63 protein-coding genes (2 of these 63 only partly in view) are annotated in these 53665 nt (G+C 70.9%); 51 read left to right on the top strand and 12 right to left on the bottom strand.

The annotated features are described in order from the left end of the window. From ACFXPX_RS08100 to ACFXPX_RS08075, 6 genes are all read right to left on the bottom strand, one after another. Window positions 1-897, bottom strand: partial view of a M48 family metalloprotease gene (locus tag ACFXPX_RS08100; protein WP_380640085.1) — the 5' portion only. The gene continues 348 nt to the left of window position 1, outside the view; the window shows 897 of its 1245 coding nt (coding positions 1-897); it begins with the start codon at window positions 895-897; its stop codon lies off the left edge, out of view. 97 nt (window positions 898-994) lie between these two features. Beyond that, the gene (locus tag ACFXPX_RS08095) at window positions 995-1510 is read right to left on the bottom strand and encodes a Pycsar system effector family protein (RefSeq protein ID WP_375882006.1); all 516 of its coding nucleotides are present in this window, start codon (window positions 1508-1510) and stop codon (window positions 995-997) included. A 17-nt stretch (window positions 1511-1527) separates the two neighbouring features. Next, entirely contained in the window at window positions 1528-2478 is a 951-nt protein-coding gene (locus tag ACFXPX_RS08090; RefSeq protein ID WP_380521288.1) for a hypothetical protein, read from the bottom strand. Between the two features lie 42 nt (window positions 2479-2520). Next, entirely contained in the window at window positions 2521-4707 is a 2187-nt protein-coding gene (locus ACFXPX_RS08085; RefSeq protein WP_380640083.1) for a hypothetical protein, read from the bottom strand. Continuing rightward, on the bottom strand, window positions 4704-5519 hold the full coding sequence (locus ACFXPX_RS08080) for a hypothetical protein (protein WP_380640081.1): 816 nt from the start codon (window positions 5517-5519) through the stop codon (window positions 4704-4706). Before ACFXPX_RS08080 ends, ACFXPX_RS08085 begins: the two co-directional genes overlap by 4 nt. A 110-nt stretch (window positions 5520-5629) precedes the next feature. Then, entirely contained in the window at window positions 5630-6349 is a 720-nt protein-coding gene (locus tag ACFXPX_RS08075; protein ID WP_380521281.1) for a Crp/Fnr family transcriptional regulator, read from the bottom strand. Between the two features lie 233 nt (window positions 6350-6582). Here ACFXPX_RS08075 and ACFXPX_RS08070 point away from each other — a divergent pair, with 233 nt between their 5' ends. The 4 genes from ACFXPX_RS08070 (at window position 6583) to ACFXPX_RS08055 (ending at window position 10000) form a co-directional block, all read left to right on the top strand. Continuing rightward, window positions 6583-7257 carry a DUF4097 family beta strand repeat-containing protein gene (locus ACFXPX_RS08070; protein ID WP_380640079.1) on the top strand — a complete coding sequence of 225 codons (675 nt, stop codon included), beginning with the start codon at window positions 6583-6585 and terminating at the stop codon, window positions 7255-7257. 145 nt (window positions 7258-7402) lie between these two features. Continuing rightward, a complete protein-coding gene (locus tag ACFXPX_RS08065) occupies window positions 7403-8590 on the top strand; it encodes a sensor histidine kinase (protein WP_380640077.1) in 1188 nt (395 codons plus the stop codon). Beyond that, window positions 8587-9267, top strand: coding sequence for a response regulator (locus ACFXPX_RS08060; RefSeq protein ID WP_380521274.1), 681 nt, complete (start codon window positions 8587-8589; stop codon window positions 9265-9267). The genes ACFXPX_RS08065 and ACFXPX_RS08060 overlap by 4 nt, the downstream gene beginning before the upstream one ends. A 121-nt stretch (window positions 9268-9388) precedes the next feature. Continuing rightward, complete coding sequence (locus ACFXPX_RS08055) at window positions 9389-10000, top strand: hypothetical protein (RefSeq protein WP_380640076.1); 612 nt, start codon at window positions 9389-9391, stop codon at window positions 9998-10000. A gap of 31 nt (window positions 10001-10031) precedes the next feature. On the opposite strand, the gene ACFXPX_RS08050 is transcribed toward ACFXPX_RS08055, so the two are convergent. Next, a complete protein-coding gene (locus ACFXPX_RS08050; protein ID WP_380586104.1) occupies window positions 10032-11828 on the bottom strand; it encodes a hypothetical protein in 1797 nt (598 codons plus the stop codon). Continuing rightward, the gene (locus ACFXPX_RS08045; RefSeq protein ID WP_375882031.1) at window positions 11825-12889 is read right to left on the bottom strand and encodes an ATP-binding protein; all 1065 of its coding nucleotides are present in this window, start codon (window positions 12887-12889) and stop codon (window positions 11825-11827) included. The genes ACFXPX_RS08050 and ACFXPX_RS08045 overlap by 4 nt, the downstream gene beginning before the upstream one ends. A 112-nt stretch (window positions 12890-13001) precedes the next feature. Between ACFXPX_RS08045 and ACFXPX_RS08040 the strand changes: the two genes are divergently transcribed. From ACFXPX_RS08040 to ACFXPX_RS08025, 4 genes are all read left to right on the top strand, one after another. Next, window positions 13002-13742, top strand: coding sequence for an NAD-dependent deacetylase (locus ACFXPX_RS08040; RefSeq protein ID WP_380586101.1), 741 nt, complete (start codon window positions 13002-13004; stop codon window positions 13740-13742). A gap of 74 nt (window positions 13743-13816) precedes the next feature. Then, window positions 13817-15031 (top strand): cytochrome P450, encoded by a 1215-nt coding sequence (locus tag ACFXPX_RS08035; protein ID WP_375882036.1) that lies wholly within the window; start codon window positions 13817-13819, stop codon window positions 15029-15031. 21 nt (window positions 15032-15052) lie between these two features. Further along, window positions 15053-16051 carry an ADP-ribosylglycohydrolase family protein gene (locus ACFXPX_RS08030; RefSeq protein WP_380521265.1) on the top strand — a complete coding sequence of 333 codons (999 nt, stop codon included), beginning with the start codon at window positions 15053-15055 and terminating at the stop codon, window positions 16049-16051. Window positions 16052-16088: 37 nt separating this feature from the next. Next, on the top strand, window positions 16089-17420 hold the full coding sequence (locus tag ACFXPX_RS08025) for a serpin family protein (RefSeq protein WP_380640074.1): 1332 nt from the start codon (window positions 16089-16091) through the stop codon (window positions 17418-17420). Window positions 17421-17431: 11 nt separating this feature from the next. Here the strand turns inward: ACFXPX_RS08025 and ACFXPX_RS08020 are convergent, their stop codons facing one another. The 4 genes from ACFXPX_RS08020 to ACFXPX_RS08005 form a co-directional block, all read right to left on the bottom strand. Beyond that, entirely contained in the window at window positions 17432-18547 is a 1116-nt protein-coding gene (locus ACFXPX_RS08020) for an ADP-ribosylglycohydrolase family protein (RefSeq protein WP_380521261.1), read from the bottom strand. A 36-nt stretch (window positions 18548-18583) separates the two neighbouring features. After that, window positions 18584-19885 carry a DUF2786 domain-containing protein gene (locus ACFXPX_RS08015; RefSeq protein ID WP_380586095.1) on the bottom strand — a complete coding sequence of 434 codons (1302 nt, stop codon included), beginning with the start codon at window positions 19883-19885 and terminating at the stop codon, window positions 18584-18586. A gap of 71 nt (window positions 19886-19956) precedes the next feature. Next, window positions 19957-21588, bottom strand: coding sequence for a transporter (locus tag ACFXPX_RS08010; protein WP_380640072.1), 1632 nt, complete (start codon window positions 21586-21588; stop codon window positions 19957-19959). Then, window positions 21585-22421: an ABC transporter ATP-binding protein gene (locus ACFXPX_RS08005; RefSeq protein ID WP_380586092.1), complete on the bottom strand. Its 837-nt coding sequence runs from the start codon at window positions 22419-22421 to the stop codon at window positions 21585-21587. The genes ACFXPX_RS08010 and ACFXPX_RS08005 overlap by 4 nt, the downstream gene beginning before the upstream one ends. A gap of 256 nt (window positions 22422-22677) precedes the next feature. Between ACFXPX_RS08005 and ACFXPX_RS08000 the strand changes: the two genes are divergently transcribed. From ACFXPX_RS08000 to ACFXPX_RS07790, 43 genes are all read left to right on the top strand, one after another. Continuing rightward, window positions 22678-23229, top strand: a complete 552-nt coding sequence (locus ACFXPX_RS08000; RefSeq protein WP_380640070.1) for a DUF1707 and DUF4190 domain-containing protein — start codon at window positions 22678-22680, stop codon at window positions 23227-23229. A gap of 428 nt (window positions 23230-23657) precedes the next feature. After that, on the top strand, window positions 23658-24029 hold the full coding sequence (gene rpsL, locus ACFXPX_RS07995; protein WP_014144289.1) for a 30S ribosomal protein S12: 372 nt from the start codon (window positions 23658-23660) through the stop codon (window positions 24027-24029). 2 nt (window positions 24030-24031) lie between these two features. After that, complete coding sequence (rpsG, locus tag ACFXPX_RS07990) at window positions 24032-24502, top strand: 30S ribosomal protein S7 (RefSeq protein WP_148644378.1); 471 nt, start codon at window positions 24032-24034, stop codon at window positions 24500-24502. 39 nt (window positions 24503-24541) lie between these two features. After that, complete coding sequence (gene fusA / locus ACFXPX_RS07985) at window positions 24542-26647, top strand: elongation factor G (protein WP_380521252.1); 2106 nt, start codon at window positions 24542-24544, stop codon at window positions 26645-26647. A gap of 195 nt (window positions 26648-26842) precedes the next feature. Further along, on the top strand, window positions 26843-28036 hold the full coding sequence (gene tuf / locus ACFXPX_RS07980) for an elongation factor Tu (RefSeq protein WP_375882058.1): 1194 nt from the start codon (window positions 26843-26845) through the stop codon (window positions 28034-28036). Between the two features lie 189 nt (window positions 28037-28225). Continuing rightward, entirely contained in the window at window positions 28226-29188 is a 963-nt protein-coding gene (locus ACFXPX_RS07975) for a glycosyltransferase family 2 protein (protein ID WP_380521249.1), read from the top strand. After that, window positions 29185-29640 carry a GtrA family protein gene (locus tag ACFXPX_RS07970; protein WP_380640068.1) on the top strand — a complete coding sequence of 152 codons (456 nt, stop codon included), beginning with the start codon at window positions 29185-29187 and terminating at the stop codon, window positions 29638-29640. Before ACFXPX_RS07975 ends, ACFXPX_RS07970 begins: the two co-directional genes overlap by 4 nt. 223 nt (window positions 29641-29863) lie before the next feature. After that, window positions 29864-31936, top strand: a complete 2073-nt coding sequence (locus ACFXPX_RS07965; protein ID WP_380640066.1) for a hypothetical protein — start codon at window positions 29864-29866, stop codon at window positions 31934-31936. Between the two features lie 135 nt (window positions 31937-32071). After that, window positions 32072-33394, top strand: a complete 1323-nt coding sequence (locus ACFXPX_RS07960; protein WP_380640064.1) for a hypothetical protein — start codon at window positions 32072-32074, stop codon at window positions 33392-33394. A gap of 84 nt (window positions 33395-33478) precedes the next feature. Further along, complete coding sequence (locus ACFXPX_RS07955; RefSeq protein ID WP_375882069.1) at window positions 33479-34168, top strand: glycosyltransferase family 2 protein; 690 nt, start codon at window positions 33479-33481, stop codon at window positions 34166-34168. Beyond that, on the top strand, window positions 34165-34542 hold the full coding sequence (locus ACFXPX_RS07950) for a DUF2304 domain-containing protein (RefSeq protein ID WP_375882070.1): 378 nt from the start codon (window positions 34165-34167) through the stop codon (window positions 34540-34542). Before ACFXPX_RS07955 ends, ACFXPX_RS07950 begins: the two co-directional genes overlap by 4 nt. A 185-nt stretch (window positions 34543-34727) precedes the next feature. Then, window positions 34728-35621: a glycosyltransferase family 2 protein gene (locus ACFXPX_RS07945; RefSeq protein ID WP_375882072.1), complete on the top strand. Its 894-nt coding sequence runs from the start codon at window positions 34728-34730 to the stop codon at window positions 35619-35621. A 280-nt stretch (window positions 35622-35901) separates the two neighbouring features. Next, a complete protein-coding gene (locus ACFXPX_RS07940; protein WP_380640062.1) occupies window positions 35902-37725 on the top strand; it encodes a hypothetical protein in 1824 nt (607 codons plus the stop codon). Window positions 37726-38117: 392 nt separating this feature from the next. Continuing rightward, complete coding sequence (gene rpsJ / locus ACFXPX_RS07935) at window positions 38118-38426, top strand: 30S ribosomal protein S10 (protein WP_012785157.1); 309 nt, start codon at window positions 38118-38120, stop codon at window positions 38424-38426. 14 nt (window positions 38427-38440) lie between these two features. After that, window positions 38441-39088, top strand: coding sequence for a 50S ribosomal protein L3 (rplC, locus tag ACFXPX_RS07930; RefSeq protein ID WP_350503569.1), 648 nt, complete (start codon window positions 38441-38443; stop codon window positions 39086-39088). A gap of 4 nt (window positions 39089-39092) precedes the next feature. After that, complete coding sequence (rplD, locus tag ACFXPX_RS07925; RefSeq protein WP_375882076.1) at window positions 39093-39770, top strand: 50S ribosomal protein L4; 678 nt, start codon at window positions 39093-39095, stop codon at window positions 39768-39770. Next, the gene (rplW, locus tag ACFXPX_RS07920; protein WP_063348967.1) at window positions 39770-40090 is read left to right on the top strand and encodes a 50S ribosomal protein L23; all 321 of its coding nucleotides are present in this window, start codon (window positions 39770-39772) and stop codon (window positions 40088-40090) included. Before rplD ends, rplW begins: the two co-directional genes overlap by 1 nt. A gap of 43 nt (window positions 40091-40133) precedes the next feature. Further along, window positions 40134-40970: a 50S ribosomal protein L2 gene (rplB, locus tag ACFXPX_RS07915; RefSeq protein WP_375882079.1), complete on the top strand. Its 837-nt coding sequence runs from the start codon at window positions 40134-40136 to the stop codon at window positions 40968-40970. Between the two features lie 11 nt (window positions 40971-40981). Then, complete coding sequence (gene rpsS, locus ACFXPX_RS07910; RefSeq protein WP_030055821.1) at window positions 40982-41263, top strand: 30S ribosomal protein S19; 282 nt, start codon at window positions 40982-40984, stop codon at window positions 41261-41263. A gap of 50 nt (window positions 41264-41313) precedes the next feature. Continuing rightward, on the top strand, window positions 41314-41661 hold the full coding sequence (rplV, locus tag ACFXPX_RS07905) for a 50S ribosomal protein L22 (protein WP_030055822.1): 348 nt from the start codon (window positions 41314-41316) through the stop codon (window positions 41659-41661). Beyond that, window positions 41661-42485: a 30S ribosomal protein S3 gene (rpsC, locus tag ACFXPX_RS07900; RefSeq protein WP_188301636.1), complete on the top strand. Its 825-nt coding sequence runs from the start codon at window positions 41661-41663 to the stop codon at window positions 42483-42485. Before rplV ends, rpsC begins: the two co-directional genes overlap by 1 nt. 5 nt (window positions 42486-42490) lie before the next feature. Further along, a complete protein-coding gene (gene rplP, locus ACFXPX_RS07895) occupies window positions 42491-42910 on the top strand; it encodes a 50S ribosomal protein L16 (RefSeq protein ID WP_030055824.1) in 420 nt (139 codons plus the stop codon). Beyond that, window positions 42910-43134 carry a 50S ribosomal protein L29 gene (gene rpmC, locus ACFXPX_RS07890; RefSeq protein ID WP_049649042.1) on the top strand — a complete coding sequence of 75 codons (225 nt, stop codon included), beginning with the start codon at window positions 42910-42912 and terminating at the stop codon, window positions 43132-43134. The genes rplP and rpmC overlap by 1 nt, the downstream gene beginning before the upstream one ends. Next, complete coding sequence (gene rpsQ / locus ACFXPX_RS07885) at window positions 43134-43406, top strand: 30S ribosomal protein S17 (RefSeq protein ID WP_030055826.1); 273 nt, start codon at window positions 43134-43136, stop codon at window positions 43404-43406. The genes rpmC and rpsQ overlap by 1 nt, the downstream gene beginning before the upstream one ends. A gap of 102 nt (window positions 43407-43508) precedes the next feature. Further along, window positions 43509-43880: a 50S ribosomal protein L14 gene (rplN, locus tag ACFXPX_RS07880; protein ID WP_030393301.1), complete on the top strand. Its 372-nt coding sequence runs from the start codon at window positions 43509-43511 to the stop codon at window positions 43878-43880. A 15-nt stretch (window positions 43881-43895) separates the two neighbouring features. After that, window positions 43896-44207: a 50S ribosomal protein L24 gene (rplX, locus tag ACFXPX_RS07875; protein WP_030232484.1), complete on the top strand. Its 312-nt coding sequence runs from the start codon at window positions 43896-43898 to the stop codon at window positions 44205-44207. Next, a complete protein-coding gene (gene rplE / locus ACFXPX_RS07870; RefSeq protein ID WP_030300393.1) occupies window positions 44207-44776 on the top strand; it encodes a 50S ribosomal protein L5 in 570 nt (189 codons plus the stop codon). The genes rplX and rplE overlap by 1 nt, the downstream gene beginning before the upstream one ends. Before the next feature lie 3 nt (window positions 44777-44779). Beyond that, window positions 44780-44965, top strand: coding sequence for a type Z 30S ribosomal protein S14 (locus ACFXPX_RS07865; RefSeq protein WP_030393303.1), 186 nt, complete (start codon window positions 44780-44782; stop codon window positions 44963-44965). Between the two features lie 269 nt (window positions 44966-45234). Further along, the gene (gene rpsH, locus ACFXPX_RS07860; RefSeq protein WP_030280781.1) at window positions 45235-45642 is read left to right on the top strand and encodes a 30S ribosomal protein S8; all 408 of its coding nucleotides are present in this window, start codon (window positions 45235-45237) and stop codon (window positions 45640-45642) included. Between the two features lie 22 nt (window positions 45643-45664). Then, a complete protein-coding gene (rplF, locus tag ACFXPX_RS07855) occupies window positions 45665-46204 on the top strand; it encodes a 50S ribosomal protein L6 (RefSeq protein WP_375882084.1) in 540 nt (179 codons plus the stop codon). A 3-nt stretch (window positions 46205-46207) separates the two neighbouring features. After that, complete coding sequence (rplR, locus tag ACFXPX_RS07850) at window positions 46208-46591, top strand: 50S ribosomal protein L18 (RefSeq protein WP_030232494.1); 384 nt, start codon at window positions 46208-46210, stop codon at window positions 46589-46591. Between the two features lie 48 nt (window positions 46592-46639). Continuing rightward, entirely contained in the window at window positions 46640-47263 is a 624-nt protein-coding gene (gene rpsE / locus ACFXPX_RS07845; RefSeq protein WP_030055834.1) for a 30S ribosomal protein S5, read from the top strand. Continuing rightward, window positions 47263-47445 (top strand): 50S ribosomal protein L30, encoded by a 183-nt coding sequence (gene rpmD / locus ACFXPX_RS07840; RefSeq protein ID WP_030055835.1) that lies wholly within the window; start codon window positions 47263-47265, stop codon window positions 47443-47445. The genes rpsE and rpmD overlap by 1 nt, the downstream gene beginning before the upstream one ends. A gap of 2 nt (window positions 47446-47447) precedes the next feature. Continuing rightward, the gene (gene rplO / locus ACFXPX_RS07835) at window positions 47448-47900 is read left to right on the top strand and encodes a 50S ribosomal protein L15 (protein WP_375882087.1); all 453 of its coding nucleotides are present in this window, start codon (window positions 47448-47450) and stop codon (window positions 47898-47900) included. A 339-nt stretch (window positions 47901-48239) separates the two neighbouring features. After that, window positions 48240-49550, top strand: coding sequence for a preprotein translocase subunit SecY (gene secY / locus ACFXPX_RS07830; protein ID WP_375882088.1), 1311 nt, complete (start codon window positions 48240-48242; stop codon window positions 49548-49550). Further along, complete coding sequence (locus tag ACFXPX_RS07825) at window positions 49550-50203, top strand: adenylate kinase (protein WP_380397400.1); 654 nt, start codon at window positions 49550-49552, stop codon at window positions 50201-50203. The genes secY and ACFXPX_RS07825 overlap by 1 nt, the downstream gene beginning before the upstream one ends. Window positions 50204-50319: 116 nt before the next feature. Continuing rightward, a complete protein-coding gene (map, locus tag ACFXPX_RS07820) occupies window positions 50320-51159 on the top strand; it encodes a type I methionyl aminopeptidase (protein WP_380521233.1) in 840 nt (279 codons plus the stop codon). Between the two features lie 139 nt (window positions 51160-51298). Then, window positions 51299-51724, top strand: coding sequence for a large conductance mechanosensitive channel protein MscL (mscL, locus tag ACFXPX_RS07815; RefSeq protein WP_375882094.1), 426 nt, complete (start codon window positions 51299-51301; stop codon window positions 51722-51724). A 194-nt stretch (window positions 51725-51918) separates the two neighbouring features. Next, window positions 51919-52140, top strand: a complete 222-nt coding sequence (gene infA / locus ACFXPX_RS07810) for a translation initiation factor IF-1 (protein WP_003956442.1) — start codon at window positions 51919-51921, stop codon at window positions 52138-52140. Between the two features lie 32 nt (window positions 52141-52172). Next, window positions 52173-52286, top strand: a complete 114-nt coding sequence (gene rpmJ, locus ACFXPX_RS07805) for a 50S ribosomal protein L36 (RefSeq protein ID WP_003956441.1) — start codon at window positions 52173-52175, stop codon at window positions 52284-52286. Between the two features lie 175 nt (window positions 52287-52461). After that, window positions 52462-52842, top strand: coding sequence for a 30S ribosomal protein S13 (gene rpsM, locus ACFXPX_RS07800; RefSeq protein ID WP_316523629.1), 381 nt, complete (start codon window positions 52462-52464; stop codon window positions 52840-52842). A 72-nt stretch (window positions 52843-52914) separates the two neighbouring features. Beyond that, window positions 52915-53322: a 30S ribosomal protein S11 gene (gene rpsK, locus ACFXPX_RS07795; RefSeq protein WP_030232513.1), complete on the top strand. Its 408-nt coding sequence runs from the start codon at window positions 52915-52917 to the stop codon at window positions 53320-53322. A 130-nt stretch (window positions 53323-53452) separates the two neighbouring features. Then, a protein-coding gene (locus ACFXPX_RS07790; RefSeq protein WP_030055844.1) for a DNA-directed RNA polymerase subunit alpha crosses the window boundary here: on the top strand, window positions 53453-53665 show its beginning. The gene runs 810 nt beyond the window's last position; the window shows 213 of its 1023 coding nt (coding positions 1-213); it begins with the start codon at window positions 53453-53455; its stop codon lies beyond the right edge, outside the window.

Below are 53665 nucleotides of genomic sequence, written 5' to 3'. Positions count from 1 at the left end.
CAGGGCGCCGAGCAGCGAGAACACCGAGGCGATCCGGAACGCCACGACCGCCGCGATCCGGAAGACCGCCCAGGCGATCCGGGCCGGCATCGAGTACCAGTAGCCGAGCAGGGTCGCCCAGGCGTGGCCGCCGCGGTGGTGGCCGAGCTCGTGGGCGAGCACGGCGGCCAGCTGGGCGTCGGGGAGGGTCTCCAGCGCGTACCGGGTGACCCCGACGATGTGGCCGGCGGCCGCGGTGGCGTTGACGGCCTTGTGGTCCTCGATCCACAGGTCGTACGTCTCCGGGTTCACCCCCGCCTTGGCGGTCACCTGGTGCCAGATCGGCTCCAGCCTGGTCAGCTCGGAGTGCAGCGCCGGACGCATCCGGAACAGGTAGCGGGCGAGCACCTTCTCGGTCGGGCGGTGGAACACCAGCGCGCCGGAGGCGATCCAGAGGCCGATCAGCACCAGGTTGAGCGGCTCGGGGAGGAGCAGCGAGACCAGCGTGACGACCAGCAGGCTGCACAGGAAGTGCGGCAGCTGGAGCAGCAGTTGGCCGACCGCGGTGGCGTCGGCGCCGCGCTGGCGGGCCGCCAGGTGGACCCGGCCGGTGTGCGGGTCGATGTCGACGGTGGGGTCGAGGACCGGCGGCCGGGGCGGGGCGGGCGGCGGGGCGAAGCCCTGGGCGGGGATGCGCGGGGGGTGCTGGGGGTGCTGGGGCTGGGGCGGGGGAGCGTACTGGGGCGGGACGGCGGTGGGGTACTGCGGCGGGGCGGGGGGCTGCGGGGCCGGCGCGGGGTACGGGGGCGGCGGCGGGGGAGCGGCGGTCGGGTAGGCGGGTGGCTGCGCCGTCGGGTACTGCGGGGCGGCCGTGGGGTACGGCGGCGGTGTGGCGTCCGGGTAGGTCGGTTCGGTCATGGCGGGGTCCTCGGGGACGGGACGCGCGCACGGCGGCGTCCGTACGGTGACGGGTTGGGCAGGACGGTGCTGGGCGGTGCTGGGCGGGGCAGGCCGGTCAGCCCAGGAACAGGGCGGTGACCAGCGGGAACAAGCCGGCGCCGAAGGCGAGGATGCCGACCCGGACCCAGGAGTGCTTCCGCGCGGCGATCAGGCTGTTCTCCGCGAGCGCGGCCCGCACGGCCTCCGCGGCCAGCCGCTCGGTGTCGGCCAGGGCGTCGGTGAGCAGCCCCCGTTCGGCGGCCAGCCGGATGTCCCCGAAGTAGCCGAGCGGGCGGCCCGGGCGCCAGGTGCTGCGCCGGAAGCGGGGCAGCACCGCGAGCAGCAGCGAGACCAGGGAGACGGCGATGCCCAGGCCGCCGAGGGCCAGCAACGCCTTCGCCGCGCCGGAGAGCTGCTGCGGCGCCCAGCCGGTGCTGGTGAGCAGGCCGCCGAGCACTCCGACGATCACGCCGAGGGCGGCGACCAGGACGGCCGCCTTGCTGTCCGCGCGGGCGATCTCGGTGCGCAGCTCGGCGAGCAGGGCGGTACCCGGCGGCGGGGGCACCGGGGCGGTACCGGCGGGGGCGGACACGGCGGGACTCCTCGGGTTCACTGCGGCAACGGCGGGTTCGGGCCCTTGTCGAGCCGGGGCGTGCCCGGGCCCGCTGGGCGGTGGCGCAGGATCGCTTCGAGCGCGGCCTTCGCCTCCTGGCGCGGGCCCTCCAGCTCGAACTCCTCCAGGCCGTTCTGGTCGAGCAGCCGCTGGATCACCTGGAGCTGGCCCTGGACCAGCTCCTGCTGCTCGTCCTTCAAGTACGTGAGGGCGGCTTTCAGGTCCTCGGGGTGAGCGGCCACCTGGAGGGCCCAGGCGGTCACCCCGCCCTGCTCCAGGTGGTACTGGTAGAACTTCGCCTTCGCGGCGAGGACCTCGTTGGACTCCTGGACCTGCCGGAGGGCGTGCGGGTGGGCCTGGGTGTCGAAGTGGTAGCCGCGCAGCCGCTCCTTCTGCTCGCGGGCGGCCTGGTCGATGTCCAACTGGACGGTGCAGCGCACCCGCAGGCCCTCGGCCTCGGCGACCGGGAAGCCGTCCAGCTCCTCCTGGACGGCGGACTCGGCCTCGCCGCTCCGGTCGGTGGAGAGGTGGCGGGTGACCGCCCGCATCCGCTGCCGGATCCGCGGGACCAGCAGCGCGGGGACGTCGCGGATCCGGCTCGCCACGACCAGCTCCGCGGCCGACACCTGCCAGTCGATCTCCACCACGGCCTCGAAGGCCCCGACGTCGTCCCGGCCGGGCAGCCGCTCCTCGGCCCGCAGGTGGTGCAGGCCGAGGTCGACCTCGTACGCGGCCTGGTAGTTGCGGCCCACCAGGTCGCTGAACCCCGGGCGGTGCGGGGGCAGGTAGACCTGGTGCTCCCCGGACGGGGTGGTCAGGACGAGGGCGGAGTCGGCCCGGGCGGCCGGGCGCTTGGGCAGGCCGAGCGCGCGGCCCAGCGGGTGGACCGTCAGGACCGGGTCGGTCAGGTCTCCGTGGGGGAGGTCGGGGCGGTGTCGTGCCGACATGCGCGGGTGCTCCAGGATCGGGACGGGTCGGACGGTGCTGTGTCAGTTGTCGGGCAGCGCCGCGGTCGCCGGGCCGTCGGCGCGTACGGTGCGGACCAGGTGGTCGAGCCGCCGGCGGTCGCGCTCGGTGACGGCCAGGTCGTCGAAGAGTTCGGTGAGCCGGGCGGTGGTGCCGGGCTGGTCGGCGGCGCCGACCAGCCAGCCGCGCAGCACCCCCAGGGCGGCGTCGCGGTAGTGCGGGTCCTCCAGGGCCGTGCGCCACAGGGCGACCAGCAGCGCTCGGACCGGCGCGGGCTCCTCGGGCGCGGGCAGCACGGTGACGCTGCGCACACCTCCCGGCTCGGGTCGCGGGCTCCGGGCGTACCAGTCGAGCAGCAGCGGCCGGCCCACGGCGGTGTCCTCGGTGCGCTGCGCGGCGGTCAGGAAGGCGGCCAGGGCCAGCTGGCGCAGGGCGGCCGGGCCGGAGAGCCAGCGGACCAGGGTGCGCAGGGTCAGCTCGGCCTCGGCGGAGAGCAGCATCAGCTCGGCCGCTTCGAGCAGCCCGAGCGCCTGGTGGCGGTCGGGCTGCTCCGACGGCCGCGCGCCGGGCCGGAACCCGGCGGTCAGCTGGTCGAGCTCGCCGGCGGTCAGCCGCTCGGCGGCCAGGGCGAAGGCCTCCAGGGCCTGGGTCGGCAGCAGCGGGCCGAGCAGGGCGTAGCAGCGGATGGCCGTCCAGCGGCGGCGGGCGTTGTCGTCGCCGGCCCAGCCGCGCAGGATGCGGGGCACGGCCGCGGTGCCCGCGTGGTAGGCGAGGGCGAGGCTGTTGGCGGCCTGGAGGCAGAGCCGGAAGTCCTTGGCGCCGGACCAGGGACCGAGCAGCCCGCTCATGGCGGCGGAGAGGTCGACGGAGGCCAGCAGGGCGGTGGTGGAGGCCACCCGGGTGCGGACCAGGGCGCGGGAGTCGGTGGCCAGGGCGTTCAGCCAGCCGGTGATCGCGGGGCGGGCGGAGGGGTGGCTCGTCCAGACCTCGCGCAGCAGGGTGGGGGAGGTACGGGGGTCCAGGAAGGAGGCCATCCGCTGGGGGACCGGGCCCCAGGGGGTCTGCTCGGACTCCTCGGTGAGCTCGGCCCGGGCGAGGGCCATCCGGTCCTCGACCGAGCTGCCGAACGGCGGGATGCCGTCCGGGCGGCCGGGGGTGCGGATGGTCTCCAGGCGGCGGAACAGCTTGTCGGCGCACTCGGCGGCGAGGGTGTAGGGGGCGTGGTCGAAGACGGCCAGGGAGATCAGGAAGGCCTTGTCGTGGAGGGGGAGTCCGTCGTCCCCGAACCAGCGGCCGACCTTCTCCTGGACCGCGCCCCGACCGAAGTCGGCGAGGTCGGAGGGCCTGCCGGTCAGCGGGGAGTAGGCCGCCAGCCTGACGGCGAACTCGGCGATCTCCCGGATCGGCGGGTACTTGGCCAGGAACCCCTCGACGGGGTCCAGGGCGAGCAGCTGCTCGAAGGGGACGCCGTCGTCCCGCAGTGCCCGCAGATGGGCACCGAGGACGAGCCCCGGGTCGGGCGGTGACCAGCCGACCGTGGGGAGTTCGCGGAGCGTGGGGGAGGGGGTGGTGGTGATGACCAGGTAGCCGTCCTGCTTGGCGAGTGCCTCGCGCAGGCGGTGGAGGTCGGATCGGAGCAGTGGGCGGGTGCGGGAGGCCGTGTAGTCGGTGAGCACGTACCCCTCGGCCCGTTCGACGCCGTTGAGCAGGGCGGTGGGACTGACATCCGGGTCCAGGTTTCGAATCCGGTCGATGCCCAGCTCACGCAGCAGCATCAGTGCGGCGGCGCGGCGGCCGGTGTCCGCCCGGCCGGTGAGGACCAGGACCCGTTGCTCGCGGAGGTACACGAGAGCCTGGTCGAAGGCCGGTCCGGGCCGGAAGACCTCGGCCAGGGCGATGAGTTCATCGGTCGGGACCAGCCCGGAGGCGTGCAGTGCGGCCCCGCCGACCTGGTAGATCGTGGTCTTGTGGCCGGTGACGACGTCGCCGTGGACCTGGCCGCCGGAGACGGTGTGCCGGTCGCCGCCGATGAGGTCGCCGCCGAAGCCGGGGGTGCCGCCGGCGAAGAGGTAGGTGCGGCCGGCGAAGGAGTCCGGGACGTGCTCCAGGAGTTCCTGGACGGCCTCCACGGCGTTCTGCGGGTCCTCGGGCGGGGCTTCCTGGAGGCCGTCCTCCTGGTCCGCGGCCTCCGGCTCGGCGGTGGTGGTCATCGGTCGCCGCCGACGGTGTTGCCGGTGTTGACGTCGCCGTGGACCTGGCCGCCGGAGACGACGTGCTGGTCGCCGCCGATGAGGTTGCCGCCGAAGGTGGGGGTGCCGCCGAGGAACTGGAAGGTGGCGGCGCCCTGGGCGGCCGCCGGGGCCGGTGCCGGGGGCGGGGCCGCTGCCAGGGCCCGGGTGGTGGTCGGGGCGCTCGCCGGGGCGGGTTCCGGGGCGTCGGGAGCGGGTGCGCCGTGCAGCCAGGCCGGGAACTCGCCCTCCTTGCCCTGGACGGTGACCCGGTGGAACGCCTCCGGCGCCAGGCCGCCGTGGCCGTGCCGGACGATGCCCTGGTAGAGCGCGTCGGACACGGCGAGGGCGCAGGGCCCCTCGCGGTGCCGGAGGGCCTCCCGGAGCGGGGTCGAGTCGAGCAGCCGGAAGGCCTGGTTGAGGTCCCAGCCGACGGCGCCGCCGAGGGCTCCGCCGAGCTCCTGGACGGCGACCTCGCCGGAGGCGAGCACGATCCGCAGCCGTACCCGGGCGCCGGCGGCCGCGAGGCGGTTGTTGGCGTGCAGCAGGGTGGGAGTCTCGTTGATCAGCGCGTGCAGCAGCCGGGCCTTGGGGACGGTGGCGTTGATCAGGGCCATCACCGAGTCGCCACGGTCCTCCAGGCGCTGTTCGGCGGGTTCGACCCCGGCGCTGCGCAGCGTCTCGTGCAGGACGGAGTAGAGCATGCGGCGCATGAAGGCCTGCTCGACGTCGTCCCGTCGGCCGAACTGTTCGATGTCCAGCAGCAGGATGGTGTGGTTCACCGGATCGGTCATGGTCGCCTCTCGATTCGTCGTCGGCCTCAGCCTGCCCGTGCCGGGCAGGTCGGCGTGAGCGCCGTTGAGGTACTCGCTCTGTGACGGTGTGCACAGAACTGCTGTGCGGATCAGCGGAGTTGGCCGGGCCTCCGGAGCAGGTCGGGGCGCGCGACGACCAGGGAGCGGCGGCTGGTGACGACGATGCCGCGGTCCCGCAGGGACTTGAGCAGGCGGGCGACGGCCTCGCGGGAGGCACCGACGGAGCCGGCGAGTTCCTGTTGGCTGAGCGGGACGGAGACGACGATGCCCTCGGCGGTGCGGCGGCCGTGGGTGCGGGCGAGTTCCAGCAGGAGGTCGGCGAGGCGTTCGCTGACGCTGAGCGAGGCGAACTTGAGCCGGTGCCGGTCGGCGGCGCGCAGCCGGTCGGTGGAGAGTGCCAGGAGCTGCATCGCGGCGGCGGGGGTGTTCTGCAGGTAGGTGGTGAAGGCGGCCCGGTCGACGGCGGTGGCGGAGACCTGTTCCAGCGCGGTGACGGTGGCGGCCCGGGGCCGGCCGCTGAGGGCGGCGGACTCGCCGACGATGTCGCCCGGCCCGCGCAGGGCGAGCAGGGCCTCGTAGCCGTTCTCGGCGAGGGCGGTCACCTTGAGCCAGCCGTGCAGGACGAGCAGGACGTGGTCGGAGGGTTCGCCCTCGCGCAGTGCGGTGGAGCGGGCGGGGTAGTCGAGCCGGTGGCCGAGGGCGAGCAGGGCGGTGCGGTCGGCGTGGTCGAGCCGGGCCAGGAAGGGCACGCGGTCGTCCAGGCCGTGCCCGGTCGCGGGACCCGGTCCGCCGGGCGGGGTGTTGGCCATTGCCTGATCAGCCCTCGTCGTCAGTGCCTGGGCGTGGTGCGGCTCCGGGAGGTTGAGCGCGGGCAAACAAGCTACCGGCGAAGCGGCGGCCGCGCCGGTGAATCCGTGAATTGCCCGCCATCCCCCGCACGGGGGAGGGGCGGGAACCGCTCCGCGGAGGGAGGTGCCGAGGGGGCCGGTCGCGGGAGGGTTCTCGGTGTCGGGACGGCGGGGCTTTGCGAAGGGGGCCGGACATGAAGCGGGTGCTGGGCGCGGTGGCGATCACGGCGGCGGTGGTGCTGGGGATGCAGGGGTGCCTGCCGTTCCTGGAGTCGGACGAGCACCGGACGGTGACGTACGGGGTGGCCGAGCCGGTCGGGGAGCTGGTGGTCGAGGGGGAGAACGGCGGGGTCGTGGTGACCGGCACCGGTGACTCGGTGCACGTCGTCGAGAAGCAGAGCTACCGGGGGTCCGCGCCGAAGAGCACCCACGAGGTGAAGGACGGCGTGCTGCGGCTGGGGTACTCCTGCGACTCCTGCGGGGTCGGGTACGAGGTGCAGGTGCCGGCCGGCACCAAGGTGCGGATCAAGGAGGAGAACGGCGGGGTGCGGTTGACGGGGCTGTCCGCCGAGGTGGAGGCCGCGGTGGAGAACGGCGGGGTCGAGGCCACCGGGCTGACCTCCCCGACGGCGCGCCTGAGCGCGACCAACGGCGGCGTGCGGGCCGACTTCGCGGCGGCGCCGTCGGCGCTGGAGGCCCGGGTCGGCAACGGCGGGGTGCGGCTGCGGGTGCCGTCCGGGGAGGCGTACGCGGTGGACGCGCAGGCGGGGTCGGGCGGGGCGGACGTCGGCGTCCCCTCGCGGCCGGGCGCGGCGCACAGCATCACGGCGCGGGCGGAGACCGGCGGTGTGACGGTCAGCGGTGTCTGACCGGGCGGTGTCCGGTCCGGCGGCTCCCGGCCGGGCGGTGGTGTCCGACCCGGCGGTGTCCGGTCGGGCGGTGCCGGTGGTTCTGCCGGTAGGGCATGATCTTCTCCGCGGGGACGGGGTCCCCGGGTACGGGGGAGGTACGACGGTGGAGCGCGCGGCGCGTTGGCGGAGCCGGACGGCCGGGCTGAGCCCGTACGTGCTGGACACCTTCCTGGCGGTCTGCTCGGCGGCGGTGTCGGTCTGGTCGGTCTACAACGACGACACCGACTGGCCCTGGTGGGTGTACCCGCTGGCGGTGTCCACCGCGCTGTTCCTGCCCTGGCGGCGCAAGGTCTCGCTGCTGGGCCTGATCGCGGGCGCCGTGCCCTCGCTGGCGCTGTCGGTGGTGGCGCACTCGGCGAACCCGCAGGTACCGCTGTACGCGGTGATCGGGATGTACACCATCGCGGAGCGCTTCCCCGACCGGCAGCGCTGGCCGGTGCTGGCGGTCGTGGTGGTCGCCAATGTGATCGGCACCCATTCGCCGAACGGCGCGCTGTTCAGCGTGCTGACCTCGGGCGGTTCCTTCGTCTTCGGCGCCCTGGTGCGCACCCAGCGGGAGCTGGCCCGGATGCAGGCCGAGCGGGCGCGGGAGGCGGGGGTGCGGGCGGCCAGCGAGGCGGCCCGGGCGGTCGCCGAGGAGCGGGCCCGGATCGCCCGGGAGATGCACGACATCCTGGCGCACGCGGTGTCGTTGATGGTCATCCAGGCCGAGGCCGGGCCGCTGGTGGTGCGCGACAACCCGGACCGGGCGATCCGCGCCTTCGACACCATCGCCGACGCGGGCCGCGACGCGATGGTGCAACTGCGGCGGGTGCTCGGCGTGTTGAAGGACCCGGAGGCGGAGCGGGAGCTGGCGCCGCAGCCCCGGCTGGCCGAACTCGCCGACGTGGCCGAGCGGGTGCGCGGGACGGGCCTGCGGGTGGACCTCGAACTCGCGGACGGGCTGGGCGGGTTGCCCGCCGACGTGGAGGCGGCCGCGTACCGGATCGTGCAGGAGGCGCTGACCAACACGGTCAAGCACTCCGGGGCGGACCGGGTGGCGATCCGGGTGGGCCGGGTCGACGGGGTGCTGGAGGTGGTGGTCTCCGACAACGGTCGCGGGATGCCGCCGGCCGCCGACCGTACGGTGGCCGGCTGGTCCGGCGGGCGCGGGCTGGTCGGCATCCGCGAGCGGGCCGCGGCCTGCGGCGGCCGGGCCGAGGCCGGTCCGGGGCCGGAGGGCAGGGGTTTCCTGGTGAGTGTCCGGCTGCCGCTGGGGCCGACGGGCGTGGTGGGGAGGGTGGGCGGATGACGCCGATACGGGTGGTGGTCGCGGACGACCAGGAGCTGGTGCGGGCCGGGTTCGGGATGATCCTGGACGCCCAGCCGGACATCGAGGTGGTCGCCGAGGCCTGCGACGGCGCCGAGGCGGTCGAGGCGGTGCGCGCGCACAACCCGGACGTGCTGCTGCTGGACGTCCGGATGCCGGTGATGGACGGCCTGGAGGCGGCCCGCCGGGTGTGCGAGGAGTTCCCGGCCACCAAGGTGATCATGCTGACCACCTTCGACATCGACGACTACGTCTTCGACGCGCTGTACGCGGGCGCCAGCGGCTTCCTGTTGAAGGACGTCCGCCGGGACGACCTGGCGCACGGGGTGCGCATGGTGGCCTCGGGCGAGGCGCTGCTCGCGCCCTCGGTGACCAAGCGGCTGATCGGCGAGTTCGCGGCCCGCCGCCCGGGCGGCCGGGAGCGGGCGGTGCGGCCGCCGTCCAAGCTGCTGGAGCAGCTGACCCTGCGCGAGCAGGAGACGCTGCAGCTGATCGCGCGCGGGCTGTCCAACGCGGAGATCGCGGCCGAGTTGGTGGTCAGCGAGCACACCGTGAAGACCCACGTCAGCAATGTGCTGAGCAAGCTCGGACTGCGCGACCGGGTGCACGCGGTGGTGTTCGCGTACGAGGCCGGGGCGGTGGTGGCGGGGGAGTCCTGAGGGGACTCCCCCTTGCGGGGGAGGGGCCGGTTTCGCCGGTACGGGCGATCCGCGACGAGGGGTCGGGCCGGGAGGCTCTGCGGTGTCGGAACGGACCACGGACACCGCAGGAGATCGTCAGATGAACGCCATCCGGAACACCCGCCTCACCGCTTACGCCGCCGTCGGCGCCCCCGCCCTGATGGCCCTGTACGGCGGCATCCGCCTGGTGCCCGGCTCCCGCGAGCCGGGCCTCGGCTGGACGCTCGGCCACACCGCGATGTTCGCCGGGCTGCTGCTGTTCGCCCCGGTCTTCCTCGCGCTGCGCCGACTGCTCGCCCCGCGCGGCACCACCGCCGGGCGGCTGGCCGCGAACGCCGCGCTGGGGACGGCGTTCGCGGGCCTGGCGGCCTCGCTGGCGCAGATCGGGATCGACCTGTGCGTCGGCCTGGCCGCGGCGGACAAGGCCGAGCAGTCGAGGCTGTTCGACCGGGTGCAGTCCGTCCCCGGGGTGCTCCCCGCCGTCTACCAGGTCGGCCCGCTGCTGTTCTACGTCGGCCTGCTGGCCCTGCTGGTCGCCGCCTCGGTCGGCGCGGCCCGGACGCTGCGCTGGTGGAGCCCGGTGCTGATGCTGGTCGGCACCGTCGCCTCGGCGGCCGACCTGGCCTTCATCCCGCTGGCCGCCGCCTGCTACCTGGTGGCGCTGTCCCCGCTGGTGCGGACCGGCGCCGCCCCTGCCCTGGCGCTGGCCTGACCGTCCGGTGGCCCGTCGGCCCGTCGGCCCGTCAGCTCATGCGGAAGACCGGTCCGCGCGGGGTGAACGGCAGTCCGGCTCCGCGCGGGACGAGGAAGGCGTGCTCCCGGCGCAGCCGCAGCACGTCGCACATGCCGTCGGTGATCACCAGGACCGGCGCCCCGGGCGGGAAGTCCTCGGCCCGCTCCAGCAGGTCGATGCCCGGCTGGAGGACGGTGCCGCCGCGCCCGTGCACCCGCAGCCGCCCGGCGATCTCCTCGACCGGGAGGTACCCGGCGTCGTGCGGGGCGGCGTCGCAGTGCACCACCCGGGCGGCCGGGACGTCCCGGGCGGCGGCGTAGGAGGCGATCGCGCCGAGGGCCTTGCCGAGCAGCGTCCGGTCCATCGAGCCGGAGGTGTCCAGGACCACCCCGAAGGTGCAGCGCGGCACCTCCTCCTCGGGGTGGTAGCGGCCGGCCCGGGGGATGTCCGGGGTGGCGGACTGCCGGCGAGCCGGGCGGGAGTAGCTGCGCACCGGCTCCGGGCGCGGCACGAACTCGTCGAACCAGCGCGCCAGTCGCGCGTCCCAGGGGAGCGGCGGGTGGGCGAGCGCGCGGATCTCCTCGACCAACCCGGCCGGGAGCAGCCCGCGTTCACGGCCGTGCAGCTCGAAGCCCTGCTGGAGGCCGCGCCGGTAGAAGTCGTCCAGGTCGACGTAGTCCCGCGGCGGCCCCAGCGGCTCGCCGAGGATGTCCGGGCGGTTCTTCCCGGCGAGGGTGGCGAGCCGGCGGATCCGGCGCTGGTCGCGGGCGATCCGGTCGTACACCTCCTCGGCCGACAGGCCCTTCAGCTGCGGGTCGTGCAGCAGCCCGTCGGGCATCTCGCCGACGTTCATCTCCAGCAGCCAGCCGTTGATGACGTAGTCGGCGGCGACGTTGAACAGGAACGGGTCCCGCCCGCCGCGGCGCTCGCCGTGCCGCAGGGCGGCGTGCAGGATCTCGTGGCCGAGGATGAACCGCCACTCCTCGTCGGAGTGGTGGCGCAGCGGGTTCACGTAGATCTCGGCGGCCTCGGCGTTGACGGCGGCGACGGCGATGCCGTGCGCCCGGGCGAGTTCGGCGTCGGCGACGACGGTGAGGCCGGCCGCGATGCCGCCGAGCAGCGGGTACGAGGAGACGAACCAGTTGAGCGCCCGGTTCCAGGGCCGTTCGGGCAGGCGCTCGCCGGTCTCGGCGTCGATCCGGCCGCCGGCCCGGTCCATCGCGGCGGACATGGTGCGGGTGAGGGCGGCCGCGAAGGCCGCCGGCCAGTCCTCGCGGGCCCGGCCGTGCCCGCGCCACTCGACCAGCAGCTGGTCGCAGTCGGCGGTGCCGGCCGTCCCGGCGGTGCCGGGCAGGGGCAGGCCGTCGCGGCGCCAGCGCTCGGCCAGCTCCTCCTCGTCCCCGCCCGGGTACTCCTGCGGGAGGGTGACCGGGGCGCGGCCGACCGGGAAGGTGGCGAGGAAGCGGTTGACCACGGCGCAGCGGGCGGCGACCTGGTACGGGTCGGGCTGGGTGCGGGTGCCGCGGTCGCCCGGGAGGTGGCCGAAGCCGAGGTGCAGCAGGCCGTGCGCCAGCACCCAGGCCCACTCCTCGGGTTCGGCCCGGCGGCGCGGGTTGACGTGCAGGGTGCCGTCGGAGTCGGCCACCGCCCAGCCGTCGGGCGGGGCCGTGGTGCACTCCTCGGAGCGGCAGACGTCGGCCCGCAGGGCGGCGAGGGCCGGGTTGCCGCGCAGCAGCCGGACGCCCTCCTCGAAGGCCACGGTGCCCGGGTCGGGCTTCTTCGCGGCGGCCTTGGCCGGCCGCTTCACCGGCGGGCCTCGACCAGTCGGGGCATGTCCCGGGCGGCCTCGATCAGGAACCAGGAGGGCAGTACCGGGTTGCCGTCCGCGCCGTCCGCGATCACCGTCTGGGCGACCTCCACCGAGATCTCGGCCAGCTGCACCAGCAGCGACTTGGCCCGGAAGGCGGTCTGCCGCTGCGCCCCGGAGGCGTGCTCCTTGCTGGCGGGCAGTTCCTTGACCAGCCGGCCGCGGAAGGCGTCGGCCAGGTAGTAGAGCAGGTCGCGGTCCTCCAGCCGGTGCGGCCAGCGGGCGTCGCCCTTGAGGATCGCCTCCAGGCCGTAGGAGTTGCGGACGATCTTCGCGTAGCCGCAGAAGGCGATCGCGTGCTGCGGGGTGAGCAGCCCGTACGTGACCACCTTGAGGGTCTCCTCGTCCAGGGTGGGGCCGAAGGAGTTCAGCGCGTCGGAGAGCATGTGCCAGGCGCGCGGGGTGGAGAACGGCTCCTCGGTCTTGGGCGGGGCGGACCACAGGTGGTCCGGCCGGTCGGTGAGGTGGTCGAGGATCCAGGGGTGGATCCCGGCGCCGGCCGCCCAGCGCAGCCAGTCCTCGGCGCTGGCCCGCAGGTGGACGTGGACCATGCGGTTGACCAGCGCGGAGGCCATCGGGCGGGCGAGCGCGCCGTCGGTGGCGCGGTTCCCGGCGCCGATCACGATGGAGCCGGGCGGCAGCTCGTAGGAGCCGATCCGGCGGTCCAGGATCAGCGAGTAGAAGGCCTTCTGGACGTCCGGCGAGGCCGCGTTGAGCTCGTCCAGGAACAGGCAGTACGGCTCGTCGCGGGCGATCTGCTCGGGCGGGCAGAACCGGGAGCGGCCCTCGGGGGTGAGCTGCGGGACGCCGATCAGGTCCTCCGGGGCGAGCTGGGTGCCGACCAGGCTCACGCACTCCAGACCGAGCGACTCGGCGAACGCCCTGACCAGGGAGGACTTCCCGATCCCGGGGGCGCCCCAGAGGAACACCGGGCGGACGGTGGCCAGGCCGAGCAACAGCTCGGGGATCTGGGCGGGCGAGACGCTGACTGCTCCCTGCACGGGGCTCCTTCACGGCAACGGTGGGTGACCGGCCCAGTGTGCGGCGGGAGTTGACGGGGCGCATCCGGATTTTCGGTGGCCGCCGCGCCCCGCCGCCCGTACCGTCCGGGGCATGAACGCGAAGCGCCCCCTGATCGCCGTGCTCACCGGCGCGGGCATCTCGACCGACTCCGGCATCCCCGACTACCGCGGCCCGCAGGGGCTGTGGCGCAAGGACCCGTCGGCCGAGGAACTGGTCACCATCGGCCCGTACCGGGACGACACGAAGGTGCGCGCGCGGGCCTGGCGGATGCGGCTGGAGACGGCCGGGCTGGACGCCGAGCCGAACGCCGGGCACCGGGCGCTGGTCGACCTGGAGCGCTCCGGGCTGCCGCTGCGGGTACTCACCCAGAACATCGACGGGCTGCACCAGCGGGCCGGCCTGACCGCCCGCAAGGTGCTCGAACTGCACGGCAACGCCCGGGAGACCCAGTGCCTGAGCTGCCGGGTGGTCGGGTCGATGGCGCAGGCGCTGGCCCGGGTCGAGGCGGGGGAGCCGGACCCGGCCTGCCGGGAGTGCGGCGGCATCCTCAAGCCGCGGATCGTGATGTTCGGCGAGAACCTGGACCAGGAGGTGCTCGGTCAGGCCGACTCCGTCGCCCGGGCCTGCGAGGTCTTCGTCGCGGTCGGCACCAGCCTCCAGGTGTTCCCGGTCGCCGGGCTGCCGTACAACGCGGTGCGGAGCGGCGCGAAGCTGATCATCGTGAACGCCGAGGAGACCCCGTACGACGCGGCCGCGGCCGAGGTGATCCGGGAGCCGATCTCCCGGGCGCTGCCGAGGCTGGTGCGCCGGCTGGTGCTGGAGGGGGCGTAAGGACCCTTTACGGACGTACCGCACGCATACGATGATCTTCCCGGCTTCCCCTCACGGCCTGGAGTGATCGAGCGATGACGACGACGGCGAAGTTCGACCCCTGGTCGGCGGAGTTCGTGGCCCACCCGTACGACGCGTACGCCGAACTGCGCGAGCACGCGCCGGTGACGTACCACGAGCCGACGAACCAGTGGCTGGTCTCCCGCCACGAGGACGTCAGCGCCCTGCTGCGCGACCGGCGGCTCGGCCGCACCTACACCCACCGGTTCAGCCACCAGGAGTTCGGCCGCCCCGAACCCGACCCGGCGCACGAGCCCTTCCACACCCTCAACGACCACGGGCTGCTCGACCTGGAGGCCCCCGACCACACCCGGATCCGCCGGCTGGTCTCCAAGGCCTTCACCCCGCGCATGGTCGAAGGGCTGCGGCCGACCGTCCGGCGGCTGGCCGGGGAACTCGTCGACGACCTGCTCGCGGCCGGCGGCGGCGACCTGATCTCCGCCGTCGCCGAGCCGCTGCCGGTCGCCGTGATCGCCGAGATGCTCGGCGTGCCGGAGGGCGACCGGCACCTGCTGCGCCCCTGGTCCGCCGACATCACTGGGATGTTCGAGCTCAACCCGAGCGAGGAGGCCGCCCGCCGGGCCGTCACCGCCAGCACCGAGTTCTCCGACTACCTGCGCGCCCTGATCCGCGAGCGCCGGGGGAACCCGGGCACCGACCTGATCAGCGCGCTGATCCAGGCCCAGGAGGGCTCCGACGCGCTCAGCGAGCAGGAGATGGTCTCCACCTGCGTGCTGCTGCTCAACGCCGGCCACGAGGCGACCGTCAACACCACCGGCAACGGCTGGTGGGCGCTGTTCCGCCACCCCGGCGAACTCGCCCGGCTGCGCGGCTCGGTGGACGCCCTGCTGCCCACCGCCGTCGAGGAACTGATGCGCTGGGACACCCCGCTGCAGATGTTCGAGCGCTGGGTGCTGGAGGACATCGAGGTCCGCGGGGTCACCGTGCCGCGCGGCGCCGAGATCGCCCTGCTCTTCGGCTCCGCCAACCGCGACCCGGAGCGCTTCGCCGACCCCGACCGCCTCGACCTCGGCCGCACCGACAACCCGCACGTCACCTTCGGCGCCGGAATCCATTTCTGTCTGGGCGCCCCCCTTGCCAGACTGGAGCTCACCGAGTCCTACGGCACGCTGCTGCGCCGGGCCCCGGGCCTGCGGCTGGTCCGCGAGCCCGAGTGGAACCCCGGCTACGTGATCCGCGGGCTCAAGGAGCTGTTGGTCGACGTGTGACGGGAAGCGGGGGAGAAGGCCGTGGGCAAGGCGACGGGGGCACTGCTGGGGCTGGCGATCGGCGACGCGATGGGCCGGCTGACCGAGTTCCAGGACGTCGAGCGGATCGCCGCCGACCACCCGGACTGGCGGCGACTCCCGCTGCCGCGGAAGGCGTTGGTCACCGACGACACCCAGATGACGCTCGCCCTCGCCCGCGGCCTGCGCACCGCTCTGGCCCGCGGGCCCCTGACGCCGCTGCGGCTGGCGCGCCCGGTCCGCGAGGAGTTCGTCGACTGGTGGCGCTCCCCGTCGAACAACCGCGCCCCCGGCATGACCTGCCTGCGCGCCTGCGAGCGGCTCAGCCACGACGAGTACCGCTGGCAGCAGGCCAGCGACGTGGGCTCCAAGGGCTGCGGCGCCAACATGCGGGTCGCCCCGCTCGGCCTGATCCGCGACCTGGACGCCCGGCAGCTCTCCGGCGCCGCCCAACTCCAGTCCGCGCTCACCCACGGCCACCCGACCGCGCTCGCCGCCAGCGACCTCACCGCCTACGCCGTGCGCAAGCTCGCCGAGGGCGTCCCGCCCGCCGGACTGCCCGCCGTGCTGCGGGCGTACGCGCTGGCCGGCCGCGAGCGCTACGACGAGTTCTGGCTCGGCGACCTCGCCGACCACTGGTACGGCGCCTCCCCGCAGGCCGTCATCGCCCGCGGCTGGGACGACTGCCTCACGGTCCTCGACCAGCTGGACGCCGCCCTCGCCGCCCCCGACGTCGAGGCCGACCCCTGCCTGGCCACCGGCGAGGGCTGGGTCGCCGAGGAGGCCTTCGGCACCGGCCTGCTCTGCTTCCTGCTGCTGCCCGACGACCCGGTGGCCGCCGTCCGCCGGGCCGCCTACTCCAGCGGCGACTCCGACTCGCTCGCCTGCCTGACCGGTGCCTTCGCCGGCGCCCACCACGGCGAGGCGGTCTGGCCCGCGGAGTGGGTCGAGCGGATCGAGCACCGGGACGAACTGCTGGAGTTCGGCGCGCTCTGGGACTGAGCCGGAACCGGGCGGAGGGGTGCCGCGTCGAAGGGCCATGACGAACAGCAGCAGCGGAACCCGTCGTCGCCCGCCCCGCCGCCCCGCGGCACTGCTCCTCGCCGCCGCGCTCGCCGCACCGCTGGTCAGCGGCTGCGGCAGCACCGGCCCCGGCACCGCCGCCACCGGGGAGCAGCGGGCCTCCGCGCCGGCCACCCGGCCCGCCGTCGACCAGGCCTCGGTGGCCGCCACCGCCAAGGCCACCGACGCCTTCGGCCTGGACCTCCTGCACACCCTCACCGCGAAGCCGGACACCGCCGGGCAGAACCTGGTGGTCTCGCCGTCCGGGCTGTCCACCGTGCTCGCCATGCTGCTGCCCGGCGCGCGCGGTGCCACCGCCGAGGAACTCGCCAAGGCCCTGCACACCGACCTCGACCCGAAGCAGTACGCCCTCGCCGTCGGCGCGCTCGACCGGCCCGTCCCGGCCACCGACGGACCCACCCTGCGCCGCAGCGACCAGGTCTGGACCCAGCAGGGCTTCGCGGTGAAGCCCGACTACCTGGCCACGCTCGCCACCGCCTTCGACGCCGGGGTGCGCACCACCGACTTCGGCAAGGACCCGAACGGCTCCCGCGAGGCCGTCAACTCCGCCGTGGAGAAGGCCACCGAGGGGCAGATCAAGGACCTCTTCGCACCGAACACGATCAACGCCGACACCCGGCTGGTCCTCACCGACGCGCTCTACCTCAAGGCGAAGTGGGCCTCGGCGTTCAAGCCCGGGCAGACCGCGGACCGCCCGTTCCACAAGCTCGACGGATCCGCCCCGGCCGTCCCGTCGATGAGCCAGGCCGGTGAGTTCAAGTACGCGGACGGCTCCGGCGGGATCGTCGGCGAGCCCTGGCAGGCCGTGGAACTCCCGTACCAGGGCGGCGGTCTGGCGATGGACCTGATCGTCCCCGCGCAGGGCGGTTTCGCCGCCTTCGCCAAGGGGCTGGACCAGCCCCAGCTCGACCGGATCCTCGGCGCCCTCGCCGAACGGCCGGTCGACCTCCAGCTGCCGCGCTTCCACTTCGACACCTCGAACGAGCTGAGCCCCGCGCTGCGCTCGCTCGGCGTCCACTCGGTCTTCGACCGGGCCGACCTCGGCGGCATCGCCGACCAGCCGCCGCTCGTCGTCAGCACGGTGGTGCAGAAGGCCACCGTCCAGGTCGACGAGGAGGGGACGGTCGCGGCGGCCGGCAGCGGCGTCGGGATCGGCGTCGCGGCGGCGCCCGCCCCGGACCGGCCCGTCCAGCTGCACATCGACCGGCCGTTCCTGTTCCTGATCCGGGACACCGCCACCGGGCGGCCGCTGTTCCTCGGCCAGGTCGCCGACCCCGGGGCGAGCTGAGGAGCGTCCGGCTACCAGGCGGGGTAGCGCCCGCCGAGCGCCGGGTGGCCCGGGTCGCGGCTGCCGAACAGCACCAGCAGGTCGTCCGCGACCGTCAGCAGTTCGGCCCGCCCCTCGACCGCCCCGACCCAGTCGGCGGGCAGCGCCGAGGCGCCGTACGCGGCCCCGACCAGGTTGCCGCAGACCGCGCCGGTGGAGTCGCTGTCCCCGGAGTGGTTCACCGACAGCAGCAGCGCGGTGCGCACCGGATCGGGGTCGAGGGTGGCCGCCAGCAGCGAGTGCACCGCGATGGCCAGGCACTCCTCGGCGATCCAGCCGAGCCCGACCCGCTCCACGGTGTCCGCCGAGGGCTCGGCCTCCTGGGCCAGCCGGACCGCCCGGGCCAGCGCCTGCACGGTCTCCTTGGACTTCGGCAGCTCGCGGATCTGCTCCACCGTCTCGCCGACCGCCGCCCACGGCTCCGTCCCGGCCGCCAACCGCTCGACCAGCGCCGCGAAGGCGCCCGCGGCGAGGTAGCCGGTCGGGTGCCCGTGGGTGAGCTGGGCGCACTGCACGGCCAGCCCGAAGGACTGCTCCGCCCCGAGCCGGGCCAGCCCGAACGGCGCCGCGCGCATCACCGAACCGCAGCCCTTGGAGCCGGGGTTGATCGGCCCCGGGCTCCCGATCGGGGCCGGCGCCTCGAACACCGGGTGCTCGGACACCCCGCTCAGGCAGGCGTTGCCCGGCGCCCGCCGCGCGTACAGGAACGGCCGGCCGAGCAGCCAGCCGTCGTACGGGCGCGGCTGCGGCTCGGTGTCCGGGGCGCCCTGGTACTGGGTTCGCAGCCAGCGCCGGTACGCGCCGTGCACCGCCTCCGGCACCGAGCCGCCGCCGCCGGACCAGCCGCGGACGAAGCCGCGGATCAGGCCCTCCGCGGTGAACAGCGTCATCTGGGTGTCGTCGGTGACCTCCACCGACCCGGCGCTCCCGGACGGCAGCGCGGTCACGCCCTGCGGACCGAACCGCTCGCGGATCTGGTGGAGCTGCTGGAACTCCACCGGCCAGCCCAGGGCGTCGCCGATAGCGCCGCCGAGCAGCGCGCCGCGCACCCGGTCCCGGTATCCGGACTCCGCTGTCGACTCCGTCACGTCGGATCCCCCTTCGTTCGTGGCGGGTCGTTTCTATCAGGCGGGCGGCCGGTTGTGGATCTCGCCCCGCCCGTGCAGGGCGGCGCGGTCGGCCGCGGCCCGCCCGGCCGCCCAGCCCTCGCCGTCGCTGACCCGGACCCGCTGGGAGACCAGCTTCGGGAACAGCCGGCCGACCTCGTCGTCCACCGCCGCCGAGCGGGCGGCCAGCGCGGGCAGCAGCCGCTCGTCGGGCAGCAGCTGCTCCTCGGTGCCGTCCTCGCGCAGGTGGCGGCCGGCCGCGGCGGCGCTGGTGGCCCGCTCGGTGGCGGCGGTCAGCCGCTCGCGGATCCGGGCCGCGTACGCCACCAGGAAGGACTGCCGGAACGCCTTGCTGCGCGAGTCCTTGCCGGACCCGGCCTTGTTGAGCGCGTGGGTGGCCTGCACCAGCAGCGAGGTGTAGAGCAGTTCGACGCCGTCCAGGTCCCCGTCGAAGCCGATCACGGTGCAGAAGCCGAACTCCTTGGCCCACACCACCCGGCACCGGTTGGCCGCCGCGACCGCGTCCAGCAGCATCGTCTTGGGCCCCTCGTACGGGTTGTCCACGCCGATCCGCAGCGCCGCCGGGGTGTTCCGGTCGGCCCCGGCGGCGGCCAGCAGCGCGTCGTCGATGCTGTGCTGGGCCATCAGCTGCTGGGCCTTGGCGGTCAGCGCCTCGGCCTCCTCCGGGAACTCGGTGGACTCGGCCTTGGCCAGCAGGGCCCGGATCCGGGCCAGCATCCGCGGCTCCCCGGCCGACGACCCGGGATGCTGCGGCCCGGCCGGGCGCCGCACCGGCCCCTGCTGCCCGGGGGCGGGGCCGACCGGGGCGATCGGGGGCAGCCGGCCCCAGCTGCGCAGCAGCTCCAGCAGGGCGGTGGCGAGCGCGAAGCGGTCCAGCCGGTGGCGGTGGGCGAAGGCGCCGAGGTACTGCTCGTCGGCGGGCCACCAGACCTCGGCCTCCAGCTCGCGCAGCTGCTCCTGCCAGCGCCGGTCCAGGGCGGCGGCGGGGTGGCGGCGGGCCTCGGCGGCGATCAGGTCCACCGCGAGGGCCAGGTGGACGGGCTTGAGCCCGCGCCGTACGACCCGCACCAGGTCGGCCGGGCGCCAGCCGGCGGACCAGCAGCGGCCCACCGCGGTGTCCGCGTACCCGAGCACCGACCGGCTGACCGCCGGCCACTGCCCGGCCGAGGCGGCCAGCAGCGAGGCCCCGGTGTCCAGGGCGAGGTCCAGCCCCTCGTCGGGGGCGGTGAGCACCGAGCGCACCGCCTGCTCCAGCAGCGGCCCGGCGTTCCCGTCGCCCTGCTGCGCGCGCTTGCCCACGGTGTGTCCCTGCTCTCCTCGACGGCCCCGCCCCTCCGGCCCATGATGCCGGAGCGGCCGGGCCGACCTAGCTACCGTTCGATGGCCTTGGCCATGATCTCCGGCACACGCTCCAGCAGCCGGGGGGCCGCCAGCCGGATGCCGAGGGTGGCGACCAGGGCGCCGTAGGCCGGGCCGAGCAGCAGCAGCGGCCAGGTCGGCCCGTCCGAGAGCAGCGCCCAGAGCAGGTAGCCGCCGACCGGCAGGGAGAGCACCGCGACGCCGAGCATCGAGCCGAACTGGTTGAGCAGGATCAGCCCGCCCTGCCCGGGGGCGGCGTTGCGCATCGGGTTGCTGTCGGCGGGCATGGTGTACGGCGCGAGCACGCTGAACACCGAGCCGAGCGCGATGCCGCCGCCGAGCACCGCCAGCGCGAGGCCGAGGGCGGACGGCAGCCCGCTCCAGTCGCCGGTGACGGCGGCCAGCACCAGCCCGAGCACCACGGTGACCGGCAGGGCGTACGACAGCACCGCGTACGCCCGGCCGCGCAGCTCGTCCCGGGCGTCGGCCGGAGTGCGCAGGGTGGCGGCGACCATCCAGAACGCCGAGCCGTCCATGCCGAACAGGTTGAGCATCTGCAGCCCGAGGAAGGTCCCGGTCATCGCCAGCAGGTAGACGCTCGACCAGCCCTGCACCACCGACAGCAGGCAGATCACCAGCGTCATCCCGACGCTGGTGAACAGCGCGGCCTTGGCCCGCGGCTCGCGCCAGGCGTACCGCAGGTGGCGCTGCATCACCGCGCCGGTGCGGCCCTCCGGCAGGAAGCGCCAGCCGCGGGCGCTCTGCACCCCGCGGGCCACCTCCAGGGTGGAGGAGTCGGCGGTGACCATCAGCTCCTGGAGGCTGCCCCGCCACCAGCGCAGCAGCAGGACGAGCAGCGCACCGGCCGCGGCGAGCTGGAGCAGCGCCGCCCCGTACTCGCCCGCGCCGACGCTGCGGGGGGCGTCCACGGCGCTGACCGGCGGGATCCAGCGCAGCACCGCGGCGATCGGCCTGAGCGGGCCGAGGTCGATGTCCTGGCCGTGCTGCCGGCCGAAGATGCTCTGCGAGCCGACGTTGGCGCCCTGGACGAGCAGGGCGAAGGCCAGCCCGCCGAAGATCGCGAAGTCCTTGCCGCGCCGGCTGGAGAGCATCCGGGCGTTCCCGGCCGCGACCGCCCGGGACAGCGTGACCAGGCAGAGCAGGGCGAGCGGCACGGCGACCACCGCGGTGGCGGCCGCGGCGCCGCCGGTGGCGCCGGACAGCACCGCGCCGGTCACCAGCACCAGGCTGATCAGCGGGCCGGGCCCGATCAGCGAGGCCAGCAGCGAACCGCGCAGCAGCGGGCCGGGCCGCAGCGGCAGCATGGTGAGCCGGGTCGGGTCGGCGCTCTCGTCGCTGGAGAACAGGAACAGCGGCAGCGCGGCCCAGCCCAGGGTGAGCACGCCGGCCAGCATCACCCCGGTGTTGCCGGAGCCCTCGTAGCGACCGTTGAGCATCGCCATGCCGAAGGCGATCAGGCCCGCGAAGCCCAGGCCGAGGACGCCGCCGAGGACATACACGGCCGCCCGGCCCCGGCTGCGGCGCAGCCCGTTGCGCAGCAGCCGCAGCTTGAGCGCGACCAGGCCGCGGACCACCGTCCGGTCGTCGGGCACGGCGGTGACGGGCGCGGTGGCGGCGGTCACCGGGTGTCCCCGGTGCGTCCGCCGCCGAGCCAGCCGAGGGCCTGGCCGTCGTCCTCGCGGACGCCGATCAGCTCCAGGAAGGCCGCGTGCAGGCTGCGTCCGCCGCGGACGGCGTCCAGCGGGCCCTGGGCGATCACCCGGCCCGCGTTGACCACGGCGACCCAGTCGCAGAGCTGCTCGACCAGCTCCATCACGTGGCTGGAGAAGACCACGGTGGAGCCGGCCGCCGCGTACCGCTTGAGCACGCCGCGGATGGTCTGGGCGGAGACCGGGTCGACGCCCTCGAAGGGCTCGTCCAGGAACAGCACGTCGGGGTTGTGCAGCAGCGCGGCGGCCAGCCCGATCTTCTTGCGCATGCCGGTGGAGTAGTCGGCGACCAGCTTGTCGGCGTCCCGGCCGAGGTCCAGGACGGCCAGCAGTTCCTCGGCGCGGCGGTCCACCTCGGCGCCGGGCAGGCCGCGCAGCCGGCCGGTGTACTGGAGCAGTTCGCGCCCGCTGAGCCGCTCGAACATCCGCAGGCCCTCGGGCAGGATGCCGATCCGGGCCTTGACCGTGACCGGGTCGGCCCAGACGTCGGTGCCGTGCACCAGCACGGTGCCCTGGTCGGGCCGGAGCAGACCGGTGGCCATGGACAGCGTGGTGGTCTTGCCGGCGCCGTTCGGCCCGACCAGGCCGATGAACGACCCGGCCGGGAGCTCCAGGCTGAGCCCGGCGACGGCGGCCTGGGTGCCGAAGTGCTTCCACAGCCCCTGGATGCTGACGGCGGACGGGGTGCCCGGTCCGGGCCGGCCGGCGGCGGTCGGTTCGGAGGGCGACGGTTCTGACGCCTGCATGGCGGCCTTCTGTCTCTGGTCGTGGGTGGACGCGCGGTGGCGGGGCGCTCCGGAGCCAGCCTGGCACCGGCCCGACGGGCTGTCGCCCGCTTTGAGCATCCCCTGAGCCTGTCCGCCGAACGGGTGAGGCGCGCCGCCCGGCGACGGTCTCCGGGAGCTGCCGGTCCGATTCGGCAACTACTCAGTTCCCCGGTTCGTCCTGCACTATGAGGACCAGTGAGCGCGCGGGGGTGCCGCGGCGCCCGGGAGGTGGCGGATGTCCGTTCAACCGTGGGGCGAGTCCCGCCCCACCGACCGGTACGGCCGGAAGGCGGCCGGCTGGCAGGCCGCGCCGACCCCGCAGTCGGTGATGCGGGCCAGCCACGCCGACCGGGACCGGACGGTGGACGTGTTGAAGGCCGGGTTCGCCGAGGGCCGGCTGTCCGTCGAGGAGTACGGGCAGCGCCACGAGGCGGCGGCCCGGGCGGTGACCTACGGCGAGCTGGCCGCGCTGGTGGCCGACCTGCCGTCCGGGCCGATGGCGGCGCCGTTGCAGGCCGCGCAGCCCGTCCCGGCGACCTTCCTGGTGCCGCCGCCGGTGCCGCAGGCCCGGCCCACCAGCGTGCTGGCGGTGGTCTCCCTGGTGTGCGGCCTGACCGGTTTCCTGGCGCTGCCGGTGGTGCCCGCGGTGATCACCGGCCACCTCGCCCGCCGGCAGATCCGCGAGCGCAACATGGACGGGGACTGGGCGGCGGTGCTGGGCCTGGTGCTCGGCTACCTGGGCGGCGCCTTCTGGCTGCTGGTGATCATGTTGGGCATCGCCTCCTAGGTCGCCTAGGCCGCCCCGGCGGCCCCGGCTGCCCCGCTGGCGGGTGCCCGCCGACTGTGGTAGAGCGGGTGGAGGGCGGCCCGACACCGGCCGGTCGCGTACGGGACACCGGGGCGACACCCGGCCGAAGGCCGCGACCTGCGGCGTTGCATTTGTTTTGACCGAGCCCCATGCGCTAGGTACGCTCTGACCTTGTGCCTGGGGTGTCCCCGGGTCCTTGTGCGTGCATGCACACCGGTCGCCGCGCCGAGCCGGAGCGCCTCAAAGCGCGCCGCGCGTAGAGCGCCGTCGCTGTACATCAGCCATGGGATTCCGTGTCGGAAAAAGCCCAACACACCCGACCGCGTGGGTCGACCACGGGGTTGTGTGCAAGGGAGACACCGCAGGTTAGTTCCACCAAGCCTTGGCACACAGAAAACGGAGAAACGGTGCCTACGATCCAGCAGCTGGTCCGAAAGGGCCGGCAGGACAAGGTCGAGAAGAACAAGACTCCCGCGCTGAAGGGCTCCCCGCAGCGCCGTGGGGTCTGCACGCGTGTGTACACGACCACCCCGAAGAAGCCGAACTCGGCGCTTCGTAAGGTCGCCCGTGTGCGCCTCACCAGCGGGATCGAGGTCACCGCTTACATCCCGGGCGAGGGCCACAACCTGCAGGAGCACTCCATCGTGCTGGTGCGCGGTGGTCGTGTGAAGGACCTTCCTGGTGTCCGCTACAAGATCATCCGCGGTTCGCTCGACACCCAGGGTGTCAAGAACCGCAAGCAGGCTCGCAGCCGCTACGGCGCCAAGAAGGAGAAGTAAGAATGCCTCGTAAGGGCCCCGCCCCGAAGCGCCCGGTCATCATCGACCCGGTCTACGGCTCCCCTGTCGTCACCCAGCTGGTCAACAAGATCCTGCTGCACGGCAAGCGCTCCACCGCCGAGCGGATCGTCTACGGCGCCCTCGAGGGCGTCCGTGAGAAGACCGGCTCGGACCCGGTCGTCGCGCTGAAGCGTGCGCTGGAGAACGTCAAGCCGGCCCTCGAGGTCAAGTCCCGCCGTGTCGGTGGCGCGACCTACCAGGTTCCGGTCGAGGTCCGTCCGGGCCGCGCCAGCACCCTGGCGCTGCGCTGGATGGTCGGTTACTCCCGCGCCCGTCGCGAGAAGACCATGACCGAGCGCCTGATGAACGAGATCCTCGACGCCAGCAACGGCCTGGGCGCTTCCGTGAAGCGTCGCGAGGACACCCACAAGATGGCCGAGTCCAACAAGGCCTTCGCGCACTACCGCTGGTAGTCCGTACCCCGTCACTAGACAGAGAGAGAACGAGCCACCATGGCTGCAACCTCCCTTGACCTCGCCAAGGTCCGCAACATCGGGATCATGGCGCACATCGACGCGGGCAAGACCACCACCACCGAGCGGATCCTGTTCTACACCGGCGTGTCGTACAAGATCGGTGAGGTCCACGATGGCGCTGCCACCATGGACTGGATGGAGCAGGAGCAGGAGCGCGGCATCACGATCACGTCGGCCGCGACGACCTGTCACTGGACCGTCGACGATGCCGACCACACCATCAACATCATCGACACCCCGGGTCACGTCGACTTCACCGTCGAGGTGGAGCGTTCGCTGCGCGTCCTCGACGGTGCCGTGACGGTGTTCGACGGTGTCGCCGGTGTCGAGCCCCAGTCCGAGACCGTGTGGCGGCAGGCTGACCGCTACGGCGTCCCGCGCATCTGCTTCATCAACAAGCTGGACCGCACGGGCGCGAACTTCTTCTTCTGCGTCGACACCATCGTGGAGCGCCTCGGCGCCACCCCGCTGGTGATGCAGCTCCCGATCGGTGCCGAGGCGGACTTCCAGGGCGTTGTCGACCTGGTCCGCATGAAGGCGCTGATCTGGTCGGCCGAGGCCGCCAAGGGCGAGATGTACGACATCGTCGACATCCCGGCCGAGCTGCAGGAGCAGGCGGACGAGTACCGCGAGACGCTGATCGACACCGTCTCCAACGTCAGCGACGAGATCATGGAGCTCGCCCTGGAGGGCGAGGAGATCCCGGTCGAGCTGCTGCAGGACGCGATCCGCAAGGGCACCCTGAACTCGGACTTCACCCCGATCTTCTGCGGTACCGCCTTCAAGAACAAGGGCGTTCAGCCCCTGCTCGACGCGGTCGTCAAGTACCTGCCGTCCCCGCTGGACATCGAGTCCGTCGAGGGCACGAAGCCGAACGACCCGGAGACCAAGATCTCCCGCAAGGCTTCGGACGACGAGCCGCTGGCCGCGCTGGCGTTCAAGATCATGTCCGACCCGCACCTGGGCAAGCTCACCTTCGTCCGGATCTACTCCGGCCGCCTGGAGTCCGGCACCTCGGTGCTGAACGCCGTCAAGGGCAAGAAGGAGCGCATCGGCAAGATCTACCGCATGCACGCGAACAAGCGTGAGGAGATCGAGTCGGTGGGCGCCGGCGACATCGTCGCCGTCATGGGCCTCAAGCAGACCACCACCGGTGAGACGCTGTCCGACGAGAAGAGCCCGGTCATCCTGGAGTCCATGGACTTCCCGGCCCCGGTCATCCGCGTCGCGATCGAGCCCAAGTCCAAGGGTGACCAGGAGAAGCTGGGTGTCGCCATCCAGCGTCTCGCCGAGGAGGACCCGTCCTTCCAGGTCAACACGGACGAGGAGACCGGCCAGACCATCATCGCGGGTATGGGCGAGCTGCACCTCGAGGTGCTGGTCGACCGTATGAAGCGTGAGTTCAAGGTCGAGGCCAACGTCGGCAAGCCGCAGGTCGCGTACCGCGAGACGATCCGTCAGGCCGTCGAGCGCATCGACTACACCCACAAGAAGCAGACCGGTGGTTCCGGTCAGTTCGCCAAGGTGCAGATCGCGATCGAGCCGCTCGAGCAGGCCGAGGGCTACGAGTTCGTCAACAAGGTCACCGGTGGCCGCGTCCCGCGGGAGTACATCCCGTCGGTCGACGCCGGTTGCCAGGAGGCCATGGAGTTCGGCATCCTCGCCGGCTACCCGCTCCAGGGTGTCCGCGTGAGCCTGCTCGACGGCCAGTCGCACGACGTCGACTCCTCCGAGCTCGCGTTCAAGATCGCCGGTTCGATGGCCTTCAAGGAAGGCGCGAGGAAGGCCAAGCCGGTCCTCCTCGAGCCGATGATGGCCGTCGAGGTCACCACGCCCGAGGACTACATGGGCGACGTGATCGGCGACATCAACTCTCGCCGTGGCCAGATCCGGTCCATGGACGAGCGTCACGGTGCCCGCGTCGTCTCGGCGCTGGTGCCCCTCTCCGAGATGTTCGGCTACGTCGGTGACCTGCGCAGCAAGACCTCTGGTCGCGCGAGCTACTCGATGCAGTTCGACTCGTACGCCGAGGTCCCCAAGGCCGTGGCTGAGGAGATCATCGCCAAGTCCAAGGGCGAGTGACCTCCCGATATTCGGGATGATTCACACCCCTTAGGCTCTTAGGAGGCGACCTGGGAGGATCCGTCCGGATCCTCCCAGGGCCTCCGGCCCCCAACCACGGGGCGGCGAGAGGTGCTTCGGGCACCCAGGCCGGGCCCGTATCAAAGACCAACTGACGTCAGCACGGCGTACAGGAACTGTCCTCAGGAGGACTCAGTGGCCAAGGCGAAGTTCGAGCGGACGAAGCCCCACGTCAACATCGGCACCATCGGTCACATCGACCACGGCAAGACCACGCTGACCGCGGCCATCACCAAGGTGCTGCACGACGCGTACCCGGAGATCAACCCCTTCACGCCGTTCGACCAGATCGACAAGGCCCCGGAGGAGCGTCAGCGCGGTATCACCATCTCGATCGCGCACGTCGAGTACCAGACCGAGGCGCGCCACTACGCCCACGTCGACTGCCCGGGTCACGCGGACTACATCAAGAACATGATCACCGGTGCCGCCCAGATGGACGGCGCCATCCTGGTGGTCGCCGCCACCGACGGCCCGATGCCGCAGACCAAGGAGCACGTCCTCCTGGCCCGCCAGGTCGGCGTCCCGTACATCGTCGTCGCCCTGAACAAGGCCGACATGGTGGACGACGAGGAGATCCTGGAGCTCGTCGAGCTCGAGGTCCGCGAGCTGCTCTCCGAGTACGAGTTCCCGGGCGACGACCTGCCGGTCGTCCGCGTCTCCGCGCTGAAGGCCCTCGAGGGCGACGCCGAGTGGGGCCAGAAGCTCCTCGGCCTCATGCACGCGGTCGACGAGAGCATCCCGACCCCGGCCCGCGCCGTGGACCAGCCGTTCCTGATGCCGATCGAGGACGTCTTCACGATCACCGGTCGTGGCACCGTCGTCACCGGTCGTATCGAGCGTGGCATCCTCAAGGTCAACGAGACTGTCGACATCATCGGCATCAAGGAGACCAAGACCACCACCACGGTCACCGGCATCGAGATGTTCCGCAAGCTGCTCGACGAGGGCCAGGCCGGTGAGAACGTCGGTCTGCTGCTCCGTGGCATCAAGCGCGAGGACGTCGAGCGCGGCCAGGTCATCATCAAGCCGGGTTCGGTCACGCCGCACACCGACTTCGAGGCCCAGTCCTACATCCTGTCGAAGGACGAGGGTGGCCGCCACACCCCGTTCTTCAACAACTACCGCCCGCAGTTCTACTTCCGTACCACGGACGTGACCGGCGTCGTGACCCTCCCCGAGGGCACCGAGATGGTCATGCCGGGCGACAACACCGCCATGACCGTCGCGCTGATCCAGCCGATCGCCATGGAAGAGGGCCTCAAGTTCGCCATCCGTGAGGGTGGCCGCACCGTCGGCGCCGGCCAGGTCACCAAGATCATCAAGTAATTGGTGCTCTGACCTGCCTGCCCCGTCAGGCTCGTCCGAAGGGCCCCACGCACCTTGCGGTGCGTGGGGCCCTTCGGCGTCTAACCCCGCGCTCACCTGGGCGCACTTCCTCTCACGGGCAGCTCATGGCCGACTGTTATGGTCGGCTCACCATCCAGTCCCGCCGTCGCGGAAAGTGGGATCCATCGCATGTCTACGGCACCGCTGTTGTCCGTCGTGATGCCGATCTACAACGAGCAGGAGGCGCTCCCGCTCACCGTCGAGCGACTGCGCCCGATCCTGGACGGGCTGGGGGTCGACTACGAGGTCGTCGGCGTGGACGACGGCAGCCGGGACGCCACCCCCGTGCTGATGCAGAAGATCCGGCAGGACTGGTCGGAGTTCCGCATCGTCCGCTTCGCCCGCAACTCCGGGCACCAGGCCGCGCTCACCGCGGGCATCCACCGGGCCATCGGCGACTACGTGGTCAGCATCGACGCCGACCTCCAGGACCCGCCGGAGAAGATCCCGGAGATGCTCGACCTGGCCCGCGAACAGGGCCTCGACGTGGTCTACGGCGTGCGCGGGGACCGCGGCACCGACACCGCCTTCAAGCGCCGCAGCGCGGGCGCGTACTACTGGCTGATGCGCCGGCTGGTCGGCAAGCGGATGCCCAACCAGGCCGGCGACTTCCGGCTGCTCAGCCGGGCCGCCGTGGACGCCCTCAAGCAGCTGCCCGAGCACCAGCCGGTCTACCGGCTGCTGGTGCCGTGGCTCGGCTTCCCCAGCGGCGAGGTCGTCTACGTCCGCGAGGAGCGGGTCGCCGGCGGCACCCACTACCCGCTGTCCAAGATGGTGCGGCTCGCGCTGGACAGCATCACCAACTTCTCCGCCGCCCCGCTGCGGCTGGCCACCTACCTCGGCCTGGTCAGCTTCGTGGTCTGCATCGCGCTGGGGATCCACGCCACCGTCTCGTACGCGCTCGGCTCGACGGTGCCGGGCTGGTCCTCGCTGTTCATCGGGATGCTCTTCCTCGGCGGGGTGCAGCTGATCTGCGTCGGGCTGCTGGGGGAGTACGTGGGCCGGATCTACTCGGCGGTGCAGAACCGTCCGACCTACTTCGTCGGCTACGACTCGGCCGAGGACGACGACGAGCGGGGCCGGGGCCGGTGACGCTCACCGAGGAGCCGGTCGGGCCCGCCTCCGGGGCCCGCCGCCAGCTGCCGTCCTTCCTGGTCATCGGCGTCCTCAGCACCGTCTTCTACCTGGGGCTGTTCGTCGTCGCGCGGCGGTTCACCGACCCGCAGGCGGCCAACCTGATCGCCCTGGCGGTCAGCGCGGTGGCGAACACGGCCGCCAACCGGCGCTTCACCTTCGGGGTGGTCGGTTCGCAGGGGATGGTCCGCCACCAGCTGCAGGGCGCCGTCGCCTTCCTGATCGGGCTCGGCCTCAGCTCCGGGGTGCTCGCCCTGCTCGACCGGGTGGTGCCGGACGCCTCCCGGCCGGTGGAGGTCGGCGGGCTGGTCGTCGCCAACGGGCTGGCCACGGTCGCCCGGTTCGTCCTGTTGAAGGTCTGGGTCTTCCGGGGCGGATCCGCCGGGCAGCCGGACCGCTCCGGGGCCTGACCAGGGGATCCGCTCCACCGCCGACCGTCCGGCGTTCCCGGGGCGGACGGACCGTGTGCGCGCCCGGTGGTTCGCAGGCGGCCCACAGGGCCCCTGGGAGGTCTGGACCAATGGGGCCCTCGGTATGCTGGGCGCTTGCAGCCTGCCCGCAGACGGTGGCGGAAGTCCGGACCCGGTAGGGGGGAGACGGGCGGCAGGGACTTGACCGGAGGGGCACGGCACCGTGTCGACCATACAGAGCTCACCCGACAGCGAGACCGGGCACAGAACCGTGCCATCGGGACCGCCGTCCCCGCCCGCCGACAGCAGACGGCCGCGGCGCAACCCGTTCGTCCTGGCAGGCGGGCTCGCCCTGTCCTGGCTGGTGCCGGCCGGCCTGGTCGCGCTGCACCTGGGCGTCGTGCTGCTGCCGCTGCTGCTGCTCGCGGTCGCCGCCGTGATCAGGGTCGGCGGTGTGCTGCTCGACCGGCTCTTCGTCGCCGGGCTGATCCTGGTCGGCGCGGTGCTGGCCTTCGGCCTGGCCTTCTCGCTCTGGCCCTGGGGCATGTCGCCGACGGCCACCAGCGGTGTGCTGTTCAGCGTGCTGACCACGGCCGCATGGGCCGCCCGGCGCGCCCCCCGGCTGCCGCTGCGCTTCCGCTGGTCGGACCTGCTGGTGGTGGGCACCTTCGCCGGGATGTGGCACTACCTGTTCCACCCGGTCGCCGGTGCGTCGGCCGCGGAGCGGGTCGCCTTCTTCGCCACGGCGGAGGACCGGCTCTCGCACTTCTCCTTCTTCTCCGGCATCCAGGGGGTCGGGGGCTTCGCCTTCCTCCACCAGGAGGCAGCCAGGTCCTACCTGATCCCGCCGTCCGAGGTGACCTACCCGCAGGGCTCGCACTTCCTGCTGGCCTGGATCGACGGGCTGGTCCACTCCGCCGCCGACCCCGGCGACATGATCCACACCATGAACCGGTACTTCCTGTACCTGCTGGTGGCGTACGCGCTGTTCTGCACCGTGCTGGTCTGGGCGGCGCGCTGGATCGGCGGGCCGCGGCTGCGCGGCTGGCGGGCGGCGGCGGTCTGCGCGACCGTCGGCGCGATCATGTTCTCCACCAACTACCTGGACCTGCTGGTCCACGGCTTCGACTCGACCTTCATCGGCCTGCTGCTGATCGCGCTCGCCTTCGCGGTGCTGATCCGGCCGGCGATGGGCCGCACCGAGTTCGTGCTGGCCGCCTCCGCCGGGCTGATCTCCGTCACCTACACGTACAACATCTACGGCGCGTTCGTCGGCGTGCCGCTGCTGGGCGCGCTGGTGGTGCACCGGCGCAGGTTCGCCGGGCGCTGGTGGTGGACGCTCGGCGCACTGGCGTGCGCGCTGGGCGTGGCCGCGCTGCCGAGCGTCCTGTCGGTGATGGGCGACCTGAACGTCGCCGACGCCTCGAACATGAGCGGCCCGAGCGTCGCCGCGGACCGCTCGATCCTGATCGGCGGCGGGCTGCTCGGCCTGCTGGCGGCGGCCATGCCGCGCAACCGCCGCACCGCCACCGGGCGGGCGCACCTGGCGGTGCTGCTCGGCACCGGCGGCCTGCTCAGCGCCTTCGCGGTCTACCAGCTGCAGACCATCGAGAAGTACTCGTACTACTTCCACAAGATGACGGCGGTGGGCGTCGTGGTCGCCCTGGTGTCGATCGGCGCGGTCGGGGCGGTCCTCCAGACACCCCACCGGGGCACCGGGAACACGCTGAGCCGGCGCCTGGGCGAGCTCGCGCTCTCCGGGCTGACGGTCGCCGCCGCGCTGAGTCTCTTCGCCAACGTGCAGTGGGGCTTCCTGGCCACCAAGGAGGCTCCCTCCGCGTGGTCCAACAACCCGCTGGTGGTCTGGAGCCGCGGCGAGGCCGAGACCGACATGGGCCCCAAGGGCATGGACGGGTTGCGGGCCCTGCGCAGCGACGGACCGGTGATCGCGCTGGTCTCCAACGACGAGGTCAAGAACCTCAAGGCCACCTGGCTCGCCTCGCTGATGAACCGGCGCGGCGGTGACATGAAGGCGCTGTACGACATCCACTGGGTGGGCATCGGCGGTCCGCAGGCGAAGGAGGAGGACTACCAGCGCTCCCTCGGCAGGTTGAAGGGCGCCATCGAGAAGCTCCCCGCGCCGCACCCGACGCCGACCATCCTGACCGCCGACCGTTCCGTGGGGGAGCGGATCAAGCGGGACCTGGCCAAGAACGGCGTCACGGTCGACGTCGTGAGCGATCAGGGGATCCTCTGGACCCAGCCGTGGGGCCGTACGTTCCCCGGGACCGTCTGAGATGGCGTCCGAGGGAACGCCCGCGCGCACCGAGCATTCACGGCCACCCGCTACTATTCACAGCAATCGCACGGCTTGGCCGGCCTCGTGCGGAGGCGTGCTGCACGGCCGGCCGGTGAATTCGGTGGTCATGTGATGAAGAACCCGATCGCCAAGCTGCTTGGGGCGCTTCCCCCGGGGGCGCGGCTCGTGGTCGGTGGCACGGTCGTGCTCGGAGCTTCGGCGTACGTCTACATGGCGCTCGTGGGCTACAGCCTGAGTGCCGTGGGCAAGGCCAACGTCACCATGCTCTGGACCATCGTGATGTCCGTGGGGTGGGGACTCTTCCAGCCGGTCGAACTCGAACTGACCCGGCTGGTGGCCGCCCGCAAGGTGGCCGGACACGGGGCACTGCCCGCGGTGCGCCGGATGCTGCTCCTCGCGATGGCACTCCTGGTCGCGGTGTGCGCACTGCTGGCCGCGGCCGCGGGCCCGGTCGCCGACCTGCTGTTCAGCGGGGACAAGGCACTGGTGGTCGCCCTGGCCGGCGGCCTGGCCGGCCTCGCGGTGAGCTCGGTGGCCCGCGGTGCCCTGGCCGGCCTCGGGCTGTTCGGCCCGTACGGCACGCAGCTGGCGGTCGACGGCGGGCTGCGGATCGGCCTGGCCGCGGTGGCCGCGGCGGCCGGCCTGCACTCGGCGCTGGCCTTCGGCCTGATCCTCTTCGTCTCCCCGCTGGCCGCCTCGCTGATCGGCCTGCGCGGCACCCTCGCGGACCGCACCCCCGGCCCGGAGGTGCCCTGGAAGCAGCTGACCGGCGGCCTCGGCCTGCTGATCGCCTCGGTGATGCTGAGCCAGCTGGTGGTCAACGCGACCGTGGTCTGCGTGCGCCTGCTCTCTCCGAACCACTCCGAGGCCTCCGACGCGCTGGTGTTCGCGATCGGCCAGGCGGTGGTGATGGCCCGGGCGCCGCTGTTCGCCTACAGCGCCCTGCAGGCCTCGATGGTCTCCGCGCTCTCCGGCGCCGCCGCGGCCGGCGACCACGCCGAGTTCCGCAAGGTGCTGACCCGTACCACCGCGATCGTCGCCGCGATGTGCATCGGCGGCGGCCTGCCGGTGATCGTGCTCGGCTCCAAGCTCAACCCGCTGCTGTTCAACGCCAAGGACGTGCTCGGCCCGCTGGACTTCGTCTGGCTGGTCTTCGGAACGCTCTGCTACGTCCTGGCGACGGTCTTCGGCCAGGCGCTGATGTCGAGCGCCCAGCACCGCCGCCAACTGGTCGGTTGGACCGCCGGTTCCGTAGCATTGGTGGCTGTCGCGCTCGCACCGGGCGATGTGGGTCTCCGGGCAGAGCTCGCGTACCTGGCGGGCTCACTGGTCAGTGCCGTCCTGATGTTGTGGTCGCTGTACCGTGCCTTCCCCTCCCGCCCCGCTGCCGTGTCGGCAGACCGGTCCGCGGCAGAGCCGCTGCGGACCTCCTGAGGGTGGGCCCAGACACCATGACCAGCACCGATAGACAGACCCGAGGCACGGGCCGCCGTGCCGTTCGCCAAGCATGGAGCACCTGTGTCCGAGTATGACAACGTCTGGCTGGTGATCCCGGCCTACAACGAAGGCCAGGTGATCGCCGACGTCGTGGAGGGGGCACGCAAGACCTTCCCGAACATCGTGGTGATCGACGACGGCTGCACCGACGACACGGCCGAGCACGTCATGACGACCGGCGCCCACCTGGTGCGGCACCCGGTCAACCTGGGGCAGGGCGCCGCGCTCCAGACCGGTCTCAAGTACGCGCTCGCCCAGGAGGGCGCCGAGTACTTCGCGACCTTCGACGCGGACGGCCAGCACCAGACCGCCGACGTCGAGAAGATGGTGGCGCTGCTGCGCGAGGGCGAGGCCGACATCGTCCTCGGCTCCCGCTTCATCGAGCAGACCGGCCAGGTGCCGTGGATCAAGCGGGTGGTGCTCCGCACCGCCGCCGCGGTCAGCCCGACCGCCCGCAAGCTCAAGCTCACGGACGCGCACAACGGGCTGCGGGTGATGAACCGCGAGGCCGCCGGCCGGATCAAGATCACCATGAACGGCATGGCGCACGCCTCGGAGATCGTCTCCTTCCTCGCCGGCTCGGACCTGCGGGTCGCCGAGGTTCCGGTGGACATCCTCTACACCGACTACTCGCGCGCCAAGGGCCAGTCCCTGATCAACGGCGTGAACATCCTCTTCGACATCTCGCTGCGGGAGCGTAACGGCCGATGAACCACCTCTGGATCCAGCTCATCCTGGTCGTGGCCGCGGTGGCCATGGCGCTCGTCTTCGTCTGGCGCTGGGACAAGGCGAACACCCGGGCGTGGAAGCGCATCGCCTTCACGCTGTTCGTGATCGTCAACGTCGTCGCGATCCTGTGGCCGAGCGGCGTGACCAAGCTGGCCACCGCGCTGGGCGTCGGCCGCGGCACCGACCTGGTGCTCTACCTGATGGTCATCGCCATGGGCTTCCTGACCCTCAACACCTACCTGCGCTTCCGCTCGCTGGAGAAGAAGATCACCGACCTGGCCCGCACCGTGGCCATCACCGAGGGTGTCCGGCACAACAACGACCGGCTCAACGCCCCGGTCGGCTCCGAGCACTGATCCCGGGCGGTCACCACAGCGCAGTACCAGTGGCGGAGGGCCGGTCCCGTTCGGGACCGGCCCTCCGCCACTGCCGACCCCGGCCGACGCGGTCGTTCGAAAAAAGCTGGTTGACTTGACCCGCCCGGCGGCCGCGGCCGGGCGGCACCGAAGCGTGATCCAGGACCAGGAGGTGCGGCGCCGTCATGAGCGTCGATTTCGTCATCCCGTACTACGGCGACCCGGAGTACCTGTTCGCCACCATCGACAGCATCCGGGCGCAGCACCAGCAGGACTGGCGGCTGACCGTGGTGGACGACCAGTACCCGGGCAACCGGGCGCTGGAGTACATCGAGGGCCTGGACGACGAGCGGATCCGCTACGTCCGCAACGAGGAGCGGCTGGGCCCCAACGGCAACACCTACAAGGCGTCGACCCTGGCCGAGCGCGAGTTCGTCTCGATGATGGGCGCCGACGACCTGCTGGAGCCGAACTACCTGGACGTCGTCCTGGAGCGGATGAAGGCCGACCCGAAGGCGATCGCGGTCCAGCCGGGCGTCAAGGTGATGGACAGCGACGGGAACCTGGTGCCGTCGCTCGGCATCGGTGACAAGGTCAAGCGCCGGATCGCCGCCCCGGCCCGCAAGGCCGGCCTGATCAGCGGCGAGGACGCGGTGAAGAGCCTGCTGTCCGGGAACTGGCTGTACACCCCGTCGCTGCTGTACCGGCAGTCCGCGCTGTCGAAGATCCCGTACCGCCCGGACATCGACGCCGTGCACGACCTGGCGTTCATGGTCGACATGCTGATGGAGGGCGGCAACCTGCTGGTCGACGAGCGCGAGGTGTTCCGCTACCGCCGCCACCAGGCCAGCGACTCCTCGAACCGGGTCAAGGACGGCAAGCGCTTCGACGAGGAGCTCCAGTACTACACCCTGATCGCCAAGGAGCTGCGGGCCAAGGGCTGGAACGCCGCGGCCCGCTCGGCCGACCTCCACCTCTCCTCCCGGCTGCACGCCCTGATGGTCGCCGCCGGGCGCCTCGGCGCGGGTGACTTCGCCCACGCCGGCGCTATGGTCGGCCGCGCCGTCCGCAGCAGCTGACCCGGTCCGCGGCGGGGCGGTGCTGAACGCCGGGCCGTCGGCTCCGCGTTGTCCGGAAGGAAGGGCGGCGCGGGCCGGCGGGCCGTTTCGCGGACGCGGTCGGACGGGCGGCACCGGTTCGGACGCACCTGGTCCACCGGATGATCACGATGACTCCACACCGGGCCGCATGGCAGACTTCCCGTGCGATCCAACGACTGGGGGTGCGTGTGGGCGACTCGCGGGCACCTGTGAAAAAGACATGACAAGTGCTGGTTCCAACAACGAGGGAAGTGTCCCGGTGCAGCCGCTGATCGATTCTGCCCATGCGACCGACGGGCGGACATTGAAGGAGGGCGGTGACGGGAACGGGACCGCCGAGCCGAAGGCTCCTCCGGCCGCGCTCCTGCGGCTGCGGGTCCTCGCCGCCCACCGCTGGTTCTGGCCGGCGGCCGTGCTGCTCGGCTACCTCGCGCAGACGGCGTTCCGGCTGTCGCTGTCGATCCACAACTACTACCCGTCGGTGCACGCGGACGAGGACGGCTACCTCGCGATCGCGCGGGTGCTGGCCGGCAAGCCGGCCTCCGAGATGCCCACCGGCGTGATCATCCCCGGCGGCTACCCGCTGCTGATCTCGCCGGCGCTCCGGATAGCCGACAACCCGGACACCGCGTACCACCTGATCATGGTGATCAACGCGGTGCTCAACGCGCTGGTCTTCCCGCTGGCCTTCGCGGCGGCCCGCCGCCTGGGGCTGTCCCGGCCGCAGGCGTTCCTCGCCGGGTCCGCCGTCGCGCTGGTGCCGCCGGTGATCTTCTACTCCCAGTTCGTGATGACGGACGCCGTCCTCCCGGTGCTCCTGCTGATCTGGCTGATCTCGATGCACGGCTGGCTCTCGCCCGGATCGACCCGCCGCCGCGCGCTGTACGCGGCCGCGATGAGCCTGGCCGCCGGCTACTCGATGGCCACCCACGACCGCGGCGGCGTGGTCGTGGCGCTGACCGCACTGGCCCTGCTGGTGGTGCTCGTCATCGGCTGGGCGCCGCGGCTCGCCTCGCTGGCCGGGCTCGGCGCGCTCGCGGTGGCCTACCTGGGCACCAAGCTGCTGGACGGTTACGTCACGGCCCAGTTCAAGGACGTCCCGGGCGCGGGGGTCGGCAACAAGGTCTTCGACAACCTCGAGAACGGCAAGTACACCACCACGATCGTCGTCCGGACCCTCGGCGAGCTGTGGTACTTCATGACCTCCACCTACGGCCTGGGCGCGATCGCCTTCGTGCTGTGCGTGGTGGCGGTGTTCCACCGCCGCTCCACGGCGGCCGACCGGGTGGTCTCCTTCGTCATGGTCGCCCTGCTGTGCGGCACCGCGCTGGCCTCCGCCGCGGGCCTCGCGGACGACAACCGCGTCGACAACTGGGTGTACGCCCGGTACTGCGCCGTGCTGGTGCCGGTGTTCATGGTGGTCGGCCTGGTCGTGCTGTTCCGGGCCGGGAAGCGCCGGCTGCTGCAGCTGGCCGCGCTCGGCACGGTGGTCGTCGGGATCACCGGGCTCGCCGTCACCGAGTACGCGGGGCGCAAGCTCAACGTCTGGATCATCCCGTGGACGGTGCCGGACGCCCAGTTCCTCTCCTCGACCTACGACGGCCTGCACATGGGCCGCACGACCTTCGGCGCGCTCGCCGTGCTGGGCGCCTGCCTGCTGCTGCGGGTGGTCGGCGGCCGCCGGATCATCGCGGCCGTGGTGGGCTGCCTGACGCTCTTCGCGGCCTACGCGACGGTCGCCGTCACCAACAACATCGCCGAGCCGCACTCCAAGTTCCGCAAGTACGAGGCCGTCGGCCTGCCCAAGGAGGCCGGCCTGGGCAAGGGCGACAACGTGGTCCTGGACTGGGACCTCGACTGGGGCAGCCGGATGTCGCTGGCCTTCGAGGTCTACTGGGGCCGGGTCTGGACCAGCAACGTGAAGAACGGCAACACCCCGCCGGAGTCGGCCACCGCGATCCTGCTGGCCGTCTCCAAGGACCCGGGCACCAAGCCGGAGTCCAGCTGGCAGAAGCCGCTCCCGGGCTGGCACGTCGCGAAGTACAACATGGAGCGCGGCTGGGTGCTCTGGCGCAAGGGCTGAGCTGCGGTTCCACCCCTTCGGGGCCGGTGAGGTACGCCTCACCGGCCCCGATTGGCATCCGGGCTGCTCCATGTGGCAGTATGTCCAAGTTGCTCGGTTGAGTGCCGATGCTGCGCGCCTCCCGCCGGGAGGACTGGAAGCGAGTCCCATGTACTCGTCGTTCCCGTGATGGCCGTCAAGCGTGAGTTCTACGCCACGGCAGCTGCGGGGCGAAAGTACGGGAATCTTCCGGGAAGCGTGTGCGGGGCCTCGGCCCGGCCACCCCCACCCCGAAAGTTTGAAACCGACGAAGTACTTCACCGGTTTTTTGCAAGCGCGAGTGCGACACGCCCGAGCGCGGGGGTCGGAGGAGGGTCGTGCAGTGACTAAGGACAAAGGACTACTGAGTAGCCATGGCGGGACAGAAGATCCGCATCCGGCTCAAGGCCTACGACCACGAGGTCATCGATTCCTCGGCGAAGAAGATCGTCGAGACGGTGATCCGTACTGGTGCGCAGGTCGCAGGCCCGGTGCCGCTGCCCACTGAGAAGAACGTGTACTGCGTCATCCGCTCGCCGCACAAGTACAAGGACTCGCGCGAGCACTTCGAGATGCGCACTCACAAGCGTCTGATCGACATCCTCGACCCCACGCCGAAGACGGTTGACTCGCTCATGCGTCTCGACCTGCCGGCTGGCGTCGACATCGAGATCAAGCTCTGAGAGGCGCACCGAAGATGGCTAAGCAGATTAAGGGCATCCTGGGCGAGAAGCTCGGCATGACCCAGGTCTGGGACGAGAACAACCGGGTCGTTCCGGTGACCGTCGTCAAGGCTGGGCCCAATGTCGTGACCCAGGTCCACACCGCCGACAGCCCGGCCGGCTACGACGCCGTCCAGATCGGCTTCGGCGAGATCGACCCCCGCAAGGTGAACAAGCCCCTCGCGGGCCACTTCGCCAAGGCCGGTGTCACCCCCCGTCGCCACCTGGTCGAGCTCCGTACCTCGGACGCCTCCGAGTACACCCTGGGCCAGGAGATCACCGCCGAGCTGTTCGAGGCGGGTGTCAAGGTCGACGTGACCGGCACCTCCAAGGGCAAGGGCTTCGCCGGTGTCATGAAGCGCCACAACTTCCGGGGCCTCGGCGCCGGTCACGGTGTGCAGCGCAAGCACCGCTCGCCCGGCTCGATCGGTGGCTGCGCCACCCCGGGTCGCGTGTTCAAGGGCGTGAGGATGGCCGGCCGGATGGGCCACGAGCGTGTGACCACCCAGAACCTGACCATCCATGCCGTTGACGCGGAGAAGGGGCTGCTCCTGATCAAGGGCGCAATCCCGGGCCCGAACGGCGGCCTCATCCTCGTCCGCACCGCGGCGAAGGGGCTGTGAGGATATGAGCACCATTGACATCCTGTCGCCCTCGGGTGACAAGACCGGCAGCCTCGAGCTGCCGGCCGAGATCTTCGACGCGAAGGTCAGCGTTCCGCTGATGCACCAGGTCGTCGTGGCGCAGCTCGCTGCGGCCCGTCAGGGCACCCACAAGACCAAGACTCGCGCCGAGGTCCGCGGTGGCGGCAAGAAGCCGTACCGCCAGAAGGGCACCGGCCGCGCCCGTCAGGGCTCGACCCGTGCGCCGCAGTTCGCCGGCGGTGGCGTCGTGCACGGTCCCGTGCCGCGTGACTACTCGCAGCGGACCCCGAAGAAGATGATCGCCGCCGCCCTGCGCGGTGCGCTCACCGACCGGGCCCGCCACAACCGCATTCACGTCATCACCGACGTGACCGCGACCGAGGCGCCGTCGACCAAGGCCGCCAAGGGCCTGTTCGGCAAGATCACCGAGCGCAAGAACGTCCTCCTGGTCGTCGAGCGTTCGGACGAGCTGGGCCTCAAGTCCGCTCGCAACCTGCCGAACGTCCACATCCTGGACGCCGGTCAGCTGAACACCTACGACGTGCTCGTCTCCGACGATGTGGTCTTCACCCAGGCCGCCTTCGAGCGTTTCGTGGCCGGTCCGGCCGCGTCCGCCAAGGCCGTGGCTGCTGAGGGCGAGCTCGAAGGGAGCGCCGCCTGATGGCTGCAGAGATCACGAGCAAGACGTTCACGGACCCCCGTGACGTCCTGGTGAAGCCGGTCATCTCGGAGAAGAGCTACTCGCTCCTCGACGAGAACAAGTACACGTTCGTCGTGTCGCCCGGTGCCAACAAGACCCAGATCAAGCAGGCCGTCGAGGCGGTCTTCTCGGTCAAGGTCGAGTCCGTCAACACGCTCAACCGTCAGGGCAAGCGCAAGCGCTCCAAGACGGGCTTTGGCAAGCGCAAGGACACCAAGCGCGCCATCGTGACGCTGGCTGAGGGCAACCGCATCGACATCTTCGGTGGTCCGGTCTCCTAACGGGGATCGTGATCGTCGATAAGGACGAGGACGAGAGAGCCAAATGGGCATCCGCAAGTACAAGCCGACTACGCCGGGCCGTCGTGGCTCCAGCGTGGCCGACTTCGTAGAGATCACGCGGTCCACCCCGGAGAAGTCGCTGGTTCGCCCCCTGCACAGCAAGGGCGGCCGTAACAACGCCGGTCGGATCACCGTTCGCCACCAGGGTGGCGGCCACAAGCGCGCCTACCGCGTGATCGACTTCCGTCGTCACGACAAGGACGGCGTGCCGGCGAAGGTCGCGCACATCGAGTACGACCCGAACCGCACCGCGCGCATCGCGCTCCTGCACTACCTGGACGGCGAGAAGCGCTACATCATCGCGCCGCGTGGCATCGCGCAGGGTGACCGGATTGAGAACGGCCCTGGCGCCGACATCAAGCCGGGCAACAACCTGCCGCTGCGCAACATCCCGGTCGGTACCACCATCCACGCGGTGGAGCTGCGTCCCGGCGGCGGTGCCAAGCTGGCCCGCTCCGCGGGCTCCGGCATCCAGCTGCTGGCGCGTGAGGGCAAGATGGCGCACCTGCGCATGCCCTCCGGTGAGATCCGCCTGGTCGACGCGCGCTGCCGCGCCACCGTCGGCGAGGTCGGCAACGCCGAGCAGTCGAACATCAACTGGGGCAAGGCCGGCCGTATGCGCTGGAAGGGCGTCCGCCCGACCGTGCGTGGTGTCGCCATGAACCCGATCGACCACCCGCACGGTGGTGGTGAGGGTAAGACCTCTGGTGGCCGCCACCCGGTCTCGCCGTGGGGCCAGAAGGAGGGTCGCACCCGTCGCCCGAAGAAGGCGTCGGACGCTCTCATCGTGCGCCGCCGCAAGACCAACAAGAAGCGCTAGGAGCAGGTCAGATGCCGCGCAGTCTCAAGAAGGGCCCCTTCATCGACGGCCACCTTCTCAAGAAGGTGGACGCTCAGAACGAGGCGGGTACCCAGAACGTCATCAAGACCTGGTCCCGTCGCTCCGTGATCTTCCCGGCCATGCTCGGCCACACGATCGCGGTGCACGATGGCCGTAAGCACGTCCCGGTGTTCGTCACCGAGTCGATGGTCGGCCACAAGCTCGGCGAGTTCGCGCCGACGCGTACCTTCCGCGGTCACGTCAAGGACGACCGCAAGTCGAAGCGTCGCTAGTCGCCAGCGAGATTACCGACTCAATGACTTACACCAGCAAGGGGACAACCATGGAAGCCAGGGCCCAGGCGCGGTACATCCGCGTCACGCCCATGAAGGCCCGCCGCGTGGTGGACCTCATCCGTGGCCTGCCGGCCACGGAGGCCCAGGCCGTCCTGCGTTTCGCTCCGCAGGCCGCCACCGTGCCGGTCGGCAAGGTGCTCGACAGCGCCATCGCCAACGCCGCGCACAACTACAACCACTCCAACGTGGACGACCTCGTCATCAGCGAGGCGTACGTTGACGAGGGTCCGACCCTGAAGCGGTTCCGTCCGCGTGCGCAGGGTCGTGCCTACCGGATCCGCAAGCGGACCAGCCACATCACCGTGGTCGTCAGCAGCAAGGAAGGGACCCGGTAATGGGCCAGAAGGTTAACCCGCACGGGTTCCGCCTCGGCATCAGCACGGACTTCAAGTCCCGCTGGTACGCCGACAAGCTGTACAAGGACTACGTCAAGGAAGACGTTGCCATTCGTCGCATGATGACGAAGGGCATGGAGCGCGCCGGCATCTCCAAGGTCGAGATCGAGCGCACCCGCGACCGCGTCCGCGTTGACATCCACACCGCCCGTCCCGGCATCGTCATCGGGCGTCGTGGCACCGAGGCCGACCGCATCCGCGGCGACCTCGAGAAGCTGACCGGCAAGCAGGTCCAGCTGAACATCCTCGAGGTCAAGAACCCCGAGCTGGACGCCCAGCTCGTGGCTCAGGGCGTCGCGGAGCAGCTGTCCTCCCGCGTCTCCTTCCGTCGTGCCATGCGCAAGTCGATGCAGGGCACCATGAAGTCCGGCGCCAAGGGCATCAAGGTCCAGTGCTCCGGTCGTCTCGGCGGCGCCGAGATGAGCCGTTCGGAGTTCTACCGCGAGGGCCGTGTGCCGCTGCACACCCTGCGCGCGAACGTCGACTACGGCTTCTTCGAGGCCAAGACCACCTTCGGCCGCATCGGTGTGAAGGTCTGGATCTACAAGGGCGACGTCAAGAACATCGCCGAGGTCCGCGCTGAGAACGCCGCTGCCCGCTCGGGCAACCGCCCGGCCCGTCCCGAGGGTGGTCGTCCCGCCCGCGGTGGCGAGCGCCGTGGTGGCGAGCGCGGTGGCCGTGGCCGTCGCCCCGCCGCTGCCGAGGCCCCCGCGGCCGCGGCCGCCGAGGCTCCGGCTGCCGAGAACACCGGAACGGAGGCCTGACCCCAATGCTGATCCCCCGTAGGGTCAAGCACCGCAAGCAGCACCACCCGAAGCGCCGCGGCGCTGCCAAGGGTGGCACCGAGCTCGCGTTCGGCGAGTACGGCATCCAGGCCGTCACCCCGGCCTACGTGACGAACCGGCAGATCGAGTCCGCTCGTATCGCCGTCACCCGTCACATCAAGCGTGGCGGCAAGGTCTGGATCAACATCTACCCGGACCGCCCGCTCACCAAGAAGCCGGCCGAGACCCGCATGGGTTCCGGTAAGGGTTCGCCCGAGTGGTGGATCGCGAACGTGCACCCGGGTCGGGTCATGTTCGAGCTGTCGTACCCCAACGAGAAGGTGGCTCGTGAGGCGCTGACCCGCGCAGCTCACAAGCTCCCGATGAAGTGCCGGATCATCCGGCGCGAGGCAGGTGAGAGCTGATGTCGGCCGGCACCAAGGCTGCTGACCTCCGCGAGCTGGACAACGAGGGTCTCGTTGCCAAGCTCCGTGAGGCCAAGGAGGAGCTGTTCAACCTCCGCTTCCAGGCGGCGACCGGGCAGCTCGACAACCACGGACGGCTCAAGCTCGTCCGTAAGGACATCGCGCGGATCTACACCCTGATGCGCGAGCGCGAGCTGGGCATCGAGACGGTGGAGAGCGCCTGATGACTGAGAACACCAACGAGACGCGCGGTTTCCGCAAGACCCGTGAGGGTCTCGTCGTCAGCGACAAGATGGACAAGACCGTCGTCGTCGCCGTCGAGGACCGCGTCAAGCACGCTCTGTACGGCAAGGTCATCCGCCGTACGAACAAGCTGAAGGCGCACGACGAGGCGAACGCCTGCGGCATCGGCGACCGGGTGCTCCTCGCGGAGACCCGCCCGCTGTCCGCGACGAAGCGCTGGCGCGTCGTCGAGATCCTCGAGAAGGCCAAGTAACGAAGTTGATGCGGTACGGCCGTATGTGCACCAGGTCCCTCGCGGGCGCTGGTGTGAGCAGCGGCCGGCCCGTCAGCTCTCGTTGACGATCAGGAGAAAGCTGTGATCCAGCAGGAGTCGCGACTGCGTGTCGCCGACAACACGGGCGCGAAGGAAATCCTTTGCATCCGCGTTCTCGGTGGTTCCGGTCGCCGCTACGCCGGTATCGGGGACGTCATCGTCGCGACCGTCAAGGACGCGATCCCCGGCGGTTCGGTCAAGAAGGGTGACGTCGTCAAGTGCGTCGTCGTCCGTACCGTGAAGTCGCGTCGTCGTCCGGATGGCTCGTACATCCGCTTCGACGAGAACGCCGCGGTCGTTCTGAAGAACACCGATGGTGACCCCCGTGGCACCCGCATCTTCGGCCCGGTGGGCCGCGAGCTGCGTGACAAGAAGTTCATGAAGATCATCTCGCTTGCGCCGGAGGTGCTCTAACTCATGGCGAACAGCATGAAGATCAAGAAGGGTGACCTGGTCCAGGTCATCACCGGCAAGGACAAGGGCAAGCAGGGCAAGGTCATCCAGGCCATGCCGGCTGAGAACAAGGTCCTGGTCGAGGGTGTCAACCGGGTCAAGAAGCACACCAAGCCGGGTCCGGGCACTCAGGGTGGCATTGTCACCGTCGAGGCCCCGGTGCACGTCTCCAACGTCCAGCTGGTCGTGGAGAAGGACGGCAAGAAGGTCGTCACCCGCGTTGGCTACCGCTTCGACGACGAGGGCAACAAGATCCGCGTTGCCAAGCGAACCGGTGAGGACATCTGATGTCTGAGACGTCTGTTGAGAAGGTGACCCCCCGCCTCAAGGAGCGTTACAACTCCGAGATCAAGGGTCAGCTGCAGGAGCAGTTCTCGTACGAGAACGTCATGCTGACGCCCGGCCTGGTCAAGGTCGTCGTCAACATGGGTGTCGGCGAGGCCGCCCGTGACAGCAAGCTGATCGAGGGCGCGATCCGCGACCTGACCGCGATCACCGGTCAGAAGCCGGCCGTGACCAAGGCTCGTAAGTCCATCGCGCAGTTCAAGCTGCGCGAGGGCCAGCCGATCGGCACCCACGTCACCCTCCGTGGTGACCGCATGTGGGAGTTCCTGGACCGTCTGGTTTCGCTGGCCCTGCCGCGAATCCGTGACTTCCGTGGCCTCTCCCCGAAGCAGTTCGACGGCCGTGGCAACTACACCTTCGGTCTGACCGAGCAGGTCATGTTCCACGAGATCGACCAGGACAAGGTCGACCGTCAGCGCGGTATGGACATCACCGTCGTGACCACCGCCCAGACCGACGACGAGGGCCGGGCGCTCCTGCGCGCTCTGGGCTTCCCGTTCAAGGAGGCGTAACACATGGCGAAGAAGTCCCTCATCGCGAAGGCCGAGCGGAAGCCGAAGTTCGGCGTCCGGGCCTACACCCGGTGCCAGCGCTGCGGCCGTCCGCACTCGGTGTACCGCAAGTTCGGCCTGTGCCGTGTCTGCCTTCGTGAGATGGCGCACCGCGGCGAGCTGCCGGGCGTGACCAAGAGCTCCTGGTAACCAGGACCTCGCGGTAACGCCATAGCGAAGCAGGTGTGCCCGACCCCACAGAGCCCCTTTTTTGGGGCTGCGTACGGAATCCCGTAGGGTAGTGAGGTCGGGCCCCCTGTCGCGGTAGCTCCATAGCTGCCGTCGACCCTCTTCGGAGGGCTCGCACCCAGTCTTACGACGCCGCAGGTCCCCTGCGTCTGTGCCCCTGCCGCACTCCCCGGAGTGCGGCAGGGGGACCTGGCGCGGAGAAACCACGGCGAGAGAGGCCTGAGGCCATCATGACCATGACCGACCCCATCGCAGACATGCTCACGCGTCTGCGTAACGCTAACTCGGCGTACCACGACTCTGTGGCGATGCCGGCCAGCAAGATCAAGGCGCACGTCGCCCAGATCCTGCAGCAGGAGGGGTACATCTCCTCCTACAAGGTTGAGGAGCCCGCTGAGGGCGAGGTCGGCAAGAAGCTGACCATCGAGCTCAAGTTCGGTCCCAACCGTGAGCGCTCGATCGCTGGCATCAAGCGGATCAGCAAGCCGGGCCTGCGGGTCTACGCAAAGTCCACCAACCTGCCGAAGGTGCTCGGCGGCCTGGGCGTGGCGATCATCTCCACGTCCTCGGGTCTCCTCACCGACAAGCAGGCTGCCAAGAAGGGCGTAGGCGGAGAAGTTCTCGCCTACGTCTGGTAATTCGGGAAACGGAGGTACAGCAATGTCGCGCATTGGACGGCTGCCCATCCCGGTTCCCGCCGGCGTGGACGTCACCATCGATGGCCAGGCGGTCTCGGTGAAGGGCCCCAAGGGCTCCCTCACCCACGTTGTCGCCGCGCCGATCGAGATCGGTAAGGGCGAGGACGGCAACCTGGTCGTCACCCGCCCCAACGACGAGCGTCAGTCGAAGGCCCTGCACGGCCTTTCCCGCACGCTGGTGGCGAACATGATCACCGGCGTGACCGCGGGCTACCGCAAGTCGCTGGAGATCAGCGGTGTCGGCTACCGAGTTCTGGCGAAGGGCTCCGACATGGAGTTCCAGCTGGGCTACAGCCACCCGATTCTGGTCGAGGCCCCCGAGGGCATTTCCTTCGTCGTCGAGTCGGCCACCAAGTTCCACGTGGACGGCATCGACAAGCAGAAGGTCGGCGAGGTCGCCGCGAAGATCCGCAAGCTGCGCAAGCCCGACCCGTACAAGGCCAAGGGCGTCAAGTACGCGGGCGAGGTCATCCGCCGCAAGGTCGGAAAGAGTGGTAAGTAAGCGATGAGCGTCTCTGTCAAGATCGGCAAGGGCAACGCCTACAAGAGCGCCGCTCGCAAGCGCCGCGCGATCCGCGTTCGCAAGCGCGTCGTCGGCACCGAGGTGCGTCCGCGCCTCGTCGTGACGCGCTCGAACCGTCACATGGTCGCCCAGGTCATCGACGACGCCAAGGGTCACACCCTGGCGTCGGCGTCCACCCTCGACGTGTCCATCAAGGGCGCCGAGGGCGACAAGACCGAGCTGGCCAAGAAGGTCGGGAGCCTGGTCGCCGAGCGCGCCAAGGCTGCCGGCATCGAGGCGGTCGTCTTCGACCGCGCGGGCAACCGGTACGCCGGCCGCATCGCCGCCCTGGCGGACGCGGCTCGCGAGGCCGGGCTCGACTTCTAAGCCGCTCGTCGACTCAGTCGACGGACGTAATCGAGAGAGGTAATTCCAATGGCTGGACCCCAGCGCCGCGGTAGCGGCGCCGGCGGTGGCACCGGCGGTGGCGAGCGGCGCGACCGTAAGCGTGACGACCGGGGCAACGCCCCCGCCGTCGAGAAGACCGCTTACGTCGAGCGCGTTGTCGCGATCAACCGTGTCGCCAAGGTTGTCAAGGGTGGTCGTCGTTTCAGCTTCACCGCGCTGGTCGTGGTGGGCGACGGTGACGGCACCGTGGGTGTCGGTTACGGGAAGGCGAAGGAGGTTCCGGCCGCCATCGCCAAGGGTGTTGAGGAGGCCAAGAAGAACTTCTTCAAGGTCCCCCGTATCCAGGGCACCATCCCGCACCCGATCCAGGGTGAGAAGGCCGCCGGCGTCGTGCTGCTGAAGCCCGCCGCCCCCGGTACCGGTGTTATCGCCGGTGGTCCGGTGCGCGCCGTCCTGGAGTGCGCCGGCATTCACGACATCCTGTCGAAGTCGCTCGGCTCGGACAACGCGATCAACATCGTGCACGCCACCGTGGCTGCTCTGAAGGGCCTCGTGCGCCCCGAGGAGATCGCCGCCCGTCGTGGCCTGCCGCTGGAGGACGTGGCCCCCGCCGCTCTGCTGCGGGCGCGTGCTGCAGGGGTGAGCGCCTGATGGCTCGCCTGAAGATCACGCAGACCAAGTCGTACATCGGTAGCAAGCAGAATCACCGTGACACCCTGCGTTCGCTTGGTCTCAAGCGCATGCACGACGTCGTGGTGAAGGAGGACCGTCCCGAGATCCGCGGGATGGCCCACACGGTCCGTCACCTGGTGACGGTTGAGGAGGTGGACTGATCATGGGCGACAACCCGATCAAGATCCACAACCTGCGTCCCGCCCCGGGTGCCAAGACCGACAAGATCCGCGTGGGTCGTGGTGAGGGCTCCAAGGGTAAGACCGCCGGTCGTGGTACCAAGGGCACCAAGGCCCGCTACCAGGTTCCGCAGCGCTTCGAGGGTGGCCAGATGCCCCTCCACATGCGCCTGCCGAAGCTGAAGGGCTTCAAGAACCCGTTCAAGATCACGTTCCAGGTCGTCAACCTCGACAAGCTGGCCGAGCTCTACCCGCAGGGTGGCGCCGTCACGGTCGAGGACCTGGTCGCCAAGGGCGCGGTTCGCAAGAACTCCCTCGTCAAGGTGCTCGGCACCGGCGAGGTCTCGGTTGCGCTGCAGGTGACGGTCGACGCCGTCTCCGGCTCGGCCGCCGAGAAGATCAAGGCCGCCGGCGGTACGGTCACCGAGCTCGTCTGAGCCCGCTGAACCCGCCGACAACCGGCTTCGAGCCCCGCACCTCCTTCGGGAGGTGCGGGGCTCGTGCTTTTACCCCGGCTTTCACTCCGGGGCCGAAATCAGCCGGTACCGGGCCTCGTTCTTTTGTGTGGCAAAACCGGGCATCCCGTACCCCCGTGAGTGGGGGAGGGACGGTACGCGCTTCTTTCGAGTGGCCGCGCACTGTTAGAGTCCGTGGAGTTCCCTTGTAGGCTGCGCGTAGGCTCGCCTGTGCCGTCTGTACGGGGGCCCGTACCGCAAAAACTCCCCATTCAGGACCGACCCTCCCGCCGACGACGTGCGGGAGGCGCAGGAGGCACCGTGCTCAGTGCGTTCGCGCGGGCGTTCCAGACGCCCGACCTGCGCAAGAAGCTGCTGTTCACGCTGGGCATCATGGTGCTGTTCCGGCTGGGCTCGCACATTCCGATTCCGGGCGTGAGCTTCACGGCCGTGAACGAGTGCATCAAGGACACCAAGAACAACGGCCTCTTCGGACTCGTCAACCTGTTCAGCGGTGGCGCGCTCCTCCAGCTGACGATCTTCGCGCTCGGCATCATGCCGTACATCACCGCGAGCATCATCCTCCAGCTCCTCACCGTCGTGATCCCGCGACTGGAGGCGTTGAAGAAGGAGGGCCAGGCCGGCACCGCGAAGATCACCCAGTACACCCGCTACCTGACCATCGCGCTCGCCGTGCTCCAGGGCACCGGCATCGTGGCGACGGCCTCCAGCGGTGCGCTGTTCTCCGGCTGCCCGGTGGGCAACCAGATCGTGCCGGACACCTCGGTGTTCCGGATCGCCGTCATGGTGCTCACGATGACGGCCGGCACCACGGTCATCATGTGGCTGGGCGAGCTGATCACCGACCGCGGCATCGGCAACGGCATGTCGCTGCTGATCTTCACCTCGATCGCCGCGCAGTTCCCGACCTCGATGTGGGCCATCAAGCAGTCCGGCACCATCGGCGGCGGCTGGGTCGAGTTCCTCTCCGTGGTCGCGGTCGGCGTCATCGTTGTGATGCTGGTCATCTTCGTCGAGCAGGCGCAGCGCCGGATCCCGGTCCAGTACGCGAAGCGGATGATCGGCCGCCGGGCCTTCGGCGGCACCTCGACCTACATCCCGCTCAAGGTGAACCAGGCCGGTGTCATCCCGGTCATCTTCGCCTCGTCGCTGCTGTACATCCCGGCGCTGGTGGTCCAGCTGACCAACAGCCAGTCGGGCTGGGCGGTGTGGGTCAAGCAGAACTTCGTCAAGGGTGACCACCCGATCTACATGGCCACCTACTTCCTGCTGATCGTCTTCTTCGCCTTCTTCTACGTCGCCATCTCCTTCAACCCCGAAGAAGTTGCCGACAATATGAAGAAGTATGGTGGCTTCATCCCGGGCATCCGGGCCGGCCGTCCGACGGCCGAGTACCTGAACTACGTGCTGACCCGAATCACGTGGCCGGGTTCGCTCTACCTGGGCCTGATCGCGTTGATCCCGATGATCGCCCTGGTCGCCTTCGGACAGCAGACCAACTTCCCGTTCGGCGGCACCAGCGTGCTCATCGTCGTCGGCGTCGGACTCGAAACTGTGAAGCAGATCGAGAGCCAGCTCCAGCAGCGCAATTACGAAGGGTTCCTCCGCTGATGCGTATCGTCCTCGTTGGTCCTCCCGGGGCCGGGAAGGGTACTCAGGCGCACCTGCTCGCCAAGACCCTGTCCATCCCCCACATCTCCACCGGCGACCTGTTCCGCGCCAACATCGGTCAGGGCACCCCGCTGGGGCTCGAGGCCAAGGGCTACATGGACGCGGGTCGCCTGGTACCGGATGAGGTCACCATCGGGATGGCCAAGGACCGCATGCTGCAGGCCGACGCGGCCAACGGCTTCCTGCTCGACGGCTTCCCCCGCAACCTGGGCCAGGCCAAGGCGCTCGACGAGTTCCTCGCCGAGCAGGGCATCGTGCTGGACGGCGTGCTGGACCTGGAGGTCCCCGAGGACGAGGTGGTGCGCCGGATCGCCGGCCGCCGCCTGTGCCGCAAGAACGGCAGCCACGTGTTCCACGTCGCGTACAACCCGCCGAAGGAGGAGGGTGTCTGCGACGAGTGCGGTGGCGAGCTGTACCAGCGCTCGGACGACACCGAGGAAGCGGTGCGCACGCGCCTGGAGGTCTACCACACGGAGACCGAGCCGATCATCGACTACTACGTCCAGCAGGGCCTGGTGGCGACGATCTCGGCCCTCGGCAAGGTGGACGAGGTCACCCAGCGCGCGATCGAGGCGCTGAAGAAGAACGGCTGAGTTCGCTCGGCGAGGTACGCGTGACGGCCGGGTCGCCCGTGGAGCGGGCGGCCCGGCCGTTTTCGACGTCGTACGGTGGTAGGCAGTGGTAATCCGGACTTGGAAGGCGTGACCTGATGGTGGAGATCAAGACCCCCGAGCAGATCGCGAAGATGCGGGCGGCCGGGCTGGTCGTCGCCGAGGCGCTCAAGGCCTGTCGCGAGGCGGTCGCTCCCGGGGTGACCACCCAGGAGCTCAACGACATCGCCGACAAGGTCATCACCGACCACGGTGCCACCTCGAACTTCCGCGCCCACCACGGCGGCCTGTGGTTCCCGGGCGTGATCTGCGCCTCGGTGAACAACGAGGTCGTGCACGGCATCCCGGGCGAGCGGGTGCTGCAGGAGGGCGACATCATCTCGATCGACTGCGGCGCCATCCTGGACGGCTGGCACGGCGACTCGGCGATCACCGTCGCGGTCGGCGAGGTCCGCCCCGAGGTCGAGATGCTCAGCCGGGTGACCGAGGGCTCGATGTGGGCCGGCATCGCCCAGATGAAGAAGAACAACCGCCTGGTGGACGTCTCCAAGGCGATCGAGGGCTACATCCGGCGCCAGCCGCTGCCGCCCAAGGGCAAGTGGGGCATCACCGAGGGCTACGGCGGCCACGGCATCGGCACCGCGATGCACATGGAGCCGCACGTGCTGAACTACGTCGAGCGCGGCCGCGGCAAGGGCCCGAAGCTGGTGCCGGGCACCGTGCTGGCGATCGAGCCGATGGTCTCGCTCGGCACCCCGCACACCGCGGTGCTGGAGGACGACTGGACGGTCGTCACCAACGACGGCACCTGGGCCTCCCACTGGGAGCACTCGGTGGCCGTCACGGAGGAGGGCCCGCTGGTGCTGACCGCCTTCGACGGCGGCCGGGCCGAGCTCGCCAAGCTGGGCATCACCGCAGCTCCGGACCCGCTGGCGTAGTCGCCCGGGCGGTCAACTGCCGCTGCTGACAAGGGATCAGAGCCCTGGAGGTTTGGACCTCCAGGGCTTTTGTCCTATTTTTAACGGCTGGCAGTGGCAGTTACTGGCCCAGTGGCTTACGAGCGAGCAGGAGAGCGCAGTGCTCAAGGGATTCCGCGACTTCATGATGCGCGGCAACGTCATCGACATGGCCGTCGGTGTGGTCATCGGTGCCGCGTTCACCGCGGTGGTGACCGGCTTCGTGTCCGCCTTCCTCACCCCGCTGGTCGGCGTGGTGGTCGGCGCGGCCGGCGACTTCAGCTCGTACACGGCGGAGATCGGCGGGGTGAAGTTCCCGTACGGCCAGTTCCTGAACGTGCTGATCGCCTTCTTCATGACCGCCGCGGTGCTGTACTTCTGCGTGGTGCTGCCGATCACCAAGGCCACCGCCCGCTACCTGCCGAAGAAGCCGAAGGTCGCGAAGCGCCCGTGCCCCGAGTGCCTGACCGAGATCCCCGAGGCCGCCCGCCGCTGCTCGGCCTGCACCGCCCACGTCGACCCGCTGGCCGTCCCCACCGGGGTCTGACGGGGCCGGTGTGACGGCGGACTCCTTCCGGTACCCCCGTTTTGGACCCCGGGACGCGCTGGCGTAGGATGGACCGTCGGCTCACTCGTAGCGTGCTTCAGCACGCCCTCTTCCCCTCGGGGGCGGGGTGAACCCAGGTTCGCACGAGCGTTCCGCATACGGTAGCCGGTCCCGGAAGGTGGATCTCGCAGTTCATGGCTAAGAAGCAAGGCGCCATTGAGATCGAGGGCACCGTGATCGAGTCTCTTCCGAACGCGATGTTCAAGGTCGAGCTGCAGAACGGTCACAAGGTCCTCGCGCACATCAGTGGCAAGATGCGCATGCACTACATCCGCATCCTGCCGGACGACCGGGTGGTCGTGGAGCTCAGCCCCTACGACCTCACGCGCGGCCGGATCGTCTACCGCTACAAGTAAGAACGTCAGATCTAGACCCGGAGAACCTGAACATGAAGGTCAAGCCGAGCGTCAAGAAGATCTGCGACAAGTGCAAGGTGATCCGCCGTCACGGCCGGGTCATGGTGATCTGCGACAACCTGCGCCACAAGCAGCGCCAGGGCTGATCTCCCTCCCGCATTTCTCGTAGTACTTCGCGCGACGCGAAAACGTCATACGCGGGTCACCCGATCCGTCCCGGACGGGACGGACTGCCGCCCCCGGTCAGAGGCCGGGGCTCCCTCACCGTGAGGTGTCGGAGTAGGTGCCCGTCAGACCTCTGAAGAACCACAGGAGCCTTGAATGGCACGCCTCGCCGGCGTTGATCTCCCCCGTGAGAAGCGGATCGAGATCGCCCTTACGTACGTGTACGGCATTGGCCGTACCCGCGCCCAGCAGACCCTCGCCGAGACCGGCGTCAACCCGGATGTCCGCGTTCGCGACATCACCGAGGACGACCTGGTCAAGCTGAGCCAGTACATCGACGCCAACTACACGGTCGAGGGTGACCTCCGCCGTGAGGTGGCCGCCGACATCCGCCGCAAGGTCGAGATCGGCTGCTACGAGGGTCTGCGTCACCGCCGTGGCCTGCCGGTCCGCGGCCAGCGCACCCACACCAACGCGCGTACCCGCAAGGGCCCGCGTCGCGCGATCGCCGGCAAGAAGAAGCCGGGCAAGAAGTAGTCCGTCCCGTCACCGGACATCCCTCCGGCCCGCGGGTCAGCGGACCGACCACCTCAGTAGGAGAACAGACTTATGCCCCCCAAGGGTCGTCAGGCTGCCGGCGCGAAGAAGATCCGCCGCAAGGAAAAGAAGAACGTCGCTCACGGCCACGCGCACATCAAGAGCACGTTCAACAACACCATCGTTTCGATCACCGACCCCGCGGGCAACGTGATCTCCTGGGCCTCCGCCGGCCACGTCGGCTTCAAGGGTTCGCGCAAGTCCACCCCGTTCGCCGCGCAGATGGCCGCCGAGGCCGCTGCCCGTCGCGCGCAGGAGCACGGCATGCGCAAGGTCGACGTCTTCGTGAAGGGTCCGGGCTCCGGCCGCGAGACCGCGATCCGTTCGCTCCAGGCCACCGGCCTGGAGGTCGGCTCGATCCAGGACGTCACCCCCACCCCGCACAACGGCTGCCGTCCGCCGAAGCGCCGCCGCGTCTGACGCAGCGCCTTCGGGCACGCGGGTAACGCTTTAAACCACGTACGGGGTCCTGTTTTCTGCGGGACCCCGTACGCTTGGTCCTGTCGGCATCAAATAGTGGGTGCCGAAGACAACTGGAGGAACACCCCCCATGCTTATCGCTCAGCGCCCCTCGCTGACCGAAGAGGTCGTCGACGAGTTCCGCTCGCGGTTCGTGATCGAGCCGCTGGAGCCGGGCTTCGGCTACACCCTCGGCAACTCCCTGCGCCGCACGCTCCTGTCGTCGATCCCGGGTGCCGCTGTCACCAGCATCCGCATCGACGGCGTCCTGCACGAGTTCACCACCGTGCCGGGCGTCAAGGAG

This window comes from Kitasatospora sp. NPDC059146 (assembly GCF_042786665.1).
In the GTDB taxonomy this organism is placed as follows: domain Bacteria; phylum Actinomycetota; class Actinomycetes; order Streptomycetales; family Streptomycetaceae; genus Kitasatospora.
This window is presented reverse-complemented; position numbering and strand designations above follow the sequence as displayed.

What these genes read in the sequence shown, in the direction of transcription:
- ACFXPX_RS08090 (WP_380521288.1), bottom strand. Translation starts at nt 2,478, where the DNA reads ATGTCGGCACGACACCGCCCCGACCTCCCCCACGGAGACCTGACCGAC.
- ACFXPX_RS08085 (WP_380640083.1), bottom strand. Translation starts at nt 4,707, where the DNA reads ATGACCACCACCGCCGAGCCGGAGGCCGCGGACCAGGAGGACGGCCTC.
- ACFXPX_RS08080 (WP_380640081.1), bottom strand. Translation starts at nt 5,519, where the DNA reads ATGACCGATCCGGTGAACCACACCATCCTGCTGCTGGACATCGAACAG.
- ACFXPX_RS08075 (WP_380521281.1), bottom strand. Translation starts at nt 6,349, where the DNA reads ATGGCCAACACCCCGCCCGGCGGACCGGGTCCCGCGACCGGGCACGGC.
- ACFXPX_RS08070 (WP_380640079.1), top strand. Translation starts at nt 6,583, where the DNA reads ATGAAGCGGGTGCTGGGCGCGGTGGCGATCACGGCGGCGGTGGTGCTG.
- ACFXPX_RS08060 (WP_380521274.1), top strand. Translation starts at nt 8,587, where the DNA reads ATGACGCCGATACGGGTGGTGGTCGCGGACGACCAGGAGCTGGTGCGG.
- ACFXPX_RS08055 (WP_380640076.1), top strand. Translation starts at nt 9,389, where the DNA reads ATGAACGCCATCCGGAACACCCGCCTCACCGCTTACGCCGCCGTCGGC.
- ACFXPX_RS08040 (WP_380586101.1), top strand. Translation starts at nt 13,002, where the DNA reads ATGAACGCGAAGCGCCCCCTGATCGCCGTGCTCACCGGCGCGGGCATC.
- ACFXPX_RS08035 (WP_375882036.1), top strand. Translation starts at nt 13,817, where the DNA reads ATGACGACGACGGCGAAGTTCGACCCCTGGTCGGCGGAGTTCGTGGCC.
- ACFXPX_RS08025 (WP_380640074.1), top strand. Translation starts at nt 16,089, where the DNA reads ATGACGAACAGCAGCAGCGGAACCCGTCGTCGCCCGCCCCGCCGCCCC.
- ACFXPX_RS08005 (WP_380586092.1), bottom strand. Translation starts at nt 22,421, where the DNA reads ATGCAGGCGTCAGAACCGTCGCCCTCCGAACCGACCGCCGCCGGCCGG.
- ACFXPX_RS08000 (WP_380640070.1), top strand. Translation starts at nt 22,678, where the DNA reads ATGTCCGTTCAACCGTGGGGCGAGTCCCGCCCCACCGACCGGTACGGC.
- rpsG (WP_148644378.1), top strand. Translation starts at nt 24,032, where the DNA reads ATGCCTCGTAAGGGCCCCGCCCCGAAGCGCCCGGTCATCATCGACCCG.
- fusA (WP_380521252.1), top strand. Translation starts at nt 24,542, where the DNA reads ATGGCTGCAACCTCCCTTGACCTCGCCAAGGTCCGCAACATCGGGATC.
- ACFXPX_RS07975 (WP_380521249.1), top strand. Translation starts at nt 28,226, where the DNA reads ATGTCTACGGCACCGCTGTTGTCCGTCGTGATGCCGATCTACAACGAG.
- ACFXPX_RS07960 (WP_380640064.1), top strand. Translation starts at nt 32,072, where the DNA reads ATGAAGAACCCGATCGCCAAGCTGCTTGGGGCGCTTCCCCCGGGGGCG.
- ACFXPX_RS07950 (WP_375882070.1), top strand. Translation starts at nt 34,165, where the DNA reads ATGAACCACCTCTGGATCCAGCTCATCCTGGTCGTGGCCGCGGTGGCC.
- ACFXPX_RS07945 (WP_375882072.1), top strand. Translation starts at nt 34,728, where the DNA reads ATGAGCGTCGATTTCGTCATCCCGTACTACGGCGACCCGGAGTACCTG.
- rpsJ (WP_012785157.1), top strand. Translation starts at nt 38,118, where the DNA reads ATGGCGGGACAGAAGATCCGCATCCGGCTCAAGGCCTACGACCACGAG.
- rplC (WP_350503569.1), top strand. Translation starts at nt 38,441, where the DNA reads ATGGCTAAGCAGATTAAGGGCATCCTGGGCGAGAAGCTCGGCATGACC.
- rplD (WP_375882076.1), top strand. Translation starts at nt 39,093, where the DNA reads ATGAGCACCATTGACATCCTGTCGCCCTCGGGTGACAAGACCGGCAGC.
- rplW (WP_063348967.1), top strand. Translation starts at nt 39,770, where the DNA reads ATGGCTGCAGAGATCACGAGCAAGACGTTCACGGACCCCCGTGACGTC.
- rplB (WP_375882079.1), top strand. Translation starts at nt 40,134, where the DNA reads ATGGGCATCCGCAAGTACAAGCCGACTACGCCGGGCCGTCGTGGCTCC.
- rpsS (WP_030055821.1), top strand. Translation starts at nt 40,982, where the DNA reads ATGCCGCGCAGTCTCAAGAAGGGCCCCTTCATCGACGGCCACCTTCTC.
- rplV (WP_030055822.1), top strand. Translation starts at nt 41,314, where the DNA reads ATGGAAGCCAGGGCCCAGGCGCGGTACATCCGCGTCACGCCCATGAAG.
- rpsC (WP_188301636.1), top strand. Translation starts at nt 41,661, where the DNA reads ATGGGCCAGAAGGTTAACCCGCACGGGTTCCGCCTCGGCATCAGCACG.
- rplP (WP_030055824.1), top strand. Translation starts at nt 42,491, where the DNA reads ATGCTGATCCCCCGTAGGGTCAAGCACCGCAAGCAGCACCACCCGAAG.
- rpmC (WP_049649042.1), top strand. Translation starts at nt 42,910, where the DNA reads ATGTCGGCCGGCACCAAGGCTGCTGACCTCCGCGAGCTGGACAACGAG.
- rpsQ (WP_030055826.1), top strand. Translation starts at nt 43,134, where the DNA reads ATGACTGAGAACACCAACGAGACGCGCGGTTTCCGCAAGACCCGTGAG.
- rplX (WP_030232484.1), top strand. Translation starts at nt 43,896, where the DNA reads ATGAAGATCAAGAAGGGTGACCTGGTCCAGGTCATCACCGGCAAGGAC.
- rplE (WP_030300393.1), top strand. Translation starts at nt 44,207, where the DNA reads ATGTCTGAGACGTCTGTTGAGAAGGTGACCCCCCGCCTCAAGGAGCGT.
- ACFXPX_RS07865 (WP_030393303.1), top strand. Translation starts at nt 44,780, where the DNA reads ATGGCGAAGAAGTCCCTCATCGCGAAGGCCGAGCGGAAGCCGAAGTTC.
- rpsH (WP_030280781.1), top strand. Translation starts at nt 45,235, where the DNA reads ATGACCATGACCGACCCCATCGCAGACATGCTCACGCGTCTGCGTAAC.
- rplF (WP_375882084.1), top strand. Translation starts at nt 45,665, where the DNA reads ATGTCGCGCATTGGACGGCTGCCCATCCCGGTTCCCGCCGGCGTGGAC.
- rplR (WP_030232494.1), top strand. Translation starts at nt 46,208, where the DNA reads ATGAGCGTCTCTGTCAAGATCGGCAAGGGCAACGCCTACAAGAGCGCC.
- rpsE (WP_030055834.1), top strand. Translation starts at nt 46,640, where the DNA reads ATGGCTGGACCCCAGCGCCGCGGTAGCGGCGCCGGCGGTGGCACCGGC.
- rpmD (WP_030055835.1), top strand. Translation starts at nt 47,263, where the DNA reads ATGGCTCGCCTGAAGATCACGCAGACCAAGTCGTACATCGGTAGCAAG.
- rplO (WP_375882087.1), top strand. Translation starts at nt 47,448, where the DNA reads ATGGGCGACAACCCGATCAAGATCCACAACCTGCGTCCCGCCCCGGGT.
- ACFXPX_RS07825 (WP_380397400.1), top strand. Translation starts at nt 49,550, where the DNA reads ATGCGTATCGTCCTCGTTGGTCCTCCCGGGGCCGGGAAGGGTACTCAG.
- map (WP_380521233.1), top strand. Translation starts at nt 50,320, where the DNA reads ATGGTGGAGATCAAGACCCCCGAGCAGATCGCGAAGATGCGGGCGGCC.
- infA (WP_003956442.1), top strand. Translation starts at nt 51,919, where the DNA reads ATGGCTAAGAAGCAAGGCGCCATTGAGATCGAGGGCACCGTGATCGAG.
- rpmJ (WP_003956441.1), top strand. Translation starts at nt 52,173, where the DNA reads ATGAAGGTCAAGCCGAGCGTCAAGAAGATCTGCGACAAGTGCAAGGTG.
- rpsM (WP_316523629.1), top strand. Translation starts at nt 52,462, where the DNA reads ATGGCACGCCTCGCCGGCGTTGATCTCCCCCGTGAGAAGCGGATCGAG.
- rpsK (WP_030232513.1), top strand. Translation starts at nt 52,915, where the DNA reads ATGCCCCCCAAGGGTCGTCAGGCTGCCGGCGCGAAGAAGATCCGCCGC.